This is a genomic window from Paraburkholderia fynbosensis, from assembly GCF_902859935.1.
GTDB lineage: Bacteria > Pseudomonadota > Gammaproteobacteria > Burkholderiales > Burkholderiaceae > Paraburkholderia > Paraburkholderia fynbosensis.
This window is the reverse complement of the sequence record NZ_CADIKI010000014.1, coordinates 113,678-170,537: the sequence shown is the minus strand read 5'-3', so window position 1 is coordinate 170,537 and position 56,860 is coordinate 113,678. Positions and strand designations below refer to the sequence as shown.

Annotated in this window: 50 protein-coding genes (1 of these 50 only partly in view); 20 read left to right on the top strand and 30 right to left on the bottom strand. The window is 64.7% G+C overall.

The window, feature by feature from the left end; all coding sequences use genetic code 11:
* Positions 1 to 285 carry the final stretch of an amino acid ABC transporter permease gene (locus HV770_RS23135; protein ID WP_175163321.1) on the top strand. 372 nt of this gene lie to the left of the window's left edge, so the window shows 285 of its 657 coding nt (coding positions 373–657); its start codon lies off the left edge, out of view; its stop codon occupies positions 283 to 285.
* 120 nt (positions 286 to 405) lie between these two features.
* On the opposite strand, the gene HV770_RS23130 is transcribed toward HV770_RS23135, so the two are convergent.
* Genes HV770_RS23130 through HV770_RS23120 form a run of 3 tightly spaced genes read right to left on the bottom strand, consistent with a single transcriptional unit; the run spans position 406 to position 4,424 of the window.
* Entirely contained in the window at positions 406 to 1,710 is a 1,305-nt protein-coding gene (locus HV770_RS23130; RefSeq protein WP_175163319.1) for a c-type cytochrome, read from the bottom strand.
* 13 nt (positions 1,711 to 1,723) lie between these two features.
* Entirely contained in the window at positions 1,724 to 3,967 is a 2,244-nt protein-coding gene (locus tag HV770_RS23125) for a xanthine dehydrogenase family protein molybdopterin-binding subunit (RefSeq protein WP_175163317.1), read from the bottom strand.
* Position 3,968: 1 nt separating this feature from the next.
* Positions 3,969 to 4,424, bottom strand: a complete 456-nt coding sequence (locus HV770_RS23120) for a (2Fe-2S)-binding protein (RefSeq protein WP_121321771.1) — start codon at positions 4,422 to 4,424, stop codon at positions 3,969 to 3,971.
* 434 nt (positions 4,425 to 4,858) lie between these two features.
* On the opposite strand from HV770_RS23120, the gene HV770_RS23115 reads away from it, so the two are divergent.
* Positions 4,859 to 5,257, top strand: coding sequence for a hypothetical protein (locus HV770_RS23115; RefSeq protein WP_175163315.1), 399 nt, complete (start codon positions 4,859 to 4,861; stop codon positions 5,255 to 5,257).
* A 426-nt stretch (positions 5,258 to 5,683) separates the two neighbouring features.
* Positions 5,684 to 6,502, top strand: coding sequence for an alpha/beta fold hydrolase (locus HV770_RS23110; protein WP_175163313.1), 819 nt, complete (start codon positions 5,684 to 5,686; stop codon positions 6,500 to 6,502).
* 24 nt (positions 6,503 to 6,526) lie between these two features.
* On the opposite strand, the gene HV770_RS23105 is transcribed toward HV770_RS23110, so the two are convergent.
* The 3 genes from HV770_RS23105 to HV770_RS23095 all read right to left on the bottom strand — a co-directional run bounded on the left by HV770_RS23105 (position 6,527) and on the right by HV770_RS23095 (position 10,112).
* The gene (locus tag HV770_RS23105) at positions 6,527 to 7,525 is read right to left on the bottom strand and encodes a peptidoglycan DD-metalloendopeptidase family protein (RefSeq protein WP_175163311.1); all 999 of its coding nucleotides are present in this window, start codon (positions 7,523 to 7,525) and stop codon (positions 6,527 to 6,529) included.
* 671 nt (positions 7,526 to 8,196) lie between these two features.
* Entirely contained in the window at positions 8,197 to 8,613 is a 417-nt protein-coding gene (locus HV770_RS23100) for a hypothetical protein (RefSeq protein ID WP_121321763.1), read from the bottom strand.
* A gap of 338 nt (positions 8,614 to 8,951) precedes the next feature.
* Positions 8,952 to 10,112 carry a porin gene (locus HV770_RS23095; RefSeq protein ID WP_175163310.1) on the bottom strand — a complete coding sequence of 387 codons (1,161 nt, stop codon included), beginning with the start codon at positions 10,110 to 10,112 and terminating at the stop codon, positions 8,952 to 8,954.
* Between the two features lie 566 nt (positions 10,113 to 10,678).
* Between HV770_RS23095 and HV770_RS23090 the strand changes: the two genes are divergently transcribed.
* Positions 10,679 to 11,785 carry an OpgC domain-containing protein gene (locus HV770_RS23090; protein WP_175163308.1) on the top strand — a complete coding sequence of 369 codons (1,107 nt, stop codon included), beginning with the start codon at positions 10,679 to 10,681 and terminating at the stop codon, positions 11,783 to 11,785.
* Between the two features lie 152 nt (positions 11,786 to 11,937).
* Positions 11,938 to 12,810 (top strand): alpha/beta hydrolase, encoded by an 873-nt coding sequence (locus tag HV770_RS23085; RefSeq protein ID WP_175163306.1) that lies wholly within the window; start codon positions 11,938 to 11,940, stop codon positions 12,808 to 12,810.
* 29 nt (positions 12,811 to 12,839) lie between these two features.
* Here HV770_RS23085 and HV770_RS23080 read toward each other — a convergent pair whose 3' ends face one another.
* On the bottom strand, positions 12,840 to 13,922 hold the full coding sequence (locus tag HV770_RS23080; protein WP_175163304.1) for an AI-2E family transporter: 1,083 nt from the start codon (positions 13,920 to 13,922) through the stop codon (positions 12,840 to 12,842).
* A gap of 342 nt (positions 13,923 to 14,264) precedes the next feature.
* Between HV770_RS23080 and HV770_RS23075 the strand changes: the two genes are divergently transcribed.
* On the top strand, positions 14,265 to 14,549 hold the full coding sequence (locus HV770_RS23075; RefSeq protein WP_121323857.1) for a DUF3331 domain-containing protein: 285 nt from the start codon (positions 14,265 to 14,267) through the stop codon (positions 14,547 to 14,549).
* Between the two features lie 307 nt (positions 14,550 to 14,856).
* A complete protein-coding gene (locus HV770_RS23070) occupies positions 14,857 to 17,424 on the top strand; it encodes an adenosylcobalamin-dependent ribonucleoside-diphosphate reductase (protein WP_175163301.1) in 2,568 nt (855 codons plus the stop codon).
* A 141-nt stretch (positions 17,425 to 17,565) separates the two neighbouring features.
* Here HV770_RS23070 and HV770_RS23065 read toward each other — a convergent pair whose 3' ends face one another.
* The 8 genes from HV770_RS23065 to HV770_RS23030 form a co-directional block, all read right to left on the bottom strand.
* Positions 17,566 to 18,516 carry a dimethyl sulfoxide reductase anchor subunit family protein gene (locus HV770_RS23065; protein WP_175163299.1) on the bottom strand — a complete coding sequence of 317 codons (951 nt, stop codon included), beginning with the start codon at positions 18,514 to 18,516 and terminating at the stop codon, positions 17,566 to 17,568.
* 35 nt (positions 18,517 to 18,551) lie between these two features.
* A complete protein-coding gene (locus HV770_RS23060; protein ID WP_175163298.1) occupies positions 18,552 to 19,310 on the bottom strand; it encodes a 4Fe-4S dicluster domain-containing protein in 759 nt (252 codons plus the stop codon).
* Between the two features lie 86 nt (positions 19,311 to 19,396).
* Positions 19,397 to 22,318: a molybdopterin-dependent oxidoreductase gene (locus HV770_RS23055; RefSeq protein WP_175163296.1), complete on the bottom strand. Its 2,922-nt coding sequence runs from the start codon at positions 22,316 to 22,318 to the stop codon at positions 19,397 to 19,399.
* Between the two features lie 183 nt (positions 22,319 to 22,501).
* On the bottom strand, positions 22,502 to 23,500 hold the full coding sequence (locus HV770_RS23050) for an Ldh family oxidoreductase (RefSeq protein WP_175163294.1): 999 nt from the start codon (positions 23,498 to 23,500) through the stop codon (positions 22,502 to 22,504).
* A 41-nt stretch (positions 23,501 to 23,541) separates the two neighbouring features.
* Entirely contained in the window at positions 23,542 to 24,537 is a 996-nt protein-coding gene (locus HV770_RS23045) for a hydroxyacid dehydrogenase (protein ID WP_175163292.1), read from the bottom strand.
* Complete coding sequence (gene dctA, locus HV770_RS23040) at positions 24,538 to 25,890, bottom strand: C4-dicarboxylate transporter DctA (RefSeq protein ID WP_175163291.1); 1,353 nt, start codon at positions 25,888 to 25,890, stop codon at positions 24,538 to 24,540.
* A gap of 204 nt (positions 25,891 to 26,094) precedes the next feature.
* Positions 26,095 to 27,270, bottom strand: coding sequence for a UxaA family hydrolase (locus HV770_RS23035; protein WP_175163289.1), 1,176 nt, complete (start codon positions 27,268 to 27,270; stop codon positions 26,095 to 26,097).
* A 77-nt stretch (positions 27,271 to 27,347) separates the two neighbouring features.
* Positions 27,348 to 27,692 carry a UxaA family hydrolase gene (locus HV770_RS23030; RefSeq protein ID WP_246291102.1) on the bottom strand — a complete coding sequence of 115 codons (345 nt, stop codon included), beginning with the start codon at positions 27,690 to 27,692 and terminating at the stop codon, positions 27,348 to 27,350.
* 598 nt (positions 27,693 to 28,290) lie between these two features.
* On the opposite strand from HV770_RS23030, the gene HV770_RS23025 reads away from it, so the two are divergent.
* The 4 genes from HV770_RS23025 to HV770_RS23010 are packed head-to-tail and all read left to right on the top strand — an operon-like array spanning position 28,291 to position 31,960.
* Positions 28,291 to 29,310, top strand: a complete 1,020-nt coding sequence (locus tag HV770_RS23025; RefSeq protein WP_175163287.1) for an ABC transporter substrate-binding protein — start codon at positions 28,291 to 28,293, stop codon at positions 29,308 to 29,310.
* A 1-nt stretch (position 29,311) separates the two neighbouring features.
* The gene (locus tag HV770_RS23020) at positions 29,312 to 30,109 is read left to right on the top strand and encodes an ABC transporter ATP-binding protein (protein WP_175163285.1); all 798 of its coding nucleotides are present in this window, start codon (positions 29,312 to 29,314) and stop codon (positions 30,107 to 30,109) included.
* Positions 30,102 to 31,007 (top strand): ABC transporter permease, encoded by a 906-nt coding sequence (locus HV770_RS23015; RefSeq protein WP_175163283.1) that lies wholly within the window; start codon positions 30,102 to 30,104, stop codon positions 31,005 to 31,007. The genes HV770_RS23020 and HV770_RS23015 overlap by 8 nt, the downstream gene beginning before the upstream one ends.
* Before the next feature lie 35 nt (positions 31,008 to 31,042).
* Complete coding sequence (locus tag HV770_RS23010; RefSeq protein ID WP_175163281.1) at positions 31,043 to 31,960, top strand: LysR substrate-binding domain-containing protein; 918 nt, start codon at positions 31,043 to 31,045, stop codon at positions 31,958 to 31,960.
* Here HV770_RS23010 and HV770_RS23005 read toward each other — a convergent pair.
* Genes HV770_RS23005 through HV770_RS22980 form a run of 6 tightly spaced genes read right to left on the bottom strand, consistent with a single transcriptional unit; the run spans position 31,891 to position 36,719 of the window.
* On the bottom strand, positions 31,891 to 33,627 hold the full coding sequence (locus tag HV770_RS23005; RefSeq protein ID WP_175163279.1) for an L-aspartate oxidase: 1,737 nt from the start codon (positions 33,625 to 33,627) through the stop codon (positions 31,891 to 31,893). The genes HV770_RS23010 and HV770_RS23005 overlap by 70 nt on opposite strands.
* Before the next feature lie 21 nt (positions 33,628 to 33,648).
* Positions 33,649 to 34,308, bottom strand: a complete 660-nt coding sequence (locus tag HV770_RS23000) for a fumarate hydratase C-terminal domain-containing protein (RefSeq protein WP_425497468.1) — start codon at positions 34,306 to 34,308, stop codon at positions 33,649 to 33,651.
* Complete coding sequence (locus HV770_RS22995; RefSeq protein ID WP_425497467.1) at positions 34,298 to 35,215, bottom strand: fumarate hydratase; 918 nt, start codon at positions 35,213 to 35,215, stop codon at positions 34,298 to 34,300. Before HV770_RS22995 ends, HV770_RS23000 begins: the two co-directional genes overlap by 11 nt.
* A 24-nt stretch (positions 35,216 to 35,239) precedes the next feature.
* Positions 35,240 to 35,647, bottom strand: coding sequence for a succinate dehydrogenase, cytochrome b556 subunit (sdhC, locus tag HV770_RS22990; protein WP_175163275.1), 408 nt, complete (start codon positions 35,645 to 35,647; stop codon positions 35,240 to 35,242).
* Entirely contained in the window at positions 35,644 to 35,988 is a 345-nt protein-coding gene (locus HV770_RS22985; protein ID WP_175163273.1) for a succinate dehydrogenase/fumarate reductase transmembrane subunit, read from the bottom strand. Before HV770_RS22985 ends, sdhC begins: the two co-directional genes overlap by 4 nt.
* A complete protein-coding gene (locus HV770_RS22980; RefSeq protein WP_175163271.1) occupies positions 35,985 to 36,719 on the bottom strand; it encodes a succinate dehydrogenase/fumarate reductase iron-sulfur subunit in 735 nt (244 codons plus the stop codon). The genes HV770_RS22985 and HV770_RS22980 overlap by 4 nt, the downstream gene beginning before the upstream one ends.
* Before the next feature lie 265 nt (positions 36,720 to 36,984).
* Between HV770_RS22980 and HV770_RS22975 the strand changes: the two genes are divergently transcribed.
* On the top strand, positions 36,985 to 37,743 hold the full coding sequence (locus HV770_RS22975; protein WP_121321719.1) for a GntR family transcriptional regulator: 759 nt from the start codon (positions 36,985 to 36,987) through the stop codon (positions 37,741 to 37,743).
* Positions 37,744 to 37,803: 60 nt separating this feature from the next.
* On the opposite strand, the gene HV770_RS22970 is transcribed toward HV770_RS22975, so the two are convergent.
* Positions 37,804 to 38,736, bottom strand: coding sequence for a 2-hydroxyacid dehydrogenase (locus tag HV770_RS22970; RefSeq protein WP_175163412.1), 933 nt, complete (start codon positions 38,734 to 38,736; stop codon positions 37,804 to 37,806).
* A 277-nt stretch (positions 38,737 to 39,013) separates the two neighbouring features.
* On the opposite strand from HV770_RS22970, the gene HV770_RS22965 reads away from it, so the two are divergent.
* Complete coding sequence (locus tag HV770_RS22965; RefSeq protein WP_175163269.1) at positions 39,014 to 40,549, top strand: sensor domain-containing diguanylate cyclase; 1,536 nt, start codon at positions 39,014 to 39,016, stop codon at positions 40,547 to 40,549.
* Positions 40,550 to 40,693: 144 nt separating this feature from the next.
* Here the strand turns inward: HV770_RS22965 and HV770_RS22960 are convergent, their stop codons facing one another.
* Positions 40,694 to 40,996 (bottom strand): putative quinol monooxygenase, encoded by a 303-nt coding sequence (locus HV770_RS22960; RefSeq protein WP_121321715.1) that lies wholly within the window; start codon positions 40,994 to 40,996, stop codon positions 40,694 to 40,696.
* A 272-nt stretch (positions 40,997 to 41,268) separates the two neighbouring features.
* Here HV770_RS22960 and HV770_RS22955 point away from each other — a divergent pair, with 272 nt between their 5' ends.
* Entirely contained in the window at positions 41,269 to 41,697 is a 429-nt protein-coding gene (locus HV770_RS22955; RefSeq protein ID WP_175163267.1) for a VOC family protein, read from the top strand.
* Here HV770_RS22955 and HV770_RS22950 read toward each other — a convergent pair.
* Complete coding sequence (locus HV770_RS22950; RefSeq protein WP_175163265.1) at positions 41,694 to 43,094, bottom strand: heavy metal sensor histidine kinase; 1,401 nt, start codon at positions 43,092 to 43,094, stop codon at positions 41,694 to 41,696. The two genes, HV770_RS22955 and HV770_RS22950, sit on opposite strands and share 4 nt — an antisense overlap.
* The gene (locus HV770_RS22945) at positions 43,091 to 43,762 is read right to left on the bottom strand and encodes a heavy metal response regulator transcription factor (protein WP_175163262.1); all 672 of its coding nucleotides are present in this window, start codon (positions 43,760 to 43,762) and stop codon (positions 43,091 to 43,093) included. The genes HV770_RS22950 and HV770_RS22945 overlap by 4 nt, the downstream gene beginning before the upstream one ends.
* A gap of 249 nt (positions 43,763 to 44,011) precedes the next feature.
* Here HV770_RS22945 and HV770_RS22940 point away from each other — a divergent pair, with 249 nt between their 5' ends.
* The 3 genes from HV770_RS22940 to HV770_RS22930 all read left to right on the top strand — a co-directional run bounded on the left by HV770_RS22940 (position 44,012) and on the right by HV770_RS22930 (position 46,174).
* The gene (locus HV770_RS22940; protein ID WP_175163261.1) at positions 44,012 to 44,644 is read left to right on the top strand and encodes a hypothetical protein; all 633 of its coding nucleotides are present in this window, start codon (positions 44,012 to 44,014) and stop codon (positions 44,642 to 44,644) included.
* A 91-nt stretch (positions 44,645 to 44,735) separates the two neighbouring features.
* On the top strand, positions 44,736 to 45,377 hold the full coding sequence (locus HV770_RS22935) for a cytochrome b/b6 domain-containing protein (RefSeq protein WP_175163259.1): 642 nt from the start codon (positions 44,736 to 44,738) through the stop codon (positions 45,375 to 45,377).
* Positions 45,374 to 46,174: a molybdopterin-dependent oxidoreductase gene (locus tag HV770_RS22930; protein ID WP_175163257.1), complete on the top strand. Its 801-nt coding sequence runs from the start codon at positions 45,374 to 45,376 to the stop codon at positions 46,172 to 46,174. The genes HV770_RS22935 and HV770_RS22930 overlap by 4 nt, the downstream gene beginning before the upstream one ends.
* Positions 46,175 to 46,205: 31 nt before the next feature.
* Here HV770_RS22930 and HV770_RS22925 read toward each other — a convergent pair whose 3' ends face one another.
* Positions 46,206 to 47,174, bottom strand: coding sequence for an AraC family transcriptional regulator (locus HV770_RS22925; protein WP_175163255.1), 969 nt, complete (start codon positions 47,172 to 47,174; stop codon positions 46,206 to 46,208).
* Between the two features lie 320 nt (positions 47,175 to 47,494).
* Here HV770_RS22925 and HV770_RS22920 point away from each other — a divergent pair, with 320 nt between their 5' ends.
* Positions 47,495 to 48,547, top strand: a complete 1,053-nt coding sequence (locus tag HV770_RS22920) for an NAD(P)-dependent alcohol dehydrogenase (protein WP_175163254.1) — start codon at positions 47,495 to 47,497, stop codon at positions 48,545 to 48,547.
* 753 nt (positions 48,548 to 49,300) lie between these two features.
* Positions 49,301 to 50,257: a LysR family transcriptional regulator gene (locus tag HV770_RS22915; protein WP_175163252.1), complete on the top strand. Its 957-nt coding sequence runs from the start codon at positions 49,301 to 49,303 to the stop codon at positions 50,255 to 50,257.
* A gap of 42 nt (positions 50,258 to 50,299) precedes the next feature.
* Here the strand turns inward: HV770_RS22915 and HV770_RS22910 are convergent, their stop codons facing one another.
* Positions 50,300 to 51,442 carry a nucleoside hydrolase gene (locus HV770_RS22910; protein WP_175163250.1) on the bottom strand — a complete coding sequence of 381 codons (1,143 nt, stop codon included), beginning with the start codon at positions 51,440 to 51,442 and terminating at the stop codon, positions 50,300 to 50,302.
* Between the two features lie 95 nt (positions 51,443 to 51,537).
* Positions 51,538 to 52,596, bottom strand: coding sequence for an SDR family oxidoreductase (locus tag HV770_RS22905; RefSeq protein WP_175163247.1), 1,059 nt, complete (start codon positions 52,594 to 52,596; stop codon positions 51,538 to 51,540).
* 133 nt (positions 52,597 to 52,729) lie between these two features.
* Between HV770_RS22905 and HV770_RS22900 the strand changes: the two genes are divergently transcribed.
* Complete coding sequence (locus HV770_RS22900) at positions 52,730 to 53,638, top strand: LysR family transcriptional regulator (RefSeq protein WP_175163246.1); 909 nt, start codon at positions 52,730 to 52,732, stop codon at positions 53,636 to 53,638.
* 282 nt (positions 53,639 to 53,920) lie between these two features.
* Here the strand turns inward: HV770_RS22900 and zwf are convergent, their stop codons facing one another.
* Together zwf and lhpI are read right to left on the bottom strand one after the other, a co-directional pair.
* Positions 53,921 to 55,402, bottom strand: coding sequence for a glucose-6-phosphate dehydrogenase (gene zwf / locus HV770_RS22895; RefSeq protein ID WP_175163244.1), 1,482 nt, complete (start codon positions 55,400 to 55,402; stop codon positions 53,921 to 53,923).
* 447 nt (positions 55,403 to 55,849) lie between these two features.
* Entirely contained in the window at positions 55,850 to 56,779 is a 930-nt protein-coding gene (gene lhpI / locus HV770_RS22890) for a bifunctional Delta(1)-pyrroline-2-carboxylate/Delta(1)-piperideine-2-carboxylate reductase (RefSeq protein WP_175163242.1), read from the bottom strand.
* Positions 56,780 to 56,860: the final 81 nt, after the last annotated feature.

Sequence of the window (56,860 nt, the reverse complement as noted above, 5' to 3'; positions counted from 1 at the left end):
ATGACGTTCAGCCAGCAGTTGCGCTATATCGTGTGGCCGCAGGCGCGCAAGATCGCCGTCGCGCCGACGGTCGGTTTTCTCGTGCAGGTGGTGAAGAGCACCGCGCTCGCGTCGATCATCGGCTTCACCGAACTGACCAAGACCGGCACCATGATCACCAACGCCGCATTCCGCCCATTCCCGATCTACGGCATGGTCGCGATGATTTACTTCGCGATGTGCTTCCCGTTGACGTGGTACGCACGCGTGCTCGAAAAGCGCCAGAAGATCGGGCAGCATCGCTGACACTGGCGGCGCGCCCCGCGAGTCCCGCGCCGCGCCAATAGAAAAGCGGCAACCGCGCAAACCACGGTTGCCGCTTTTTTTGTCGATTGCGGCGGGTGATCGCCCCCGCCGCACCGAAGCTTAACGCGCCGCTTGCGTCGACTTGCGCAGCTTCGTCACTTCGGACGCACTCACCGCCGGCGCGTCGTTGTTCCAGCCGGCCCGCACGAAGGTCAGTACGTCGGCGATCTGCTGGTCGTTGAGGACCGGCGCGAACTTCGGCATCGGGAACGGCGCGGGCACGCCGCCGATCACGAGATCGCCCGTGCCGTTCAACGTGACGTTGATCAGCGACGACGCGTCCTTCTCCAGCACGTTCGGATTGCCGGCCAACGGCGCCATCATCGGCGCGAAGCCGCGTCCGTCGGCGCCGTGACAGTGCATGCAATACGCCGTATAGACGCGCGCGCCGGCATCGTTCGCGGGACGGTTCAACGACACCTTCGTCTTCTGCGGGTCATACGCATACGGCACCGCACCGCTGCCGCCCGCCGGCGGTAGCGACTTCAGGTAGGTCGTCATCGCGGCGATGTCGGCGTCGGTCATATGCTGCGTGCTGTTGTTGATCACGCTGGTCATCGAACCGAACGCCGACGCGTGGCGATTCGCGCCGGTCTTCAGGAACGCGTGCACGTCCTCATCGTTCCAGCGGCCGAGCCCTACGTTGTGCTCGCCGCTCAGGTTCGACGCGAACCAGCCGTCGAGCAGGCCGCCGGTCAGGAACGCGCTGCCGCTTTCATCGAGCGCCTTCTCCTGAAACGCGACGCCGCGCGGCGTATGGCACGAGCCGCAGTGCCCGAGGCCCTGAATCAGATACGCGCCGCGATTCCATGCCGCATCCTTGCCCGGCTTGTCCTGATAGGCGCCCTTCTCGAGGAACGCCATGTTCCAGAACTTCAGCGGCCAGCGCATGTTCAACGGCCATTTGATGTCGGCCTCGCGGTTCGCCTGCTGCACCGGCGTAACGCCGCTCATGAAGAACGTGTAGAGCGCCTTCATGTCCTCGTCGTTGATCTTCGCGTAGGACGGATACGGCATTGCCGGGTACAGGTTGTGACCGTCCTTCGCGACGCCTTCGCGCATCGCCCGCGTAAAGTCCTCCAGCGTATAGGCGCCGATACCGGTCTGCGGATCGGGCGTGATGTTGGTGGTGTAGATCTGCCCCATCGGCGTCGTCATCGGTAAGCCGCCCGCGAACGGCTTGCCCTTCGGGGCCGTGTGACAGGCCACGCAATCGCCGATCTTCGCGAGATAGGCGCCGCGTTGCAGCAGTGCCGGGTCCGCCGCATGCGCGGGCGTGGGCGCGGCCGCATGAGCCGGCGCTTGCGCGATGAACGGCAGCGCCACGCACAGCGCCGCGCTGAAACCCTTCAGTGTGTTTTTCATCGTCGGGCTCCGGTCAGGCGGTTTGCAATTGGCTGCCGACCGGCAATTGCCGCAGCCGCTTGCCGGTGGCCGCGAAAATCGCGTTGGTCAACGCGGGCGCGAGCGCCGCGGTACCGGGTTCGCCGATGCCGCCGGGCGCCTCGCTGCTTTTCACGATATGCACGTCGATCGGCGGCGTCTGGTCGATGCGCAGCATGCGGTAGTCCGTGAAGTTGTTCTGCTCGACGCGGCCGTCCTTGATCGTGATCTCGCTGTAGAGCGCCGCCGTGATGCCGAAGATGATGCCGCCCTGCACCTGTGCTTCGATCGTGTTCGGATTGACGACCATCCCGCAATCGACCGCACACACGACGCGCTTGACCGCGACTTCACCCTGATCGACCGCGACGTCGACGACGATTGCAAAGAAGCTGCCGAACGCGTGCATTACCGACACGCCCCGTCCTTGCCCCTTCGGCAGCGCGCTGCCCCAGCCCGCCGCCTGGGTGGCGACGTTGAGCACGTTCAACGCGCGCGGTGTTTTGCCCAGCAGGTCCTGACGGTACTTGACCGGATCGATCTTCGCCTGCGCGGCGAGTTCGTCGATGAAGCTCTCCACCACGAACGTGCCGCGCGTCGGCCCCACGCCGCGCCAGAACGCGGTGGGCACCGCGTGCGGTTCCTGGCGCACGTAGTCGACCAGCTGATTGGGCAGGTCGTACGGCAGGTCAGACGCCACTTCGACCGCGTCCGGGTCCAGCCCGTTCTTGAACGCGGGCGGCGCAAACCGCGCCATGATCGACGAACCGACGATGCGGTGCTGCCATGCGAGCGGCTTGCCGTTCGCGTCGAGCCCGGCGGAGATCTTGTCGTAGTAGTACGGCCGGTACATGTCGTGCTGGATGTCTTCCTCGCGCGTCCACAGCACCTTCACCGGCGTCGAGACCTGCTTGCCGATCTTGACCGCCTGCGTGACCATGTCGAACTCGAGCCGCCGCCCGAAGCCGCCGCCGATCAGATGGTTGTGCACGACGATCTTGTCGGCGGGCAGGCCGGTGACCGCGACCGCCGCGTCCACCACGCGCGTAGGCACCTGCGAGCCGAGCCAGACATCGCAGCCGTCGGCGCGCACGTGCACGGTGCAGTTGATCGGCTCCATCGTCGCGTGCGCGAGGAACGGTTGTTGATACACGGCATCGACGCGCGACTTCGCGTTGGAGAACGCCTGGCCGACGTCGCCCTCTTTACGCGCGACCGCGCCGTTGCGTTGCGAGGCGTCGGCGAGATCGTCGACGATCTGCTTCATCGAAAGGTTCGCGCCCGCGCCTTCGTTCCACTTGATGTCGAGCGCCTGCACTCCGCGCCGCGCCGCCCAGGTGTGATCGCCGATCACCGCCACCGCGTTGTCGATCTTGACGACCTGCCGCACGCCGGGGATTTTCTTTGCGTTAGTGTCGTCGACGCTCGCCAGCGTGCCGCCGAACACCGGACAGTTCGCGATCGCCGCGTAGACCATGTCCGGCATGCGCACGTCCAGCCCGAACAGCGCGGTGCCGTCCACCTTTTCCGGCGAATCGAGGCGCTTCACCGGCGTGCCGATCAGCTTGAAATCCTTCGGCTCTTTCAGCGGTACGTTCTGCGGCGCGGGCAGTTTGGCCGCGGCCTCCACGAGCTGGCCATAGCCGATGCTGCGATTGCTGGCCGCATGGATCACCTGGCCGCCCTGCGCGTGGCAGCTCGCCGGGTCGACCTGCCATTGCTGCGCGGCCGCGTCGATCAGCATGATGCGCGCGGTCGCGCCGGCGCGGCGCATCGGCTCCCACGCAAAGCGGATCGAGGTCGAACCGCCGGTGAGCTGGCCGCCGAGCAGCGGGTCCATGAAGAGCTTTTCGTTGGGCGGCGCGTGATCGAGCGTGACCGCATCGAGCGGCACGTCGAGTTCTTCGGCGATCAGCATCGGGATCGACGTATAAACGCCCTGGCCCATCTCGACCTTCGGAATCACGAGCGTGACCTTGCCCGCTGTATCGATCTGGATGAATGCGTTCGGCGCGAACACGCCGCTTTGCGGCGTTTCGACCGCATCGCCGCCGACCACCGATTTACCGGCCTTCTGATCCTGGCTCGCGGCCGGCAGGCTGAAGCCGAGCAGCAGGCCGCCTCCGGCCGCCGCGCCGACCGTCACGCCGAATTTCAGAAACGTGCGGCGCGACATTCCAGCAACACTACTTTGCGAGGCCCCCGCGCCATTCTGTGCATCGAGCAATCCCTGGGACATGTCACACCCCCTTTGCGGCTTGCTTGATCGCCGCGCGGATGCGGTTGTACGTCCCACAGCGGCAGATGTTGCCGGCCATCGCGGCGTCGATATCCGCGTCGGTGGGATTGGGGTTGCTCGCGAGCAGCGAAGCCGCCGACATCACCTGCCCCGACTGACAGTAGCCGCATTGCACGACGTCCAGTTGCCGCCATGCCTGTTGCACCTTCTGCCCCGCGGGTGTGCTGCCGACCGCTTCGATCGTGACCACTTTGCGCTCGCCGACCGCCGCCGCCGGGAACACGCACGAGCGCACCGCCACGCCGTCGAGGTGCACGGTGCATGCGCCGCACTGCGCGATGCCGCAACCGAACTTGGTGCCGGTCAGGCCGACGAGATCGCGCAGGACCCACAGCAAGGGCATGTCGGGTGGCGCGTCGACGGTGTGGGTCTGACCGTTGATGTTGAACGTTGTCATGTACGGCTCCGGGGTGGGGTTTATTGTTTGTGAGGCTATTTAGACAGAGACGGCGAACCAAAACGTAAAGGATTGTCGTGGTTATTCGACGAGCCAAACTAATACACGATGCGACTCGCCTGGCAATCGGCCTGCGGATGCAAGCGGCAGATAATGCGGCGCGCATGCGCCGGAACGGACCGGCAAATTGTAGCCGTGTAAAAAGAAATTCGCCGTGTACCCGGGCGGGCTGCGCTGCGGCAAGCGGCCTTTGCCCCGCGCAGAATGCGAGCTTGAAACCGGCGCCGAATCGATGCGGTAGTATCGGCGCATTCACACGAGCGGACGCGTATTGCACAAACTCGCGACGCGCCGCTCAATCAACGGCGGGCGATTTTGTTAGCATGAGCCGATTGCCGGCTCGATCCGGCCAGACCCTCCGAAGGAGCAGCACAATGAACGACCAGCAATGCACTCAATTCCTCTCGGACATTCGCCGACCCCTCCTCTCGCTGCACAAGGCCATTCTCGATCACGAACGCGCGGCGTATGAAAAGGAATTCGGCCCGGTGACGCCCGCGGCCTTTCTGCAGGTGCTCATCAACGGCTCGGGGTTTCGGTGGCTCACGCCGCTGTCGACGGTCATTGCGAGCGTCGACGAAATTCTCGACGACAAGGAAGCCGACGCCGCCGACCGGCTCGCCGCCGCTGAAGCGGTGACCGGCCTGTTCTCGCCCGATCAGCCGAACAACCAGTTCCTGCCGCGCTACCTGCCGCTGTTGCAGGCCGATCCGGCGATCCTGCATCACCATGGCCAGGTATCGCAACTGTTGCGCAGCGTTCAAGCGAAGTAAGAGACACGAGGCTGCAGCACGGCGGCGCATCATATCGACTCGACTCGACTCGCGCGATCGCGCCGCAGCCTCCCGAATCTCCTCACCGTTGAAAAGCCGCCTTTCGAACAGCACAACGCTGTCCACTCGGATGCCGCCGGCGCTCGCAGCCGATCGATTACCCAGCGCATCGATCGCAGACCTCAAAAATACCCCTTGTTTCAAGCCAATTTCTGCCCGAATCGTAAGAGTGCGGGTTGCAAAAGACGCTGACTCATTGTTCAAACACTGCAGCAAGCGCATCGTCAGCGAATTTGCCTGGTTTTGCTGAACAAAACAAAGGTGAGCTTCTGCGGGAGCCACCCCCTGCCGCCTACGAAAAGGCGCGCTGCACGTTCGACGTTCCCCTGCTAAGGTAAGCAGACCTTCTTTGCAACGCTCATCGCCATGCAAACCTGGCCGCTCCCCGAAAGCTATACGTTCCGCGATCAAACCGTGCGTTACGGCGTCACCGGCAACGGTCCGCCGCTGGTGCTGGTTCACGGCACGCCGTTCTCTTCGTATGTGTGGCATCGCATCGCCGCGCATCTCGCGCCCATGCGCACGGTCCACTACTACGACTTGCTCGGCTACGGACAATCGGAGCAGCGCGACGCACAGGACGTCTCGCTCGGCATCCAGAACGTGTTGCTCGCGGAACTGCTCGCGCATTGGAAGCTCGAGATGCCGGACGTCGTCGCGCATGATTTCGGTGGCGCGACTTCGCTACGTGCGCATCTGCTGAACGGCTGCGAGTACCGCAGTCTCACGCTGATCGATCCGGTCGCGGTCGCGCCATGGGGTTCGCCGTTCGTGCGGCACGTGCGCGAACACGGCGACGCATTCGCCGGACTGCCGCCGTATATTCACGAAGCGGTGGTGAAAGCGTATGTGCGCGGTGCGATCGCCCGCGAGATCCCGGACCATGAACTCGCGCCTTATGTGAGGCCGTGGCTCGGCGCCACGGGACAAGCGGCCTTCTACAGGCAGATCGCGCAGATGGACCAGCGCCATACCGACGAAGTCGAAGCGCGTTACGCGCAGCTGCGTTGTCCGGTGCAGATTCTGTGGGGCGAGAAAGACCAGTGGATACCGCTCGAACGCGGTCGCCAGCTGGCCGCCGCGATTCCGTGCGCGCGCTTTCAGGCGGTGCCGAACGCCGGCCATCTGATGCAGGAGGACGCGCCGGAGGCGATCGTCGCCGCGGCGCTGCGCTGGTTCGTCTGACGGCGCGCGAGCGGTCCGCGCCCGTTAGCCGCGACCTTGTGGAAGATACGGCAGCGGATCGATCGGCTTGCCGTCGTGGCGCAACTCGAAACCGACGGACACGCGCGAGTTGTTTTCGTCGCCCATCTCCGCGATCTGCTGTCCTTGCCGAACGATGTCGCCGATCTTGACCAGCAGCTTGCGGTTATGCGAGTACGCGGTCAGAAAATCCTTGTTGTGCTGGACGATGATCAGGCTGCCGTAGCTGTTCAACCCCGTGCCCGCGTACATCACGCGGCCGTCGGCGGCGGCGCGCACCGGATCGCCCGGCTTGCCGCCGATCTCGATACCGCGCGTTTCGCCGGGCTGGAATGCCTCGACCACGCGGCCGCCCGCTGGCCACGCCAGCGCGACGCCGTTCGCGTGCCGCGCGGTTTGCTGCATGACTTCGCGCGCCTGTTCGGGGGTCGGCGAACCTGCGCCGGGCAAGTTCGCAGTGGACTGCGCCGAGCCCGCCGCTGCTTGCTGCGGCGCCGCCGCCGCCGCCGCCGCCGCCGAAGCCGAAGCCGAAGCCGAAGCCGCGGAACCTGCGGCAGCTTTCGCAGCCAACACCGCCTTCGCATTCGCCGCATTGGCGGCATTCACGGCCCGCACCGTTTCCGGCGACGCAACATGCAGCATCTGCCCCAGCTTCAGCCGCGACGACGCCTTCAATGCGTTCCACGTTTGCAACTGTTTGACGCTGCAGTGATGATGCTGCGCGATGCGCGACAGCGTATCGCCACGCTTGACCCGATAGACGAGCGGCGGCGATTTTTTGAGCGACGCGCCCTCATCGGAGCCCGTTGCGACAGGCGTGCCCGCTGACGCGGCATTGGAAGCCGACGCGGCTACCCCAGCCGCCACGCCGGACGCAGCCGCCGGACTCACCGCCACGCCGTTCTGCGCGTCCTGCTGCCCGACATTCGCACAACCACTCACTGCCAGCGCGACCCACACGCCGGCCAGGCTGGCCATCATCGTTCTGTCGAAACGTCTTGTCATCTCTGTTCGACTCCTGCCTTATTCATGAGCGGGCCGGATGCCGCCCTGTCATCTGCCAATGCGCGCGGTCTTACGCCGCGCAGCCTGCTTCGCGACACGGCGAGGCCGCCTCGTGCGCCGCTCATCCCGTGCCCTGCCGACCAATCCACCCTGACGCTGACCGGAACGGACTGCGTCCGGTCTCTCACGGAACAGCCGGTCCCCAGCGCGAAGGCCCAGATTGCTGATCAAAATTCCAGCGGAATTGTAAAGGCGCTTTAACGAAAACGCCTCGTCGCGAACACTCTGATACAAACATTACTCACGTATTTCCGGGACGCGTTCGCACCCGCCGCGGTGTGTACAACGGCGTGCTCTTTCGGGCACACGGCGGCGTCGCGTCCGCGATCGTCGGCGACTGATTGCACGAGGGTGTGCGCGCACTGCACACGTCCGATTTGCCCCGCTCGCGGGAATGTCCACCGGAGTCAGCATCGCAACACGAGGCAATCGCGCCATCGCGCGTCGTGTCCCGTGATCGGACAATCACCTTTTCTTTAACGGCAGCTCGCCGCCGGAACTTGAATCGACATGTGTCGCAATGGCGCGCGACGCGCGGAAATGCGTCGGCGAGGAAAAGGCGGTCGTCAACATCGACAAGCTCGCCTGACTTCGACGACCCAACGTGGGCGCTAGCTGTAGTACTGCCCCGCGTACTTCACATATCCCACCGGATGATGCGTGAAGTGCAACACCGGCAGCACGGGATTCGAATTGTCGGCGGTCGGATAAGCGCTGGCTTCGGAGATATATTCGCCTTGCGCCTCGATCGGCTGCCCCGCCTGGAGGCCGGGGATTTCCTGCGCCAGTCCCTCGTTGTCGCCGAAACGCACGGCGACGAAGACCTCCGTGCCCACCAGGTTCTGCGTCCCGCCCTCGAACTTCAGCACCTTGTCGATCCTGATGACGAGGTGCTGGTGATTGGCGCCGTGGTGATTGTCCGGGCTGTCGAACACCTTGGCGATCGTGCCTTGCACGCACGCGAGCGGCGCGCCCAGCGAATGCACATAACGATGATGCGGAAGTATCTGTGTCGCGCGATTGCTCATGAAGTCTCCGTGCAAAAATAAGCGGGCTTGTCTACGGCAAACGAAGAACGCGGCTGCCGGGCGGCGACAGCGCGATACCATTTGAGCGAGCCGTGCCGTGCGAGTTCATTGCGCGGGACCATGGCCCGAAACCGGCAGCGCACTCGCCGGTTCAAACGCGAGCAAACAAACCGCACGCCTTTGAGGGGGCGGGGCAAGCGATTTCAGGAAAGCGTCCGATACGGCGAGGCAAGCCGAAGAAAATAGTCTTACGGCTCTTTTGAAGCCCGCGCTGTTCGATCAAGGCGCGAGCGCATCGCGCAATAAAACCCCGCGATGAATCACCCGCAGCGGCCTGCCTAGAATTTATGCCGGATCGCCGCGCGCACGACGACCTGCTTCGACGTCGACGAAGGCGACTGGGTGCCGGGGATGAACGCGTAGTCGAGAATCGAAAAGGTCTGGTCGCCCGTGACCTGCTGATACTCGCCCTGAATATAGACGTCGGTGCGTTTGGACAGGTTGTAATCCGCCATCAGGCCGAACGAGTGAATGCGCGGCTTCACGCCGCCGTTCGACGCGTCGTAGGTCTCCATCGTGTACACGTACTGCGCGCCGACGAACAGCATCGGCGAAATCTGATACTTGCCGTTCACCTCGAAATTCTGATACTTCAGTGAGTTCAGCAGCACGCCCGGCGGCACGAGCGGCGTGGTGCCGAGATAGCCGTTGCCGGTCGGATTCAGATAGTTCGAGTTGGTGTAGACGAAGCCCGCCGTCGCCGAACCGAAGGTATAGGTAATGCCGCCGCCGAACACGCGCATGCGGGCCGCGATGAAACCGGCGTCGTTCGTGGTGATCGCACCGTTCGCGCCATTGCCCGGATTGTCGGCCTGCAGATACGCCGCGGCCACCAGCAAGCCGGCATACGCATACTGCCCGCCGATGCTGTACGCCCGATTGTTCGCGAAGCCGGTGTCGTTGCTGAAACTGTAGGTGCCGCCGAACTGGAAGCCGGAGATCGATGGGCTGGCGTACTTGACCGTGTTGTCGAGACGGAACGTGTTGTCGGTGTTGTCGTTGTCGAGCGGGTGCGAGAACAGCGTGCCCGCCCAGTTGCCGTTGGCGGTGGTCTGAGCCAGATAGTCGACCACTGAATCGTACTGGCGGCCGAAGGTCAGTGTGCCGTACGGCGCCGAACTCAAGCCGACATAGGCCTGCCGCCCGAACATCCGGCCGCCCTGCGCGAGCCGCCCGGCATTCAGGTCGAAACCGTTCTCGATCTGGAACACCGCTTTGAGGCCGCCGCCGAGTTCCTCGGCGCCCTTCAGGCCCCAGCGGCTGCCTTGCGCGAAACCACTCGCCAGTTCGTAGACGTTGCCACGGCCGACATTGTTGGTGTAGTTGATGCCCTCGTCGATCACGCCATACAGCGTGACGCTGGTCTGTGCGTCGGCGGACGCGGCAAAAACGGCGGACACAGCGGTGGAGACAGCCAGCGCGAAGACTTGCTTGTTCATGATGATCTCCCTGCACTCGAGTAATCGGACAACTCGATCCGGCCGCTTCTTCTGCTGGCGCTTTCGGGCACTTCGACAGTGCCGCTCACGACCCCGCCGCGCTTTTGGGAAATCCTCACACGCCGTTTGCGGGCCGTCCATTGGGGGTCGCTTCGATCTCTTGAAACGTTGCGAAATCTCCACTGTGTGCGGCAGCCACTTTTTTCCCGGCTCCCGTTCAGGTAGGCGTCACAGCACGGTCCGCACGAATTCGGCGATGCTTCGCCGCACTCGCGCCGTGCGCCCTGCGCTGCGCGCTTGTCATGGAAAGAAATATAATGGGCGGTTTTGGCCGCGGCGCAGCGGAACTCCGCGCCGTCCTCCGGGGTCTTTTCAATGCCCCCTGACACCGCGCCCTGCGAGGCCGGTCGAACGCGGCGACGTGGGTCACGACGTGAGCACGACGTGAAGCACGACATGGGTCGAGTCCCGCCGCAGCACTGAATCAATCCAATTCCAAAGCCTTGTGAGACGCCTGCCGCGCTGCATCAGCGCGCCGTCGCACGGGGCTGCTTTTGGCGCAAACAATGCAACCTTCATCTTCACGCCTGATCGAGCTGGACTTTTTCCGCGGCCTGGTCCTGCTGATCATCGTCGTCGACCACATCGGCGGCAGCATCCTGTCGCGCTTTACGCTGCACGCGTACGCGTTGTGCGATGCCGCCGAAGTCTTCGTGTTCCTCGGCGGCTTCGCTACCGCAACGGCCTACGTGGCGCTCGCCGAACGGCGCAACGAGACGATCGCGCGCAGCCGCTTCCTGCGGCGCTCGCTCGAAATCTATCGCGCGTTCCTCGTCACCGCGGGGTTGATGCTGCTGGTCAGCGCGGTGTTGAGCGCGTTCAGCATCGACGGACCGAATCTCGCCACTACCGATCTCGACGACCTGATCGCAGCGCCCGTCGGCGCGCTGCGCGACATTTTGCTGTTCCGCCGTCAGCCCTATCTGGCTTCAGTGCTGCCGATGTACGCGTTCTTCGCGCTGCTGGTGCCGATGATTCTGCCGCTCGCGCGCAGCAAACCGTGGCTGCTGCTGGCCGGCAGCGTCGCATTGTGGGCCGGCGCGCCGGCGATCGACGCCTACCTGCCCGCCGCGCCGGACATGCACTGGGACTTCAACCCGTTCGCGTGGCAGTTGCTGTTCGTGCTCGGCGTGCTCGCGCGATGCCAGCCGGTTTATCAGCGTGTCAGTGCGCACCGCCTCAGCTGGATCGTCAGCCTCAGTGCGTTCGCGGTGGTGGCCGGCGCGGCCTATTTCAAGCTCTTCATCCATCATGGATCGCTCGACGCGAGCCTCAAGCAGAATCTGTCCTGGCTGCGGGCGGGCAACTTCCTCGCCATCGCCTGGGTCGTCGCCAATCTGATCGAACTCGGCTGGGCGAAGAAGCTCGCGCAGTGGTTGCCGTGGGTCGGCGTGATTGGGCGCAAAGGGCTGCTGTGCTTCATCGCCGGTGCGGTGATCTCGCTCGTGGTCGACTCGCTGCTGTACGCGGCGACCGACGGCTATCTGAACTACCCGCTCGGCCTGCTCGCCGATGTGATCGCGGTCGGCGCCCTCTTCGCCGTCGCGTTGGGCGTGGCGCCGCTCAAGCGCTTCGTCGGACGCTTTGTCGGCGCGCTCGGGACGTCGTCCTGAGAGGTGCGTGCGGAGCAAGCGGCTGGCGCGCCTCTTCCGCTTCCTGCCTGCATCGCCTACGCTCAAATCGGGCTCCAACGGTCTCAACTCCGCCGCCGATGCTGATAGCATGACGGCCGCGCGCAAGCTGCGCGCCGGCTTCCTACTCTCACATGCGTCCACTCCTACACCTCGCACTCGCCCTGCTATCCATCGCCGCCAGCATGCCGGCGTCCGCCAGCACCGTCGTCAGCCGCAGCTTTTATGCAGAAGCGCTCGGCCGCGACTGGGGCTACACGGTCTATCTGCCGAGCGGCTATCGTCAGGACGCCGCGCGCATGCCCGTGCTCTATCTCCTGCACGGCAACAACGGCGACGCCAACGACTGGCTCACCCAGGGCCACCTGCAAAGCGCCGCCGATGCCCTGATCGCGCGCAAGGAGATCCCGCCGGTCGTCATCGTGATGCCGCAAGGCGGCACCGACTGGTACGTCGATCGCAAGGAAAAGATGGAAAGCGCGTTTTTCGGCGATCTGCTGCCCGAGATAGAAACGCATTACGCGGTGTCGACGCAGCGTGGCGGGCGGGCGATCGGCGGGGTGTCGATGGGCGGCTTCGGCGCGCTGCGCTACGTGCTGACGCACCCGGAACTGTTCTGCGGCGCGCTGCTGCTGAGCCCCGCGATCTACGCGAACGAGCCGCCGCGCGCATCGGCCGCGCGCCGGGTCGGCGTGTTTGGCGAGCGGCAGTTCGATCCTGAAATCTGGCACGAACTCAACTATCCAGCGCAGTGGGAGCGCTACATGAGCCAGCCGTATCGCCTGCCGATGTTCATCGCCGCCGGCGACGACGACCTCGCGATCCAGGCCGACGCGTCCTCGCTATACACGCGTCTGCGGCTGGCGGGCAATCCGGCGGCGCTGCGCATCATCGACGGCGGCCACACGTGGGAAGTCTGGAGCGCGCTGCTGCCGGCCGCGTTGAAATACGCGCTCGGCTGCATGAAGCCGCCGGCGGTCGAGCATCCGTCGAATCAGCGGCCGTGAGCGGGGCCGGGGCGCGCGAAAACCCCGCCCTACCGCACCAGATCGGTCCAGAACACCATCAGCACCGTCATCAGCGCGGGCCCGACGAAGATGCCGATCAGCCCGAACGTCTCCGCCCCGCCGAGAATGCCGAACAGCACGAGCAGGAACGGCAGGCGCGTCGAATTGCCGATCAGCACGGGCCGTACGAAGTGCTCGGCGACGAATACCACGATCGAGCCGACCACGACCAGCCCGATGGCCGCGGCCACCGAGCCCTGCGCGAGCAGCCACAGCGCCGCGAGGCCGAATGTAATCGGCGCGCAGAACGGCAGCATCGCGGCGACCGCGGTAATCAAACCGAGCAGCGCGACATGCGGCAAGCCGGTCACGAAATAGGCGACAGCCAGCAACACGCCCTCCCCGAGGCCGACCACGACCAGCCCCGACACCGTGCCGCGCACTGCGGCGGCCATCCGTTGCAGAAGCTCGGCGCCATCGTCGCCGAAGCCGCGCCGCACGCCCCGGATCAGCGCGCCGGACAGGCGCGGCCCCGTCTGGAAAATCACGAACAGCGTGACCAGCATGAAAGTGAACACCACCACCGCATGGAGCGCACGCGCGCCGAAGCGGCGGCCGAGCGTCATCACCGTGGGATTGTGCAGGCCCTTCATCGCTGCCGAATCACCCAGCGGCTGCGCGAGGTTGGCCTGCCACCACGCGGAAATCTGCTGCGCGCCGAACGGCAAACGCGCGATGAAGTCCGGCAGCGCGATGCCGTTTTCCCGCGCGCTCCTGAACCATTCGTTCAGGTCGTGCGCCTCACGCAGCGCCTGAGCGATGCCGATGCCGACCGGCAGCACCACCAGCAGCGCAATCGCCAGCGTGAGCGCCGCGGCGATCAGCGTGGTGCGGCCCGTGAACCAGCGGTTGCTCTCGACCTTGCGCAACAGCGGCCACAGCGCGATCGCGACCACCCCGGCCCACGCGACCACCACGATGAAGTCGCGCACGACCCACACCGCCAGCAACACCAGTCCGATGTATAAGGCGAGCGAGGCCGCCTTCTGCTTTTTCAGGCGATCCGGCGGCACCGGGTGATCGGACGAGGTGTCGGGCGGGCGTGAAATCATAGGGATTCTCTTTGGATATGTGCGCGCGAGCCGACCGGAAAAAACCAAACCCGCTAGACTGGCAGCGGCCAGTCGGCGGCTCATCGAAGAGCCCTATCTTAAAGGAGCAGCGGCGCCCTCTGTAGGCAGCGCTTCCGTCGCGTTCCGGTCAACACTCCGTTGCAAAAATTCACACTATTAAAAATTCACATAATAACGGCGTGTAACGTCCGTCTTTTCGGGCGATCGCAAATGTCGAGCGCCATTGTTGCTGTTTGGAGAACACTGTTTCAACCGCGACACAATGGCTATCCGGCGCGCACGGGACTACATTCGGCACACCACAATACGGAGCCGATGATGATGACCTTAGAGTCCATCCCCCTTGACGGTACCAATGGCGTACGCATCGAAATTCTCGAGCGCTCCGACACGACGCTGGTGATCCGCTGGGTAGAACCGGGGCGATGTCATTACGGCGAGCAGCGCTGGCGGCGGAGGTCGGCGCATACCTCTGGCACCTGCGCGGTATCGCGGCGCAAGATCCGCCGCGGCGACGCGGTGTTCAAACCCGCCGAACGGCCCGCGCCGTCGAACGCTTCCGCGATGATCTGTGCCGAAATCCTCTGCGCGCTGGCGGAAGCCTGACGCTTCGAGCCGCCGCCGCTGCGCTGTCACCCTGCCGTCATTCTTCCTGTTTGGTTCTGTGCCGGCGTCGCGCGCATCGCGCCGATACGCCCGGCAAACCGCCCCTTGCGCGGCAGGATGCACGGGCGCCCTTCGCCCACGCGCGTTACGCCGCGCGCCGAACACCTCCGATTGCGGCCCTTCGCCACGTGCGCTAAGGTGGACCTCATTGCGACAAGTCAGCCGCCGGCTTCCTGCGCGACGGTAAAGTGACCCGCATTTCCACCCACCGCGCCGCGCCCGCTGCGGCGCCGTTTGAGGGCCTACCATGGCAGAAGACACGCCGGACACCCGCGCGGCTCTAGCGCTCCCCGTTCCCCTCGTCGCTCCGCAACAATTCTCCGTCGACGTGCTGCTCGAAAAATACGCGAAAAGCGATGAACAATCGGCCGACGACGTGTTCAAACGCGTCGCCCGCGGCGTCGCCGAGGCCGAGCCGCCGGCGCTGCGCGAATCGGTCGAGGCGCTGTTCGTCGACAATCTGCGGCACGGCGCGCTCGGCGCGGGCCGCATCATGAGCGCGGCGGGCACCGGCATCGCCGCCACGCTGATCAACTGCTTCGTGCAGCCGGTCGGCGACGCGATCCAGGGCGTCGACGAGCAGGGCCTGCCCGGCATCTACGTCGCACTGCTGCAAGCGGCCGAAACCATGCGCCGCGGCGGCGGCGTCGGCTACAACTTCTCCGCGATCCGGCCCAAGGGTGCGCGCGTTCACACCACGAGTTCGTCGGCGTCGGGGCCGTGCAGTTATATGGACGTGTTCGACGCGTCGTGCCGCACGGTCGAAAGCGCCGGTTCGCGGCGCGGCGCGCAAATGGCCGTGCTCGATTGCAGCCACCCCGATCTGCTCGAATTCATCGAGGCCAAGCATTCGAAGGGCCGTTGGAACAACTTCAACGTGTCGGTCGGCGTCACCGATGAATTCATGCACGCCGTCGAAGAAGATCGGCCCTGGCAACTTGTGCACCGGGCCGAGCCGTCGCCGGCGCTGCGCGCGGCCGGCGACGTGCGGCAACGCGAAGACGGTCAATGGGTCTACAGCGAACGCCCGGCCCGCGAGATCTGGGATCGCATCATGCGCTCCACGTACGACGTCGCGGAACCCGGCATCGTGTTCATCTCGCGCATGAACGAGGACAACAATCTGCGCGCCGTCGAAACCATCCGCGCGACCAATCCGTGCGGCGAACAACCGCTGCCGGCATACGGCTGCTGCAATCTCGGACCGTTGAACCTGACGCGCTTCGTGATCGATCCGTTCGCGCAGATGAAAGGCGGCAAGCCTTCTTTCGACTGGGACGGCCTCGCGCGGCGCACCCGCACGCAGGTGCGTTTTCTCGACAACGTGCTCGACGTCACGCTGTGGCCGCTGCCGCAGCAATACGACGAGTCGCGCGCGAAGCGGCGCATCGGCGTCGGCTTCACCGGCCTCGGCGACACCCTCGTGATGCTCGGCTTGCGCTACGACTCGCAGGAAGGCCGCTTCTTCGCGGTGCGCATCGCGCAGCTGATGCGCGACGAGGCGTATCGCGCGTCGGTGGAACTGGCGAAAGAGCGCGGCGCGTTTCCGCTATTCGACGCCGAGCGCTACCTGGAAGCCGGCACCTTCGCCTCGCGCCTGCCCGACGATATCAAGCAGGCAATTCGCCGCGACGGCATCCGCAACAGCCACCTGCTGTCGATCGCACCGACCGGCACCGTGAGCCTCGCGTTCGCGGACAACGCGTCGAACGGCATCGAGCCGGCCTTCTCGTGGACCTACACGCGCATGAAGGTGATGGCCGATGGCGGGCGCGAATCGTTCGACGTCGAGGACTACGCGTACCGGCTCTATCGCGAACTCGGCGGCGACGTCAAGAACCTCCCGGAGTATTTCGTCAGCGCGCTGCAGATGTCGGCGCGCGACCACCTCGACATGATGGCGGCCGTGCAGCCTTACGTGGACACGTCGATCTCGAAGACGGTCAACGTGCCCGCCGATTATCCGTTCGAAGCGTTCGAAAACCTCTACTTCGACGCGTGGAAAAACGGCCTCAAGGGCCTCGCTACGTATCGCCCGAACGAGACGCTCGGCGCGGTGCTCAGCGTGAGCCCGCCGCAAGCGGACGACACGCTCGCCGAGAACGATCTCGATCCGTTGCGTATCGCGATCGATCATCGGCCCAAAGGCGAGTTGCCGGCGATCATCGAGAAGGTCGAATATCTGACCCAGGCCGGCAAGAAGTCGCTCTACGTGGCGGCGTCGTTCATCGAGGTGACCGGGCGTCTGGGCGGTGAGGACGTGACGATCGAGCGGCCGATCGAATTCTTCATCCCCACCGGCCAGCGCGACGAATCGCAGCAATGGATCACAGCGACGATGCGCTCGCTGTCGCTCGCCGCGCGCGGCGGGTTCGTCGCGCGCAACCTGCAGGATATGCGCAAGGTCTCGTGGGATCGCGGACAGGTCCGGCTCGGCGACGTGCAACGGCTCGACGGGCATCGCGCGCCGCGCTGGCACGATTCGGAGGTGGCGGCACTCGCGTTTGCGATCCAGCAGATTCTGCATCGGCGGGGCTTTCTCGATGCCGAGGGCAATCAGGTGCCGTCGCGCATGCTGGCGCGTCTGCCGCGCGGGCAGATGAAAGCGGAGACGGCATTGTCGGCGGACTTCGGGCTGCGCCCGCCTCCCGCTGACGCCAGTGCCGATGCCGACGTGTTGGCACAGCCCGCCGGCGCGCAGGGACTGCACACGATGCTCGGGCGCAAGTGCGGGTCGTGCGGTGCGAATGCGGTGATTCGCAAGGACGGGTGTGATTTCTGTACGGCGTGTGGTGAAGTCGGCGCGTGCGGGTAAAGCGGTGGACGTTGATTGAGCGCGCCGGCCGGCGCGCTCAGCCGTCAATCCGCGAGGCAGGCCACAGGATCGCCTTGCTCGATCGATCCGGTCACCCTTTCAGCCCGCTTCGCAAACCGCGCGACCCTGCGAAGCCGCGTTTCAGCCGACTCTCGCGTAATAAAGATTTTGTGGATGCTTCGCTTCGGCGAAGAAGAACCAGCGTTCCGCGACGAGGCCCGCGTATTGCACGAGACAGGCCGCCGCAAGCAAGCCAAGCGACACGCCGATCGAATCCAGCCGCGCGCCGAGGGCCATCAACACGACCGGCACGACGAACGCCGTGACGAGAAAGCCCCACTTGATGCCGCGCAGCGTCCCCGCCAACTTGCCGTGAAAGAACTCGCGCAGATTGAACGCGCCGGCCGTGAAGCCGCGCGACACCTGCACGAGCTTCGGGTTGCGGATACCGGTCGCGCTCTGCACGGTCGACTTCGGCCGCAAACGCGCATTGCGCACCAGCGACGCCGAGCGGCTCGCGCAGCCCGCGAGCGTCAGCACGCACGCGCAGACGGCGAGCCCCACGGTCAACGCGGGCGCGCACCACGCGCTCAGCGCCGTGGCCAGCGTGAAGCCCGACGCGCAGCCGAGCAGCACGAAGTTGACCAGCGTGAGCGGCGTCGCCCATTCCTGCAGGAAGCGCAGGCACGCGTAGATCATCGCGGTGCAGACGAACAGCGTCGCGCTCGCCAGCACGCCGAGCCAGCCCAGCGCGAGCGACCACGGCGAGGCGAACCAGTGTGCGACGCCGTAGAAAAACGCGCAGGCGAGAAACGCAGGCAGACACAGACATTCGCGCGAGAGCCACGAGGTTCGCCACATCGCGATCGCCCGCCATGCACGCTCGGGATGACCGAGATGGAAGAACGACGCGATCAGCCCGAGCCCGCCCAGGACCACCGACACCGCCGCGCCGATGACATAGAACGCAGCCGTGGGGGGCGCGACGAGACCCAGTTGCGCCGCGCTCTCCACACCGACGAGCGCAATCAGTAAGCCTTGGGCCGCGCCGCTTAAAGTGGTGAGGAACACTACGGAGAATGCCGGATTCATCGTGAGGTCCTGGGTGGGTTCGGTTAGATGCGCGTTTAGATGCGCGTCGCCATCGACGCGAGATGCAGTTCGCCGCGCTCAAGTTGCGCGTCGAGCGAAGCGGGCGCGAGAGCCGCGTCGGTGGCGGACGAGCCGGCCGCTTTGCACGAGCACGCGTCGCTGCCGCAGTTCGACGCCGCAGTGGGCACACGCGGCAGATAATGATTCGCGGGCCGGGTGTTCCACTCGGGCATCAGCTGATAGCCGCCACGCTCCTCGATCGCTTTCGACACCACCGACTGCGGATCGTGAATGTCGCCAAAGAGCCGCGCCGAAGTCGGACACGCGAGCACACAGGCCGGCTGCCGATCGCGTTCGCTGAGATTTTCATCGTGAATGCGATCCACGCACAACGTGCACTTGGTCATCTCCTTGCGCGCTTCGTCGAGTTCGCGCGCGCCGTACGGGCACGCCCACGCGCAATACTTGCAGCCGATGCAGCGGTCGAAATCGACCAGCACCAGACCGTCTTCCTTGCGCTTGTAGCTCGCCCCGGTCGGACAGACCGGCACGCACGGCGGGTCCTCGCAGTGCAGACACGATTTTGGAAAATGGATCGTCTCCGCATCCGGGAAACTGCCGGCTTCGAAACTCTGCACGCGGTTGAAGAAGGTGCCGGACGGGTCCGCGTCGTACGGGTTCAGGTCGGCGAGACTGCCCGATTCGCCCGACGTGTTCCACTCCTTGCAACTCGTCACGCACGCCTGGCATCCCACGCACACGTTCAGATCGATCACCAACGCCATCTGGGTCATCTAAAGCTCCTTGCCGCTGCCAGTGAGACGATGCTTGCGCCGACCTTGTTCCTGTCGCTGACCGTGGTGCGGCGTGACCTGGGCCGCTACTTCCGCCGGTTCGCACCCCGCAGCCGCGCCGCGAACTCGCCTCGTCCCGCGAAGTACGTTTGCACGATCCGCGAGACCACGCCGTTCGAACCCGGCAGCGCGGGCATCGTGTCGAATTGCGGCAACGTGTGCCGCGCATCGGCTTCAGCCGGATAAATCCGCACGCGTACGTCGTACCACGCGGCCTGGCCAGTCACCGGATCGGAGTTCGACAGCCGCGAGTCCGCTGGGTCGCGACCGGGCAGTTCGTCGGTGATCAGGTGATTGAGCAGGAAGCCGCGCCGCGCTTCGTTCGCGCCCGGGCCGAGATTCCATGCGCCCGCCGCTTTGCCGATCGCGTTCCACGTCCACACGGTGCCGGGCTCGACAGTCTCGCTGAAGCGCGCCATGCAGCGCACGCGGCCCCATTGCGATTCCGCGTAAATCCAGCCGCCATCCGCGATGCCGTTTTCGGCGGCCATCAGCGGATTCATGTACAGATAGTTCTCCCCATGAATCTGCCGCAGCCATGCGTTCTGCGAGTCCCACGAGTGGTACATCGCCATCGGCCGCTGCGTCACGGCAGCGAGCGGGAAGCGCGCGAGATCGGTCGCCGCGCTTTCGAGCGGCGCGTACCAGAACGGCAGCGGATCGAAATACTTTTCGACTCGCGCGCGCAGATGATCCGGCGGCTGCCTGCCGCTCGTGCGTCCTTGCGCGGCGAGCCTGAACTTCTGCATCACATCGGAGTACAGCTGGATCAGGATCGGCTCGTTGAACTTTCTGAAGCCATGCTTGACCGCCCAGTCGAGATACGGGCCATTGCAGTTGCGCATGTACTGCAGCGTCTCGGGCAATCGGTAATGGAACACGCAATTGTTCTTCGCGTACTGTTCCCATTGCTTGGGATTCGGTTCGCCCACCAGCGCCTTGTCGCCATCCTTGCCGCGCCAGCCGATCAGAAAGCCGACGCCGGAGTCCGGCGCGGTCGTGTGATTGACGATGAAGTCGGGATAGTCGCGAAAGCGCCGCGCGCCGTCGGCGGTGGTGAACGCAGGAAACTTCAGCCGCGACGCGAGTTCGATCAGCACTTCCTGGAACGGCTTGCACTCGCCCGTCGGCGGCACGACCGGCACGCGCACCGAATCCACCGGGCCGTCGAATTCGGAGATCGGTCTGTCGAGCATCGACATCGCGTCGTGCCGTTCGAGGTAGGTCGTGTCCGGCAGGATCAGATCGGCGAACGCCGTCATCTCCGACTGGAATGCGTCGCACACCACGAGAAACGGAATCTTGTACTCGCCGTTAGCGTGCCTGTCGGCGAGCATCTCACGTACTTTCATCGTGTTCATCGACGAATTCCACGCCATGTTGGCCATGAAAATCATCAGCGTGTCGACCGGATACGGGTCGCCGCGCCACGCGTTGGTGATGACGCTGTGCATCACGCCATGCACGGCGAGCGGATATTCCCACGAGAACGCCTTGTCGATGCGCACCGGGCCGCCGTGTTCGTCGATGAACAGATCCTCGGGCGCGGCGGGCCAGCCGAGCGGGCCGTTCGCGAGCGGCGTGTTCGGCTTGACGGCGTCGGGACTGTTCGGCGGTTTGGCCGAGGGCGGCACCGCGCGCGGAAACGGTGACTTGTGGCGAAAGCCGCCGGGACTGTCGATCGTGCCGAGCAACGACATCAGCACCGCGAGCGCGCGGATCGACTGGAAGCCGTTGGAGTGCGCGGCGAGCCCGCGCATCGCGTGAAAGGCCACCGGATTGCCTGTGACCGTTTCGTGCGTTTCGCCCCATGCATCGGTCCAGCGGACCGGCAATGTGATGCGGTGCTCGCGGCTCGTCTGGATCATTTCGCCCGCGAGACGGCGAATCGTGTCCGCCGCGATGCCGGTGATGCCGGCGGCCCACTCGGGCGTGCAGCCGGCCACGCGCTCGCGCAGCAATGCGAACGACGGCGTGACCGGCGTGCCGTCGTCGAGCGTGTAGCGGCCGTCGAGCGCGGGCGTCACGCCGGGAGCATGATGAGGCACCGCGCGTCCGGCTTCGGCATCCCACCACACATGATTCTGCGGAAACAGCGGATTGCCGGCGGGTCTCTCCCGATCACGCACGAACAGGCCGAAGTTTTCGCTGGCCTCGTCGAGATCGACGAGTTCCGCCGCGTTCGTATAGCGGCGCACGAACTCGTGATCCCACGCATCGGCGGCGATCAGTTCGTGCAGGAACGCCATGAAGAGCGCACCATCGGTGCCGGGTTTGATGGGCACCCACTCGTCGGCGATCGCCGCGTAGCCGGTGCGGATCGGATTGATCGCGATGAAGCGGCCGCCCGCGCGCTTGAACTTCGAGATCGCGATCTTCAGTGGATTCGAGTGATGGTCTTCGGCGGTGCCGATCATGAAGAACAGTTTCGCGCTGTCCAGATCCGGGCCGCCGAATTCCCAGAACGAGCCGCCTATCGTGTACATCATGCCCGCCGCCATGTTGGCCGAGCAGAAACCGCCATGCGCGGCGTAGTTGGGCGTGCCGAACTGCTTCGCGAAGAGGCCTGTCAGCGCCTGCATCTGGTCACGGCCTGTGAAGAGCGCGAACTTCTTCGGATCGGTCGCGCGGATCGCGGCGAGGCGCTTTTCAAGCACGTCGAAGGCGACCTCCCACGATACCCGCTCGAACTGGGCACTGCCCCGCTGCGCACCGGCCTTGCGCATCAACGGCTGGGTCAGGCGCGCGGGCGAGTACTGCTTCATGATGCCCGAGGCACCCTTCGCGCAGATCACCCCCTGATTGAGCGGATGCTCCGGATTGCCGTCGATGTAACGCACCTCACCGTCGCGCAGATGCACGCGGATGCCGCAGCGGCACGCGCACATGTAGCAGGTGGTGGTCTTGATGTCGAGCCGTTCGTTCTGCGTGCGGGCGTGGTGTTCCATGTGGAATCTCCGTCGCTGCTGCGGGGGTGTCGAAGCGGGATCGTGCAATACCGACCATCCTATTCGCCCTGGCGTCAGAAGGGAAATCGCGATTCGCGACGGAAACTATCCGCGCTGCCGATAGTTTCCGTCGGGCTTTCAGTAGGACGCTGTGTCAATCACGGGCTGACTGGCGATGCGCGCTCAATCGCGTCCCTGCAGTTGCGCGATCAGCGCGTCCGGGATCTCGACGCCCTCCTGCTGCGCCGTCCTCGCGAGGCTTTCGCGCCGATAACCCGGCAAGCGCACATCGTCGTCTTCGAGCATCATCGCGATCAACGCTTCCACGCGCGACAGATAAGCGTCGTCGCCGGCGAGCGCCCCCGGATCGATCGCCCAGAACAGATGGCCGATGCGCGAGCGTTCACCTTCCTCGGTCAGGAACGAGCCCGCTTCATAACCGAAGTTCGCGCCGGTGAGCGCCGCCGCCAGCAATTCGACGACCAGCGCGAGCATCGCGCCTTTCGCGCCACCAAACGGCAACATCATGCCGTCGAGCGCAGCGCGCGCGTCGGTGGTCGGCAAGCCGTCGCGGGTGGTCGCCCAGCCTGCGGGAATCGGCTTGCCGTCGCGCGCGGCGATCGCGATCTTGCCGCGCGCGATCTGCGACAGCGCGAGGTCGATCACAAGCGGCTCGCCCTTGCGACGCGGGAACACCGCCGCGATCGGATTGGTGCCGAACAGCGCGCGCCGGCCGCCCCATGCCGGCATCGCCCCCGGCGAATTGCTGAACGCGAGCGCGACCATGCCTGCTTCGCCGAGCGCGGCGAGATGAGCCGCGCCCACGCCGAAGTGATGGCTGCGCTTCACGCCCGCCACCGCGCTGCCGAATTGCCGCGCGCGTTCGATCAGCGTCGACACCGCGAGATCGCAGGCCGGATACGCGAGACCGTCCGCGGCGTCGATCAGCACGCTCGCGCCGCGATCCGCGACGATGGCCGCTTGCGCGGCGGGATCGACGCGGCCGTTGCGCAACTGCGCGCAATACATTGGCAGGCGCGACACGCCGTGGGACGACAAGCCGCGCAGGTCAGCATAGACCAGCGCGCGCGCCGTCGAGTCAGCGGTTGCCGGCAACGCGCCGGCGCGGCGCAGTGAGCCGACGGCAAGCTCGGTGAGTGCGTCGGGAAGCAGTCGGGCCATCGATCATTCCTCTGGTTCAGTGGGTTCAGGGGGCCTCAGTCCTACAGGGCCCCTGGCATCGCGTTCGCGTCGGCGACCGGGTCGGTGTCGGGTGATGGGTTCGTCAACGCAGCGGCCACCCGGTCGGCGACGAGCGAACTCACGCGCTCGTTGGCCTGCCTCGTCAAGCCGGCAATATGCGGCGTGAGAATCAGGTTCGGCGCATCGGCGAGCGGCGAGCCGCGCCGCAACGGTTCGTCCTCGAAGACGTCGAGCGCGGCGCCCGCGAGGCGCCCTTCACGCAGCGCCGCAGCGAGCGCGTGTTCGTCGAGCGTGCCGCCGCGCGCCGTATTGATCACGATCGCGCCGTGCCTGAGGCGCGCGATGCGCCCACTATCGAGCAGATGGCGCGTCGCCTCGCACAGCGGCACGTGCAGCGTGACGACATCGGCGAGCGCAAGCGCATCGTCGAGCGCCATGGCGCGTGCGCCGGTGCTGCGCCAGCACGGCGCGGCGGCGGGCTGCTGCGGATCGTAGCCGACTATCGTCATGCCGAGCCCGCGCGCCAGCCCGGCGACCCGCTGGCCGATGCCGCCGAAGCCGATTACCGCCAATACGCTGCCGGCGGCTTCCCGTCCGCTCGACAAAGCCTCGCGCGGCCATGCGCCCGCCGCGACCTCGGCGCTGTGCAGATACGCGCCGCGCAGCAACACGAGCGCGGCAGCGATCACGTATTCGGCGACGGCTTGCGCGTTCGCGCCGGTGGCCGGAAACACGGCCACGTTGCGAGCCGCGCAGGCGGCGAGATCAAGATTGTCGAGGCCGACGCCGAGCCGTCCAACCACGCTGAGGCTCGCGCCGGCATCGAGCAGCGCCGCCGTGACCTGGGTGCGATTTCGCACGATCAGCGCGTGCGCATCGGCCAGTTCGGCGGCAAGCCGCCCGGGCGTCTCGAACAGCGTGGGATCGAAGCGCACGTCGAAGCGTTGCCGCAGCGTGTCGATCGCCGCTTCGTCCATGAACTCGCTGATAACGATCTTCTTCGCGACGGTCGTCATTTAGCTGCCCTTCCCCGCCGCGAGGCGGCTGGTTTCGTCGAGAACCGGGTGCGCCGCGTGCGGCTTCGGCTGCGGTTGCCGCGGCAGTTGAACCTGCGCCTGCACTTCACGCGGCGCGGCGAGGAATTCGCGTGCCGCCCGCGCATCGAATGCGCCTTCCCAGCGCGCGACCACCAGCGTCGCCACCACGTTGCCGATCATGTTGGTCAGCGCGCGGACTTCGTTGAGCACGCGGTCGACGCCGAGAATCAGCGTGATGCCCGCCACCGGAATGATGTTGTGGGTCGACAGCGTGGCAGTCAGCGCGACCAGCGCCGCGCCCGCCACCCCCGCGCCGCCTTTGGACGTCAGCATCAGGATCGCCAGCAGCCCGATCTGTTGCATTAGCGTCAGGTGCGTGTTGGTGGCCTGCGCGATGAAGAGCGAGGTCATCGTCAGATAGATCGCCGCGCCGTCGAGGTTGAACGAATAGCCGGTGGGCAGCACAAGGCCGACGATCGCGCGCGGGCAGCCCATGCGTTCGAGCTTCTCCATCAGACGCGGCAGCACGGATTCCGTGGTGGACGTGCCGAGTACGATCAGCAGTTCCTCGCGGAAGTAGCGCAGAAGCGGCCACAGCCCCACACCGGCCCAGCGCGCGGCCGCGCCGAGCACGATCGCGATGAACAGGATGCTGGTGATGTAGAAGCACAGGATCAGCAGGCCGAGTTGCTGCAACGTGCCGATGCCGTACTTGCCGACCGTGAACGCGATCGCGCCGAACGCACCGAGCGGCGCGAGCCGCATGATCATCTCGACGATGCGCATGAGCGTGTCGCCGAACTGCTCGATGCCGCGCATCAGCAAGCGGCTGCGTTGCGACATGATCGACAGCGCAATGCCGAACAGCACCGAGAACAGCAGCACCTGCAGCAGATCGCCACGAGCGAACGCGCCCACCACCGAGTTCGGCACGATCATGTCGATGAAGCCCGACGAGCTCACGTGCGCGTCCGCCACGTAATGCGACATCGCGTGGGCATCGAGCGAAGCGGGATCGATGTTGAGTCCTTCGCCCGGGCGCAGCACGTTCGCGACGACGAGGCCGAGCACGAGCGCGATGGTGGTCACGACCTCGAAGTACAGCAGCGTCTTGAAGCCGACGCGGCCGACCTGCTTCAGGCTTTCCATGCGAGCGATGCCCACCGACACGGTGCAGAAGATCACGAGCGTGATCAGCATCTTGATGAGGCGAATGAACGTATCGCCAAGCGGTTTCATTTCCACGCCGAACCTAGGCCAGAAATAACCGACGAGAATACCCGCGGCAAGCCCGATCAGGACCTGCACGTAGAGATGTTTGAGCACGCGCAAGATGGTGTCTCCTCCACTCGCTGCTGCCAGATGTCGAGCCGGCGCCGCTGCCGCCTGAAATGCCGGCACGGGCGGGCGTCGCGGCCAGTCTCCGTGCCGGCGTGCGCCGGGATGTGGGGTCCGCTCCATTCGTGGCTGGCGGGCTCGCCTACTGATCCTGCAAAGCGAGACTACCAGATGAACGCAGCGGCCAGACCGCCGCAATCAGGCGCTTTCGAACAGACGCGTCAGCACGAACTCGCGATGACCGAGCGCTTCCGCCGCGGTGAAGCGGCCGTTGATCGTCGCCATCATGCATGCGAGCAGCTTGTCGCCGCTCTGGTCGAGATTCTGCTCGCGCTGCAGGATGCCGGTCACGTCCACATCGATATGTTCGCCCATGGTGCGAACCGTGCGCGGATTCGCGCAGATCTTGATGACCGGCACGATCGGATTGCCGATCACGTTGCCCTGCCCGGTCGGGAAGAAATGCACCGCGAAGCCCGATGCCGCGCACAGCGTCACCATTTCGGCGGCCGCCGACGACGAGTCCATGAACCACAGCCCCGCATGCGTCGGCTCCTCGGCTTTGTCCAGCACACCGTCCACCATGCACTTCTTGCCGATCTTCTGGATGTTGCCGAGCGCCTTCTCTTCGATCGTGGTCAGGCCGCCCGCGATGTTGCCCTTGGTCGGCTGCGACTCGGAGAGGTCATCCGTTTTCCAGCGGTTGATCATCTCCTGATAGCGGTCGAACATGAACTGGAAGCGCTCGCGCACGCCGTCGTTCGCGCAGCGCGCGGCGACGATCTGCTCGCCGCCGGTCAGCTCCGAGGTCTCGCCGAACACGAGCGTGGTGCCGAGGCCATACAGTTTGTCGAACGCATTGCCGACGGTCGGATTCGCGCCGCAGCCCGACGTGGTGTCCGACTCGCCGCATTTGGTCGACACCCAGAGATCCGAGATCGAACATTCCTCGCGATCGAGCGACGTCGCGTACTGCACCATTTCTTTCGCCGCCTTCGACGCCCGCATGATCGTGTCGTGATCGCCGTGCAGTTCGATGCCGAAGCCCATCACCGGCTTGCCCGTTTTCGCAATGCCGTCGACCACGCGCTTGGTCCAGCCTTCCTCGATGCCGATCACGATCACCGCCGCGACGTTCGGATTGCTGCCCGCGCCGATTAGCGTGCGGAAGTGCAGATCCAGATCGGCGCCGAACTGCAGCCGCCCATACGGATGCGGCAGCGCCATGGTGCCCTTGATGTTGTGTTCGACCGCTTGCGCCGCGGCGTTCGACAGATCGTCGACCGGCAGGATGATCACGTGGTTGCGTACGCCCACGCGGCCGTTGTCGCGACGATAGCCGCGGAAAGTCGTATCCAGGTCAATCACGCTCATGGTGTCTCTCTCGTTCGGGTTGGTGCGGCTCGATTCCGCGAAGTGATAGTGCTCGCAGCGTGGTGCGGCAACGCCGCTTACCAGCGCTTCGTCTTGATGTTGTGCACGTGCGCGTGCTCGCCGGCCTTGATCGGCGCCACCACCTTGCCGATGTCCACGCCGTACTTGAACACCGTATCGCCAACGGCCATGTCCTTGAGCGCCACCTTGTGACCGATCGGAATGTCCTGCTTCGCCGGGAAGCTGACGATCTCGTCGTCGTCCATGATCCATGCGTTGAGTTGCGTGCCCGCCTTGATGCCCTCGACGACCGCCACGCCGACTGTGTCCTTCGCTTCGTGCAGAACGATGTGGATCGTCTTGCGTTCGGGCGACGCACCCGCTGCCGGGGTGCTGTTGATGTCTGCCGTGGGATTGCTCATTAGCGTCTCCGTTCGTGTGATGAATGCGGTGGGGTGCCGCCGGGGCAACGCGCTCGAAACGCGCTGGGGTGAAACCGATAGTAGGCGGCGACTCGGCATATGTCAACTAGGTCATCTATATGTGTTAGAGGAGTGTTTTCCACTATGCCGCGCGGCTGGAGGCCTGTGACGCCCGTACCAAAGCGGCTGCGCGCCGATCCTTCGAGACCGCCGCGCGATCTCGCGTTTCCCCGAGTTTGATTTCGCCTACATCATCGCCTAGACTCCACACTCATACAGATGACCTAAATCACACCGATCATCTCGAGGCGGCGCGAGGCGCTTCCCGAGGCATCGGAAAAAAGCCGAACGCATGCCGGCGCCCTGTGCGGGCAAAACGTCACGCCGCGCACCGCCGGCCACTGGAGACACGCATGATGCTTGCCCCACTCTTCACGGCGCTCACGCTATTCGCGCCAGCGCCGTTTTCCCCGTCATTCATTCAGGCGCGCGCGCCCACGCTCACGTCCTAGCGGCCCTACCCCTGCTCGCCCCGCTTTCGACCGATCTTCCCCACCCGCGCCGCGACGGCGCTCCACCAACATAGGGTGTGCCAGCCATGAACGTGCAGAGACTGTTTCGAACGATCGGCGTGAGCTGCGTCCTGTCGGCCATGCTCGCCGCCGGTGCCGCGCAAGCCGAACTGAGCGAGGTGAAGATCGCGCGGCAATACGGCGTGAGCTACCTGCCGCTGATGATCATGCAGGACCAGAAGCTGTTCGAGAAACACGCGGCGCAGGAGGGCATCAAGGATCTGAAAGTGTCGTGGGTCGAGTTCGCAGGCGGCAACGTGATGAACGACTCGCTGCTCTCCAACTCGTTGCAGATCGCCTCGGGCGGCGTCGCACCGCTCGTGCTGCTGTGGTCGCGCACCGCCGGCACGCCGGTCGAGGTCAAGGCGCTCGCCGCGATCAATTCGATGCCGCTGCTGCTCAATACGACCAACGCGAAAGTAAAGACGCTGAAGGACTTCACCGGCCAAGACAAGATCGCGTTGCCGGCGGCCAAGGTGTCGATCCAGGCAATCACGTTGCAGATGGCCGCCGAAAAAGCATTCGGCGCGGGTAACCAGGGGCAGCTCGATAAATACACCGTGTCGCTCTCGCATCCCGATGCGCAGCAGGCGCTGATGTCCGGCAACAGCGAGGTCACCGCGCATTTCGGTTCGCCGCCTTTCCAGGAGCAGGAGTTGCAGAAGCAGAACGTGCATACCGTGCTCAATTCGTACGACGTGCTCGGCGGCAAGTCGAGTTTCAATCTGGTCTGGTGTACGACGCGCTTCTATCAGGAGAACCCGAAACTCACGAAGGCCTTCATGGACGCGCTGAATGAATCGCAGGCGTGGATCAATCACGACAAGCACGCGGCCGCGGTCGCCTACCTGCGGATCTCGAAGGAAAAGAGCAGCGTCGAGGACGTGGAAAAAATGATCACGTCGCCCAACGTGTCGTTCACCACGGTCCCGCAGAACACGATCAAATACGCCGACTTCATGGCGCGCACGGGTCTGATCAAAAAGAAGCCCGCTTCGTGGAAGGACATGTTCTTCCCCACCGCTCAATCCCTGCAAGGAAGCTGACATGCGCGCCGCGACCCAAGCCACGCCTTATCCCGACACCGCGCCACTGCTCGCCGTGCGCGGCGTGACGCTGCAATACAAGACCCCGAAAACGCTCGTGATGGCGACCTACCGCGTCGACTTCGAAGTGTTCAAGAGCGATCGCTTCGTGCTGCTGGGGCCGTCCGGTTGCGGCAAATCGACCTTGCTGAAAAGCGTCGGCGGCTATCTCGCGCCGACCGAAGGCACGATTTCGCTCAAGGGCAAGACCGTCACGCGGCCGGGCCCCGACCGGATGATGGTGTTCCAGGAATTCGACCAGCTATTGCCGTGGAAAACGGTGCGGCAGAACGTGATGTTCGCGCTGCAGGCCTCGCATCGGCTGCACGGCAAGGAGATCGATGAGCGCGCGATGCATTACATCGAGAAGGTCAATCTCGCGTCGTTCGCCGACAGCTATCCGCATACGCTCTCGGGCGGCATGAAGCAGCGCGTCGCGATTGCGCGCGGCATGGCGATGGAGCCCGACATCCTGTTGATGGACGAACCGTTCGCCGCACTCGACGCGCTCACGCGCCGCAAGATGCAGGACGAACTGCTCGCGCTGTGGGAGGAAACGCGCTTCACGGTGCTGTTCGTCACGCATTCGATTCCGGAGGCGATCAAGGTCGGCAGCCGGATTCTGCTGCTGTCGCCGCACCCGGGCCAGGTGAAGGCCGAACTGGAAACGGCGAGCACGCCGCAAGAGGCTATTGCGCTCGAAAAGCGCATCCAGCACATGCTGTTCGAAGACGAGATCGAGAGGGCGGAAAATGTCTGACATGCTTACCCATGACGGTTCCGGTCAGCGCGACGCGCGTGCTCTCGTGCGACGCTCCGAGGTGGTCCGCGAGCCGGCGCAAACGCGCGAGTTCAGCGTCGTCGAAAAGCCGCTGTCGCCGTTCGAGCGGCTCTACAACCAGGCGTGGATACGCAAGCTGATCATCCTGCTGCTGCTCGCGGGCGTGTGGGAGATCTATGGCCGCGTGCTGAACAATCCACTGCTCTTTCCGACGTTCAGCGCGACCATCGAGGCGTTCTTCAAGAGCATTGCGAGCGGCGAGTTGCCGGGCAAGGCGTGGGCGTCGATCCATGTGCTGCTGATCGGCTACGCATGCGGGATCGTGCTCGCGGCCCTGCTCACGGCGGCGGCGATCACCTCGCGCATTGGCACCGATTTTCTGGAGACGATGACCTCGATGCTCAATCCGTTGCCGGCCATCGCGCTGCTGCCGCTCGCGCTGATCTGGTTCGGCCTCGGCAACGGCAGCCTGATCTTCGTGCTGGTGCATTCGGTGACCTGGTCGGTCGCATTGAATACGCACTCGGGGTTTCTGTCGGTGAGCAATACGCTGAAGATGGTCGGGCGCAACTACGGTCTGCGCGGCGGCCGCTACGTGTGGCGGATTCTCGTGCCCGCCGCGTTTCCGAGCATCCTGACCGGGCTGAAGATCGGCTGGGCCTTCGCGTGGCGCACATTGATCGCGGCGGAACTGGTGTTCGGCGTGAGTTCGGGTTCGGGTGGTCTCGGCTGGTTCATCTACGAGAACAAAAACCTGCTCGACATCGCCAATGTGTTTGCCGGACTGTTCACGGTGATCCTGATCGGACTCGCAGTCGAGAACCTGATTTTCCGCGTGCTCGAGCGTCATACGGTGCAGCGCTGGGGCATGCAATGAACGTGACCTGACGAACGAACCGAACCGGGGCCGCTTTGAGCGCAATCCGCTATTTCGTGACATTTCTGTCGGTGGCGCGGCACGGTTCGTTCGCGGCCGCCGCTGAGGAAGTATGTCTCACGCAGGCCGCGGTCGGCTTGCAGATGCGCTCGCTCGAACGCGATCTCGACCTCGTGCTGTTCGATCGCGCGGCGCGTTCGGTGTCGCTCAGCGCGCAGGGCCGCGCGGTGCTGCCGCTCGCGGAAACGCTGGTGGCCAACTACCGGCAGATTCTCGCGACCGGCGACGCCGGCGAACTGTCCGGCACGGTGCGCGTGGGCGCGCTGGTGTCGTCGCTGATGGGCGCGTTCGCCGACGCGATGCTCAAGCTCAAGCAGCGCTATGCAGGGCTCGATCTGAAGCTGTTCACGGGTTTGTCGAGCGACTTCGCCGCGCGTGTTGAAAGCGGCGAACTGGATGCGGCGATCGTCGCGCAGTCGCCGTCCGCGTTGCCGGCCGCGCTCAAATGGACCATGCTGTACAGCGAGCCGATGGTGTTCATCTCACCGGCGGGCGCACCGCACGCGTCGATCGACGCGCTGCTCGAAGAACCCTTTATCCGCTTCGACCGTCACACGTGGACCGGCGTGTTGGTCGACAATGCGCTGCGCCAGCTCGGCACGGCGCGCAACGAAATCATGGAGTTGAATTCGATCGAAGCGATCACGGAGATGGTGCGGCGCGGCTTCGGCGTGTCGATCGTGCCGCTGCTCGCCAACGCGAACTGGACCCGCGAGTCGGGCCTGCAGGTGACGCCTTTGCCCCAGCGGGTGACGCCACGCCGGGTCGGCCTGCTGGAGCGGCGCGACCATCCGCGCGAGGCGTTCACGGACGCGGTCAAGCGTCATTTCATCGACACCGCCGAGCTTTCCTCTTCGAGCAACGACTCGCCTGGCCGAACCCGCGTGAACTGAACGCGCTGGCGGCTCGCGGCGAAGCGCTCGCCTTCGAGGCGCAGGCACATGTATTCGGAAGTGTCCAGATCGCCCGCTTCCGGAAAGTCCTCGCGATAATGCGCGCCGCGCGAGTTCTCACGCAGCAGCGCGGATTCGGTGATTGCGCGGCTCACGAGGATCAGGTTGCGCAGATTCATCCAGTCGTGCCACGACAGATTGAAGCGCAAGTCGCGGCCGTCGACGCCGGTCTGTTCGAGCTGCGTCTCCAGCTCGCCGAGCTGGCGGCGTGCGCGTTCGAGCCCCTCGGCGTCGCGCAGAATGCCGACGTCGTTCCACATCACCTCGGCGAGCGCGTCGCGGATCGCTTCCAGGTCGCCCGACGGCTGGTGCAATGGACGCGTGCAACGCGCCATGGCCGCGTTGAGCGCGTCCGTGTCGGCGGTGGCGAAATAGCCGTGGCGCGGCACCCAGGCGGCCAGCGTGTCGCCCGCAATGCCGCCGAACACCGTCGAATTCGCCACGCCATTGCCGCCCAGCCGGTTCGCGCCATGCACGCCGCCGGCATCCTCGCCGGCGACGAACAGGCCCGGCAGCGTAGTCGCGCACTGCGCGTCGAATACGACGCCGCCCATCATGTAGTGCGCGGTCGGCACCACTTCGACGAGGCCCCCCGCCAGATCGAAACCGCAATCGGCGCAGCGCTCGACCATGCCCTTGAACTTCTGACGCACGCTGTCCGCGCCGAGGTGATGCATCTGCAGATAGACGCCGCCGTTCGGCGTCGCGTGCCCGGCGCGCAATTCGCGAAAGATGCTGCGCGACACCACATCGCGGGTCGCGCGTTCCGCGCGCGGATCGTACGCCTGCATGAAGCGCTCGCCCGCGCCGGTCAGCAGATAGCCGCCCGCGCCGCGCAAACCCTCTTCCAGCACGGTGCCGGTCATACGCGTGCCGCCGCCCGCGAGCAATCCGGTCGGATGAAACTGCACCATCTCCATGTCCCGCAGCGTAAGGCCGGCGCGCAGCGCCATCGCCATGCCGTCGCAGCTCTTGTCGCCGCTCGGCGTGTGGTAGCGATACATGGTCGGGCCGCCGCCGGTCGCGAGCAGCACCGCGCGCGTGCGCACGAACACGAATTCGCCGCTGCGCATGTCGATCATCAGCACGCCGGCGAGCGTCGCCCCGTCGCGGCTGCGGATGAACTCCACCGCGCGATGGTCTTCGAGCCGCTCGATGCCGCGCGCCCACACCTGCTCCGCGAGCCGGTTGATGATCTCGATGCCGGTCTGGTCGCCCTTGTGCACGGTGCGGTCGAATGTCTGTCCGGCGAACGCTTTCTGCCGCACCGAGCCGTCCGGATTGCGGTCGAAGAAGCAGCCCAGTTCGTTTTCGAGTTCACGAATCCGTTCGAGCGCGCCCGTCACCAGCATCCACGCGAGGTCCTGATTCGAAAGCCACTTGCCGCCTTCAATCGTGTCCATGAAGTGGCGCTCGACCGAATCGCCCGGCGCGAGCGCGACGTTGTAGCCGCCCTGCACCATGCGCGTACAGCCGCATTTGCCCAGCAGCCCTTTGACAGCAATCGTGATGCGCAATTGCGGCGCCGCGGCCTGCGCGTGCAAGGCGGCGAACAGACCCGCACCGCCGCTGCCGAGAATGAGGATGTCGGTATCGAACTGTTTCATTGCGATGCGCTCTCCGATGCCTCAAGCGCGAATGCCGAGCGACGCGAGCACCGCGTCGCGCTGCGTGCGCGTGTTCTGTTGAACGGTGCTGTAAAGGCTGCCGCCGTGACTGTCCATCGCGACCAGCAGCGGCCCGAAGTGATGAATGCGCAAACGCCACAGCGACTCCGGGTTGAGATCGTCGAGATCGACGTCTTCGATCTGCTCGATCCACGTGGTTTCGAGCGCCGCCGTGCCGCCGACGATCGCGAGGTACACGCCGCCGAACTGCGCGAACGCCGCGCTCGACGCTGCGCCGAGCCCGCCTTTGCCGATCACTGCGCGCACGCCGTAGGTCTGCATCAGCGGCGCGGTGAAGCGCTCCATGCGCATTGACGTCGTCGTGCCGATGCACACCGGCTCGTAGCCCGCCGGATGCTGCGGCGAGACGTCGACGCGCCGCACGTTCGGCGCGGTATGGATCACCGCGTGGCCGCGCAGATCGAAGCGCGTGGCGCGGCCGTGATCGAACATGTGAATCTGGGTGGCGTCGCGAATGCCGAACAGCGTGCGGTTCAGCGTGACCGTGTCGCCTATGCGCAGCGCGCGGATCTGCGCTTCGCTCGCTGGCATGTCGAGCGTGTGATGCGTGCCGTTTGTCGGTGCGTTCAACGGCGTGCTCATGGACGTTTCAGTAGCCATACTCGACTCCCTGCGCGCTCAGCGTGGCGCGCGCGCGCCGCGCCGAATGACACTGCATGTTCACCGCGACCGGGTTCATCGTGATGTGCGTCGCCGCCAGTTCGACGTGTACCGCGAACGCGGTGGCATCGCCGCCGAGGCCCTGCGGCCCGACGCCCAGCTGATTGACCGCCGCCGACATCTGCCGCTCCAGCGCGGCGCCGTGCTCGTCGTCGCAGTGCGTGCCGAGCGGCCGCGTGGCCGCCCGCTTCGCCAGCGCGACGCACAGGTCCGAGGTGCCGCCGACGCCCACTCCGACGATCGTCGGCGGACAGGTCTTGCCGCCCGCCTCGACCACGCAGTCGATCACGAAGCGCCGGATCGCATCCACCCCTTCGGCCGGAATCGCCATGCGCAGAAACGAGTTGTTCTCCGAGCCGCTGCCTTTCGGGATCATTTCGATCGACAGCGTGCCCGGCGTCGCGTCGAAATCGATGTGGATCACGGGCACCCCGACGCCGCACGAATTCTGCTCGTTGTGCCGCGTGAGCGGATGCACGACCGACGAGCGCAGCGGATGCTCATGCGTGGCACGCGCACAGCCGCGGCGGATCGCCGCCTTCAGGCGCAAGCCGTCGAAGCGCACACCCTCACCTAGCGTAACGTTGTAGATCGGCAGGCCGGTGTCCTGACACAGCAGATTGTCGGTCTGCTCGGCCACCACGATGTTCTGCCGCATCGTGCCGAGCACGCGGCGCGCGGTGTCGTTGCGCTCGCTGGCTTCGAGCTTCGCAATGCCGTCCTTCACGTCCGGCGGCAACTGCTTGAGCGAACGGATATACAAGGTGCTGGCGATCTCCTCGATCAAGCCGTAGTCGACGGTGAAGTCCGTCATGTCCTGTGTCGTTTCCATCGTGGTCGTTCCCATTGAAGCCTCTTCAAACGCGCGCGTTCACAATGTCAGCGAAAGCGCAAATGCCATCCCGATTACGAACGCGCCGCCCGCGGTCAGCGCGATCAGATCCTTGCGCAAGCCGCTCCACGGCCGGAACTCGATCAGCAGCAGCCGCACCCCGCCGATCAGATGCGCGGCGAGCAGCGTGACCAGCCCCCACTCCGCGAACACGAAGCCCGGCGCGCGCGTGGCGGCGAGAAACGATTCGAAACGCGCGGCGCCGTTCAGCGCGGTGCCGAGCGCCCAGAAATGCGCGGGCAGGAAGAACGCCAGCGCAAGACCGGACAGGCGGTGCACGAGAAAAGCCCACCACGCGGGATGATTGCGCGCGCGGAAGTCAAGCCGGCGGCCCGGCGTGGCGGCGCGTGGATGGGCGGTTTGGTTAGCACGGGTGGTGGAGTTCATGCCGGCACGCCCACGATCAATCCATAGACCGCGCGCAAGCCCGCCAGCGCCAGGCCGACGCCGATCAGCACGCTCGCGCGCGCCGCCCAGACACCGCGCCAGTTCAACCACTCGTCGGCGATACGGCGCAGGCCCACTGGAACGTGCAGCGCCGCGGCGATCACGAAGATCGCGTAAAACAGGCCCCATGCGACATTGCCATGCAGACGCGCGATCACGTCCACCGCGCGCAGTCCGCCATGCACGACCCAGATCATCGTCGCCAGATGAATCGCGACGCACAGCGTCAGCACCATCGCGGACAGGCGTTGCAGCCACCATGCGTCGAAGGTCCGGTTCATTGCCCGCCTCCGGTTGGCCGCGTGCGCCCCGCGCGTTTGAGGCCAGCGATGCTCGCCGTGGGCGCCAGCGCTTTCGGGCAGCGTTCAGTGCATGAGCCGAGGGTGTGGCACGAGTGGCAGCCGGCGTCGGTGGCGACCGCGTCGTGGCGGGCGCCCTGCTGCACGTCGCGCACGTCGTTGACGAGCGTCCACGCGCGATTGAGGGCGGCCGGCCCGAGATAGTCCGGTTTCCAGCCGACCACGTCGCAGCTCGCATAGCAGACGCCGCAGCCGATGCACTCGATGGCCGCATCCGCGGCCTGCCGTTCGGGCGACGCGGGATCGACCAGTTCGAGCGGTGCGCAGCGATCACGGTTGCCCGCGAAATAGCCCTTCGCCTCGCGCCATTTGTCGAAAAACCGCGTCATGTCGACCGCCAGATCCTTGACGATCGGCAGATGGTTGAGCGGCGCGATTTCGAGCACGTCGCCGGGGCGCCGCAGCACCTGCGCGACGTGCGTGCGACAGGTCCAGCGCGCGCGGCCGTTGACGGTCATCGCGCAGGAACCGCACATGCCGACACGGCACGCGAAACGGTAGGACAGCGTGGCATCGATACTGCGCTGGATGTGCGTGACGGCGTCCAGCACGGTCTGGCTCGCGCGGCGCGGCACCTCGAACGGCTCGAAGGCACCGTCTTCGGCTCCGCGCCAGACGCGCACGCTCAGCATGTCGCTGACGGATGGCTGCATAGGGTGATGGCCCGATAGTCCTATGGTTCTGTGGGAACGGCTGCTGACCATCAGGTTAGGCCCACGTGCGCGTGCGTGAAAAGCCAGTAATTCTTGGCGTGAGGACAAGAGATTTTTGGGCAACGGGAAGGGCCCGAAGCAATGTCGCGACGAACCGACAGAATCTATCTCATCTAGATGTGCTAGATGACTTTGTCGTTTAAAATCGGGGCGGGTCCAACTCTAGCGAGCGGCGTCGCGCGACTCGCGCATTGCAGAGGTTTTCATGAGCACGCTCGCCATCAATCCGCCCGCCCTCGGCGGCACGCGGTACAAGGAAGTCAAAAGCGCGATCCTCGCCGCGCTCTCGGCCGGCGAATGGAAAGGCGGCGAATGCATTCCTTCGGAAAAGCGCCTCGCCGAACGCTTCGGCGTGTCCATCGGCACGCTGCGCAAGGCCATCGACGAACTCTGCGCGGAAAACATCCTGATCCGTCATCAGGGGCTCGGCACCTTCGTGTCGATGCACCAGCGCGACCGGCATTTTTTCCGCTTCTTCCGGATCGTGCGGCGCGACGGCGACAAGGCCTATCCGGTCGTCACGCTGATCGACTTCAGGAAGGCGCGGGCGTCGCGTGAAGTGGCGGCCGCGCTCGGCATCGAGACCGGCGCGCGCGTGTTCCAGTTCGTCAACGGCCTCGCGCTGCATGGCAAGACGGTACTGATCGAACACATCACCGTGCCGGAAGCGCACTTTCCGGGCCTCACCGAAACGAAGCTGCGCAACCGGCCGAACACGCTGTACAACTTCTATCAGGACGTATTCGGCATCAACGTGGTCGAGACCGATGAACGCGTGAGCGTCGCGCTCGCGAACGACATCGAGAGCGAGCAACTCGGTGTCGAGGTCAGTGCGCCTTTGCTGGAAATCCGCCGGATCGCCTATTCGTATCACCGCAACGCGGTCGAGTTGCGAGTGTCGCGGCTCAACACGGCGGAGTACGAGTACATCGGCGCGCGGCCTGGGCGGGATGAGGAGAAGTAGGCGACGCATGGACGGCAACGCGCCTGCACCGTGCGCGCTGCCCCGTACATCATGCGTCGGTCAGATCGGCGTCAACACCGGCTCGCCCGCGAAATGGCGTTTCACATTGCCCAGAAAATTCTCGACCGAGGCGGTAATCGCCTCCGGCGAACGGCCACCCACATGCGGCGTGAGCACCACGTTGCGCAATGTCAGCAAAGCCTCGGGCGGCTGCGGCTCCCCTTCGTAGACGTCGAGCCCCGCGCCGGCAATGGTCCCCGAGGTCAGCGCGCGCGCCAACGCGGCCGTATCCACCACACTGCCGCGCGACACATTGACGAGAAAGCCCTGCGGACCGAGCGCCTCCAGCACGCTTGCATCGATCAGGTGCCGCGTGCCCGCTCCACCGGGCGTCGCCACCACCAGCAAATCGCACCATTGCGCGAGTGCCTGCACGCTGTCGAAGTAACGCAGCGGCGAGCCTTCACACGGCTGACGATTGTGATAGCCGATCTCCATGTCGAATCCCGCGCCCCGGCGCGCGACCTTCTCGCCGATATTGCCGAGGCCGACGATCCCCAAACGCTTATGCGACACGCTTGATTGCAGAGGCAGCGTATCGCGCCAGACGCCCATGCGGGTGGCCTGATCGAGTTGCGGCACGTCGCGCACGACCGCGAGCAGCAAGGCGAACGCATGATCGGCCACGCAATGATCGTTGGTGCCCGCGCCGTTGACGAGCACGATGCCGCGCGCACGGGCGTGGTCGACGGCGAGGTTTTCGTAGCCGGCGCCCAAGGCGCTGACCAGTTCGAGCTGCGGCATCCGGTCGATCGCCGCGGCGCTCAGGCCGATCGTGCCGTTGGTCAGCACGGCGCGGATCGTCTCGCCGTGCGCGGCGATCGCGGCGTCGTGCTGCCCGGTATCGGGCACATAGACGACGTCGAACACCGCTTCGATATTGGCGCGGCTTGCATCGCTCAAGTGGATCAGGATCAGCAGGGATGGCTTCATGACGGCGTGATGGTTGACGACGTGGTGGGTGAAATCCATGGCCGTCGAGTGTAGCAAGGCTCGGAAATGCGTGCTGCGGACATGGGCCTGTTTGCGCTAGCTCTTACCGTTCGTTCCTTACGCCCCTCGCATCACGCGCGCAGCGCCTCAGGTCCCCTGCCCGCCCGGCCGTTATCCTGTTGGACAGAGTTGCGCAAAACGATGCGTCGCTGGTCTTTCTTTTCAGCTGATGCCGAACCCGTCTTAAAATAGCGGCAACTTCGATCCCGAGACCCTCATGCTCGATATTGTCCCGCACGGCTCCGCGCCCGCAAAAAGCGCCCCGAAGGAAACGTCCTTGGGGAACAACCCCACGGCGGCCTCCCTGGGCGACGATTCCGAAATGTTCGGGCTTGCGCCCGTCTCGCTCTGGCTCGAAGACTTCAGCGGCGTGCGCACCCTCTTCGATACATGGCGGGCCGCGGGCGTGACCGATCTGCGCGCACATTTCGCCGACGATCCACGGCGAGTTGCCGAATGCGCGCATAGCATCCGCGTGATCAAGGTCAACCAGAAGACGCTCGAACAGTTCGAAGCCGCGGATTTCGACGCGCTGACCAGCAATCTCGCCTCGGTGTTTCGCGACGACATGCTCAAGACCCACCTGGAAGAACTTTGCCAGTTGTGGGAGGGCCACGCACAGTTCACGAGCCAGACCGTCAACTACACGCTCGGCGGGCGCCGCCTCGACGTGCTGCTCAAGGGCGCCGTGTTGCCCGGTCACGAGGCCCGCTGGGACCGCGTGCTGGTGTCGGTCGAGGACATCACCGAGCTCGAAGGCGCGCGCCGGCGCGTGACGCTTGCCGAGCAGTACGTGCGCGGCCTCTTCGAGCATTCGCCGGTGTCGTTGTGGGTGGAGGATTTCAGCGCGGTCAAGCGTCTGCTCGACGGTGCGCGGGCGGCCGGCATCGCCGATTTTCGCGTGTTCACCGACGTGCATCCCGAGTTTGTCGAACGCTGCATGCAGGAGATTCACGTGCTCGACGTGAACCAGCACACGCTCGACATGTTCGCCGCGAAGGACAAGCAGACCCTGCTCGCGCATCTGCCCGACGTGTTCCGCGACGACATGCGCCCGCATTTCCGCGACCAGTTGATCGATCTGTGGGACGACAAACTGTTCCAGCAACGCGAGGTGCTCAACTATTCGCTCGGCGGCAGCGAGGTGCACGTGCACCTGCAATTCTCGGTGCTGCCGGGCCACGAGCAGAACTGGGACCTGGTGCTGGTCGCGCTCACGGACATCACGGCGCGCAAGAAGGCCGAAGCCTATCTGGAGTTCCTCGGCAAGCACGACGTGCTGACCAAGCTGCGCAACCGCTCCTTCTACGTGGACGAACTGAACCGGCTCGAACGCAAGGGTCCGTGGCCGGTGACGATCATCATGGCCGATCTGAACGGCCTCAAACGCGTGAACGACCAACTCGGCCACGCCGCCGGCGACGCGCTGCTAAGGCGCGCAGGCGAAGTGCTCGCGAAGGCCATGGAGTCGCCGTTTCACGCGGCGCGCATCGGCGGCGACGAGTTCGCGATCCTGATGCCGAATACCGACGAGCGCGGCGGCGCGGCGATGATCGATGCGATCCGCCAACTCGTGGAGATGAACAACCAGTTCTATCCGGGCTCGCCGCTGAGCTTCTCGATGGGCGCGGCGACCTGCCAGCGTGGCGACCGGCTCGAATCGGGCGTGCGGCGCGCCGACCTGCTGATGTACGAGGAAAAGCGCGCGCACTATGCAAACCAGCCGGCTGCGAATGCGGCCAGTGATGGTTAGCGCCGGTGGTTAAGAGCCGGCGTTTGAAACCTTGACGGCGTTCAGACGCGGCGTGGCGACGTGACGGCAAGATGGGTCTGCGGCCATGTCGGTGATCGTGTCCGCGGCTTTCTCAGCACATGGGAAGCTCGACACGCCACCCGATCACCCCGGCAACTTCGCCGCCAGCACGTCCACCTTGTTGATGCTCGGCGGCGACGCGAGCAACTCGCCCGCCTGGGCCATCAGCGCGGCCGCCACCTTGCCGTTCAGATGCGCGTCACGGCCGGCTTCGTCAGGAAAGGCGTCGAAAATGCCAAAGCTGGACGGTCCCAGCTTCAGAGCGAACCACGCGGTGGTGGCCGGCTCCTGTTCGACGAGCGGCAGGCCGCCGAGCAGAAACGCCTCGACTTCTTTTTCCTTGCCGGGCTTGGCTTCGAGATGAACGTACAGAGCGAGTTTGACCATGACACGACTCCTGAGGTGAGACGCAGGCAATGAAATCGCTTTGCGAACCTGCGCAAAGCGCGCGGAAGCCGGCTCGAATGTTTCGCTATCCGATCAGTGAGTATAGGCCGGCCCGCGCGAGTGCAGGGCCTGGGCCGAGGCGAACAATGCGGGAGAGCGCGTCCGGATGAGAGCCTGCGCATCGCGCACGCCGGTCATCAGATGGAGCGCAGAATGAACGCGAGCAAGCCGCACCGGACGAGCCCGAACCGCGTCAACGAGGAGCGACACCCATGCTGTCCCACGTATTCGTCGGCATTACCGATTTCGAGCGCGCTTTCGATTTTTATCAGGCGCTGATGGACACGCTAGGCCTGCCACTGAAGTTCCGCGAGACAGACCGGGGCTGGGCAGGCTGGATGCCGGCCGATGCGCCGCGTCCGTTGTTCCTGATCGGCACACCCTACGACGGCCGCCCTGCCGAAGCCGGCAATGGCCAGATGATCGCCCTGCTCGCCGCCGATCGCCCGACGGTCGATCGCGCCCATGCCGCCGCGCTCGCGCACGGCGGCGCCTGCGAAGGGCCGCCGGGCTTGCGGCCGCACTATCACGCGAACTACTACGGTGCCTACTTCCGCGATCCCGACGGCAACAAGCTATGCGTCTGCTGCCATGACCCGCAAGCGCCTGGCCCGTCAGCGGTTGCGCAAGCTGGCAACTAGACGGCCGGAAAGCGCAACTCGAAGCGCACCACGCCCGGCGCTGGACACCCCGCGCGCGCGGTACCGCCATGCAGATGCATGATCGCCTTGACGATCGCGAGCCCCAAGCCGTTCGATTCGGTGAACGCGCTGCGCGCCGCATCCGCGCGATAAAAGCGATCGAACAGACGGTCCAGTTGCGCCTCGGGAATCGGTTCGCCCTCGTTTTCGACCACCACGGTGGCGCCCGCTTCGTCCTGCGTGCCGCGCAAGCGCACGACCGTGTCGCTTGCGCCGTAGCGCACCGCATTGACGACCAGATTGTGGATCGCCCGGCGCCACAGCAGCGGATTGACCGAGGCCACGCCTTGCGCGTCGACTTCGAAGCGCATGCCGCGTTCGTCGGCGGGACCTTCGAAATAGTCTGCGATCCTGACGAGTTCCGCGCGCAGATCGACCGGCTCGCGTTCGACGGACAGCGCCGCATGATCCGCATGCGCGAGAAACAGGATGTTCTCCGCGATATGGCTCAAGCGGTCCAACTCTTCGAGATTCGATTCGAGCAACTGCTGATATTCGTCGGGCTCGCGCGGCTTGGCGAGCGTCACCTGCGTCTGGCCGATCAGCGCGCCAATGGGCGTGCGAATCTCGTGCGCCAGGTCGGCGGAAAACTGTGACAGGCGTTGATAGCCATCGGCGAGACGATCGAGCATCGCATTGAATGCGTGCGTGAGCTGCCGCAATTCGACCGGCGCGGCGTCGCTGTCGAGCCGCACGGACAGGCTCGCCGGGCTGATCTGCGCAGCCCGCGCGGCAATCGCGCGAACCGGGCGCAGCGCGCGGCGCAGCACGTACCAGGCGAGCAGCGTGGCGGCCAGCATGCCGCTCAGCGTCGCGAGCAAGATGCGATTGCGGTACGCGGCGAGCATCTGCACTTCCTGAGTCATCGGGTGCCCGGCGATCACTTCGACTTCGGCGCCGTCCTCGCGCGCTCTCGCGGTGGCGATCGCCCAGTGCACCGGCACGCCGTTCGGCAAGCGCGTCTGATGGATGTCGGCGAAGCCCGGCGGGCTGTCCACAGCGCCGGCCGGCAGCGCGGGCACCGCGACCTTCGCAGGGTTCACGTCGACGAATGGCGCTTCGCCGGGACGCCGAAACAGCAGCACGTCCTGCTCCGCGCCGAGCATGGTCTCGAACAGCAGCGGCCGGCTCTTCAGTTCGCTCACCGAATACAGGTCATGCACGATCCGGCTGAAATGCTCGACGCGGCCGTTGAGCACGACGTCGGCGCGGCGTTGCAGCGACACTTGCGCGGAGTGATAGAAATACGCGCCGAGCGTGCCGATCACGAGGCACGCGATCAACGCGAACAGCGCCGTGGTGCGCGCCGTCAACGAGCGCTCGGTCCAGAGTTTCATGCGCCGTCGCCAAAGGTGTAGCCGATGCTGCGCACCGTGTGGATCAGCTTCTTCTCGAACGGATGATCGATCTTGGCGCGCAGCCGTTTGATCGCGACATCGACGACGTTGGTGTCGCTGTCGAAGTTCATGTCCCACACTTCCGAGGCGATCTGCGAGCGCGACAAGGCTTCGCCCTGGCGGCGCACGAGCAGATGCAGCAGCATGAATTCCTTGTTGGTGAGCGGAATGTCGATGCCTTCGCGCGTCACTTTGCGGCGCAGCACGTCGAGCTTGAGATCGGCGACTTCGAACACGTCGCTCTCGCGGATCACGCCACGGCGTAACAGTGTGCGAATGCGCAGCACCAGCTCGGTGAAGGAAAACGGCTTGACGAGATAATCGTCCGCGCCCAGTTCGAGACCGCGTATGCGGTCGCTGACGTGATCGCGCGCAGTCAGAAAGATCACCGGCAGATCGCGCCGCGCGCGCAGCGCACGCATGATTTCCCAGCCGTCGATGCCGGGTAGCATCACGTCGAGCACCACGAGGTCGTACGCGCGTTCGAGCGCCATGTGCAGGCCGTCCGTGCCGGTGCGCGCGAGATCGACCGCATAGCCGCTCTCGCGCAAGCCTTTCTTCAGATAGTCGCCGGTTTTCGGATCGTCTTCGATGACGAGAATGCTCATGGTGCTCGGTGCTCCAACTCGGGCTATGGCTCGCGGCCCGGCTCGGGCCTTGACCTGGGCCGCGATTCCAGCGGTAACTCAACAGCGCGCTGCCCGGTGCGCAAACAACCGCACGCCGGACGTGCCTGACGCGGCCATTCTACGTGGCAGCGGCATGCCGTTCATGACGTTTTTGTCATCTATGCGTCACGCTCGCGAGCCGATTCATGGCTAATCTGGCGGGACCGTTCACCACCCTGGAGCAGACTCATGAAGATCGTTTCGGCGCATGCATTGCGCGCATTCGTCGCCCCCGCCCTCGTCGCCGCCGCATTCCTTGCGACCGCGAGCGCGGCGCAAGCCCAAAACGCGGCGCCCACCGGCGTGCGCGGCACGGTGACGTCGCTCTCGGGCGATCTGCTCAAGGTCCATACGCGCGACGGCAAGGACGTCGACGTGAAGCTCGCGGCGGATACGCCGATTCGCGGCGTCACGCTTGCCAACGTCAACGACATCAAGCCGGACAGCTATGTCGGCACTGCCGCGATTCCACAAGCCGACGGCACGCTGAAAGCGCTCGAAGTCCACGTGTTTCCGGCCAGCATGCGCGGTTCTGGCGAAGGCCATCGTCCGTGGGATCTCGGTTCGAACAGCACGATGACCAACGGCACGGTCGGCTCGCTCGTGGTTAGCAATGGCCGCACGATCACCGTGAAGTACAAGGACGGCGAAAAGAAAATCGTGATTCCGCAAGACGTGCCTATCGTCAGCCTGCAACCGGGCGACCGCTCGCTGCTGGTGCCTGGCGCCAAGGTCGTGCTGTTCGCGCACAAGGAAGCGGACGGCTCGATGGCGGCGAACTTCATCTCGGCCGGCGAGCACGGCGTAACGCCGCCGATGTAAGGGCGCGGCGCAGGCTTTCATCGATCACCCAGGCAGCCGCGCTCTTTGACGACGCGGCTTTCCAGTTCCCGTTCGCGTGTCCTCTTCGCTCATGTCCGAATCGCAAGCTCGCCTGATCGTTCACCCGCTCGTCGTCCGCGTGACGCACTGGATCAATGCGTTCGCGATGGTCTGCATGGTGATGAGCGGCTGGGCGATTTACAACGCGTCGCCCTTCTTCCCGTTCACATTTCCGGCGTGGGCGACCGTCGGCGGATGGCTGGGCGGCTCGATCGCCTGGCACTTCGCGGCGATGTGGCTGCTGTGTGCGAACGGGCTGCTGTACCTGGCGTACGGCATGGGTCGCGGGCATTTGCGCCGCAAGCTGCTGCCGGTCTATCCGCGCGAGGTCGTGCACGACGCGGCGTTGGCGCTGCGCTTCAAACTGCCGCACGATACCGGCAAATACAACGCGGTGCAGCGCGCGCTCTATCTGTTCGTGCTGTGCCTCGGCGTGCTGCTGGTCGCGTCGGGACTGTCGATCTGGAAGCCGGTGCAATTCTCCTGGCTGACCGCGCTCTTCGGCGGCTTCGATTTCGCGCGACGCGTGCATTTCATCGCCATGGCGGGCGTGGTCGGCTTCGTCGTCGTGCATCTGGCGCTGGTACTGCTGGTGCCGCGCACGTTGCTGCCGATGCTGAGCGGACGCGCGCGTCGCGCCCACGGTACTGCGCATGAAAGGACTCAGGCATGAGCGCATCCAAACCTACCCGCGCTACCCGCGCCACCGACGCCACCGACACCCGGCCGGCGCGGCTCGTTCTCGCCGATCATCAGCCGCAAATCGAGCGGCTGCAACGGCGGCTGTTTCTGCGCTCGTCGCTGTCGATCGGCGCGCTCGCGATGCTCTCGGGCTGCAACATGCAGGACAACGATTCCGTCGACAAGGTGCTGTGGGCGATGTCGCGCTGGAACGATCGCGTCCAGGCGTGGCTGTTCGACCGTAACAAGCTTGCGCCGACGTATTCGGCGCGCGAGATCACCGATCCCTTTCCCTTCAACGCGTTCTACCCGGAGTTCGACGCGCCGGATATCGACGGTTCGACGTATCGGCTGGAAGTGTCGGGACTCGTCGCGGACAAGCGCACCTGGAATCTCGATCAATTGCGCGCGTTGCCGCAAGCTTCGCAGATCACGCGCCATATCTGCATCGAAGGATGGAGCGCGATCGGGCAATGGCGCGGTGTGCCGTTTCGCACGTTCCTCGAACGTATCGGCGCCGATCTGAATGCGCGCTATGTCGGCTTCAAATGCGCGGACCGCTATTACTCGAGCCTCGACATGGCGACGGCGCTACATCCGCAAACGCAATTGACGCTCGATTTCGGCAACGCGCCGCTGCCGGCCAAATACGGCTACCCGCTGAAGCTGCGCGTGCCGACCAAGCTCGGCTTCAAGAACCCCAAGCATATCGCGGCGATCTTCGTGACCAACACGAATCCCGGCGGCTATTGGGAGGACCAGGGCTACAACTGGTTCAGCGGCTTATAAGCGAGCGCGCCGCACCACTACCCTGATGCGGCTAGACGGCGGTGACGTAGCGCGCGACCGGCTTCAGCAGGCGCGGCGGCGGCGCATCGTAGACGGTGCGCATGCGTTTGACTTCGTCGACCGGACTCAGGCCGAACAGGCGCTTGAACTCGCGGCTGAATTGCGACGCGCTCTCGTAACCCACGCGCGCTGCCGCTGCGCCCACATTCAAACCATCCTGCACCATCAGCAAACGCGCGTGATGCAAACGTGTGGTCTTCACGTATTGCATCGGCGAGGTCGCCGTCACGGCTTTGAACTGCGCATGAAACACCGCGAGACTCATGCCCGCTTCGGAGGCGAGCATATCGACGTCGAGTTGTCCGTGGTAGTCCGCATGAATGCGGCGCAGTGCCTTTGCAATGCGACCGAAATGATTCTGATGCGTGAGCGCCGCGCGAATCGCGTCGCCCTGCTCGCCCGTCAACACGCGATAACAGATTTCTCGCACCACGCCGGGCGCGAGAATGCGCGCGTCGAGCGGCGAGGCCAGGGCGTCCATCAGACGCTGCACCGCATTGCATAGCGCCGGGTCGAGCGGCGTCGAATAGATGCCGACCGGTTCGTTCTGCGTGGCGCCCTGCGTCTCGTTCAGCGCCATCAACAACTCGGCAACCATGGTCAGATCGACCCGAATCGAAATCGCGAGAAACGGCTTTTCCACACTCGCCTCGGTCTCGCATTCGAACGGCAGCGGCACCGACAGCACGAGGTACTGCTGCGCGTCATACTGGAACACCTGATCGCCGAGAAAGCCGCGCTTGCGCCCTTGACAAACAATCACGATGCTCGGCTCATACATGACCGGCATGCGCGGCATGGGGCTGTTCGCGCGCATCAGGTTGACGCCTTCCAGACTCGAACGCGTGATGCCCGGATTCGGCGCGAGCACCTCGAACAAATCGAACACGCGCTGTTGCGCGGGATCGGCCAAGACGGGTTCAGCAGAACGGGTTGACATGACGGTATAGTGACGAGCAAGAGAATAATGCTTGAAATTTAGCATCAAACAGCCTATCGCGCTTCCCGCCAGGAGTTTTAGGCAAATCTTCAAGACGTTCAGGTATTCCCGCACTCGCGCTCGGGTCCTATGATGGGAACCCTGCCGGATCATCCTTTTCCGCGCTGTGCCGGGCTCGGTTGCCAATTCAACGCTTCGGCGGACTCGTCAACCACTGCCGGCGCTGTGATCCCGGTCTCTTGTCAGGGTTAGCCGCATCGGCAACACGCGTTGCCTATCGCCGGCGCCTTGTGCCATCACCCTCTTTGCTGGAGCTACCCATGAGCACGACTTATGCCTATGCAGCGACCGCCGCTACCGCGCCGCTCGCCCCGTTCGAAATCCAGCGCCGCGAACTGCGCGCCCATGACGTGCAGATGGAAGTCCTTTTTTGTGGCGTGTGCCACTCGGACTTGCATCAGGCGCGCAATGAATGGCAGAACACGGTGTTTCCGGTGGTGCCGGGCCACGAGATCGTCGGCCGCGTGACGGCGGTGGGTTCGGACGTGACGAAGTACAAGGCGGGCGACCTGGTCGGCGTCGGCTGTCTGGTCGATTCGTGCCGCACGTGCGCGAGTTGCGAGGAAGGTCTCGAACAGTATTGCGAAAACGGTTTTGTCGGCACGTATAACGGTGTAGACCGAGTCGACGGGCAGATCACGTACGGTGGCTACTCCACGCAACTCGTGGTGGACGAAGCATTTACGCTGCGCGTGCCGGAGAATCTCGACCCGGCGGGCGTCGCACCGCTGCTGTGCGCGGGCATCACGACGTATTCGCCGCTGCGCACGTGGGGCGCCGGTCCTGGCAAGAAGGTCGGGGTTGTCGGCCTCGGCGGCCTGGGCCACATGGGTGTGAAGCTGGCGCGCGCGATGGGCGCACATGTCGTGCTGTTCACGACGTCCCCGTCGAAGATCGAAGACGCGAAGCGGCTGGGCGCGCACGAGGTGGTGATTTCGAAGAATCCGGAAGAGATGGAAGCGCATGCGAACAGCTTCGATCTGATTGTGAATACGGTGGCTGCGCAACACGATCTGAATCCGTTTTTGAATCTGCTCAAGCGGGATGGGACGATGACGCTGGTCGGCGCACCGGAGCACGATCACCCGTCGCCGCAGGTGTTCAACCTGATCATGAAGCGCCGCCGTCTGGCGGGGTCGTTGATCGGGGGGATTGCGCAGACGCAGGAGATGCTGGACTTCTGCGGGGAGCATGGGATTACTTCGGATATTGAATTGATTCCGATGCAGCAGATCAATGAGGCTTATGAGCGGATGCTGAAGAGTGATGTTAAGTATCGGTTTGTGATTGATCTGGATTCGTTGCGGAAGTAAGTGTTTTTTGCCCGCGCAGCGGTTGGTTTTTGCGCCTGCTGCGCGGGCTTTTGTTGGAACCAGTTTTTGTTGTTTTGCCTGCTTGGCGTTTTGGTTGTGCTAGTCGGGTGTTGGCCTTTCCTTGAGTTCACGGTGGTCTATTAGCGTTGCCCCTGTGCGGGGCGGCACCTACTTTCTTTGCCGCCGCAAAGAAAGTAAGCAAAGAAAGCGGCTTCACACCGCTAATTTTTAAGCGGGTCCCCTGGCTTGGAGGGGGCAGTGGTACATCTGGAATCCGTGCACTCGCACATTCCACCCCGGTGACAAGGCAGTCATTCTTCCGGCGGCGCTTCGCGCGCCGCAGCGGTACTTCACTGAACCTTTGGAGTATTCGGCGCCTCATCGAGGCGGGTCGACCCCTTTTCGCCACCAGGAGAACCACCCACGGGTTTCCCTGGCATACCCGTCCGCGACGCACGCAGTGCGGAGTGGGAGCGGATGACGGCTTTGTCACTTACGCGGAATGCGCGAGCGCTCCGATTCCAGATGCGCCACTGCCCCCTCCAAGCCAGGGGACCCGCTTAAGAGTTAGCGGTTTGAAGCCGCTTTCTTTGCCTACTTTCTTTGCGGCGGCAAAGAAAGTAGGTGCCGCCCCGCACAGGGGCAACGCTAATAGACCACCGTGAACTCAAGGAAAGGCCAACACCCGACTAGCACACCCAAAACGCCGAGCAGGCAAAAAAACACCCTAAAACCTCGACTGGAGTCTGCACCGTGATTGACAGAATAACTGCAATGCGCACATTCATCCGAATCGTGGACACCAACAGTTTCACCCGCGCAGCGGAATCACTAAACATTCCCCGCGCGACGGCGACCACCATCGTCCAGAATCTGGAAGCGCTGCTGGGCACGGCACTCCTCGCCCGCACGACGCGGCGCCTGAGCGTCACCGCCGAAGGCGCCGCCTACTACGAGCGCTGTGCGCAAATCCTCGCCGACATCGACGAAATGGAAGCCAGCATCCGCCACGCAACCGACAACCTGACAGGTCGTCTGCGCATCGAAATGCCCGGCGCCGTGGCAAGCGCCATCGTCCTCCCAGCACTGGACGACTTTCACACCCGCTACCCGAATCTCGATCTGGCGATCGGCGTGAGCAACCGCACGGTCGATCTGATCTCCGAAGCGATCGACTGCAGCATCCAACTCGGCGAATTGCCCGACTCGAATCTGGTCGCGCGCCAGCTCGGCACGCTCGAACACGTAACCTGCGCGAGTCCGGCCTATCTGGCCCGTTATGGCACGCCCGTCGCGCTCGACGATCTGCGCGGACACGTCGCCGTGAATTGCATGTCGCCGCACAACGGCCGCGAAGTGGATTTCGATTTCGAGGTGGACGGCGAGGCGCTAAACGTCAAAGTCGACGGCTTCGTCAAGGTCAGCGACGAGCAGGCGTATCTCACCTGTGGACTGCAAGGGCTCGGCCTGATCCAGCCCGCACGGATCGCCGCCCAGCCCTACCTCGATTCGGGCCTGCTGCGCGAAGTCCTGCCGCAATGGAAGCCTGTGCCGATGCCGGTCTCGGTTGCCTATATGAAGAATCGCCGCGTGTCGCCGCGCGTGCGGGCCTTCGTCGACTGGCTCGCGGAGTTGTTCGAGAAGACCGAACACGTCGACCAGGATCTCTCGCGTGTGCGTCAGTTGTTGCGCGGCCTGCATCCCGCCTGAGGCGGGGTGACAGCCAGGCGCGCGCAGCGCGAATGGGCGCGTTCAGTTCGATAGCGTGACCGGCACCGGCCGCGTCAGCAGATCGACATAGAAATTGAAGAAGCTCGGATTGTCGAAGCGTTTGACGATCGTCATCTTCTGCAAACCCGCTGGCGGCGAACTCGTATAACCCATTGCCTTGCCGTCATTGGCGCCGAAGCTCGTATCCACGTCCACCCACTCGTCCACCGTTTGCGTCGCGAACGAAGGATGCATCAGATACGCGAGCGTCAACGTGTCCCAGATGTTCGTCGTGTAGTTCGGGTTCGTCTCGAAGCCGTTCTTGCCGTCGAAACCATAGCCATTCAAGATCTTGAACAGTTGCGTGATGATGGTCTGCTTCGTCGGATCATGCGCGACGCGGTCGTACAGCGTCTTGTCCATCTTCACAGTGTTCGTCACGTCGAGCGGCACCACCACCTGTTTGACCGGCAGATGCAGCACGGCTTTTGCCGCTTCCGGATCGAACCACCAGTTGAACTCGGCGCTCGGCGTGGTGTTGCCCGGCACGTCGACCGCGCCGCCCATGTAAATGATCTGCTTGATCAACGGCACGATCTCGGGATGCTGGCGAGTGGCGAGTGCGATGTTGGTCAGCGGGCCGATCGCAAGGATCGTCACCTCGCCGGGATACTGCTTCACCGAATCGACGATGAAATCGACCGCGCTCTTGCTCTGCACCTGGGTATGGGTCGCGAAACCGTCCGGTGGTGCGATGAGGTCGCTATCCGAGGTGGGCTCGGGCGTGCTCCACGCGCCGAGATAGCCGTCGCCGCCGGGGAATTGCGCGAGTTCGGCCTGAATCGTCGCGAAGTCGTGCGACAAGGCGTAATTGGCACCTGCATACACGCCGATCTGCTTCTCGACGCCGAGGCGCTCGACCGATTTCAACGCGTCCGCGACGCCCTGCTTTAGCCATTGATTTCCGGACACCACGGTAATGCCGAGTACTTTCAGCGAACCTTGCGCCTGCAATTGCGCCGCCATGACGCCGAGTTGGCCGTCGTCGCTCAGCGTGTTGTAGTCGCTGTCGATAATGACTTTGGGTGGACTGGCGGCCGTGAGATTGTCGCCGCCGCATGCAGGAATGGCCAGAACGGCCGCCACGATTGCCATGCACTTCAATGCCACGAGCACTCGCCTCATCGATGTCTCCTTTTATGCCGCTGTGCCACGCGTATAAGGAGGCCCATCATAGACGTAAAGCGGATGAAATCAAATCGTCATGCTTATTGAATTGCTCATGGAATCAGCTTGCGGCGGCGCAGATCGTCGAAGAGGCCAAACAACATCGCTTCCGTCTCGACGAATTCGTGAAAGCCGAAACGCCGTGCTTTCGAACCGTCACCGAACATGTCGTAATCCCACGAGAAAACGAAGTCGGCAAACCGCCATGACGATACGTCCTGATAGGCAACGGGATGCAAGCCGTGCTTGTGCGTCATCGCAGTCCACAACGGCGCCTTGTCGGCCATGACCGTATCCAGTGACAGCGGCAGCGGCGGCGCCACGTCGAGTTCAAAATAGCGGGCGATCTTCGGCCACATGTCGTTCCAGCGGAACAGGTCGCCATTGCCGATGTTGAACGCCTGATTCGCGGCGCGCGGCTCGGTCGCGGCCCACACGGTCGCGCGCGCGAGCAGCCCTGCGTCGGTCATTTCGAGTAGCTTGTCGTAGGCGCCCGGTTTGCCGGGAAAGCGCAACGGCACGCCGAGTTCTTTCGACATCGATGCATACACGGCGATCGCCACCGCCAGATTCATCGGATTGCCGAGCGCGAATCCGCCCACCACCGCCGGACGAATCGCCGACCAGTGCCAACGCTTGTCCGCCTGGCGCGATTCGAGAAAGCGCTGCTGATCGAACATGAACTCGGGAGGCATGAAGTGCGCGTCGTCTTCGCGCGCCGGCGTCTTGAAGGGACCGAGATGGCCGCCGTACACCTTATAGCCCTGCATCAGGCTCACATGCTGCAAACCCGTCGCGACCGGCTCGATCGCATCGAGCGTGTTGACCAGCATCGCGAGATTCGGCGGCACCAGTTCGGCCCAGCTCGGGCGGTCCTGATAGGCCGCGTAGAACACGTGCGTGACGTGATCGAGGCCGCGCAGTTTTGCGCGCGCGTCGGCCGGATCGAGCAGATCGACCGCGATGTATCGCACCTGCGGGCTCGTCTCGCCGCCGCGACGCGCGAGGCCGATCGCCTCCCAATCGTCGAGCGTGGCGAGATGCTCGACCAGATTGCGCCCGATCACACCTTGCGCGCCCACCACCAAAGCCACTTTCTTCGTTGCGTTCATTGCGACGCCCCTGATCGTTTCGTTCATTGCGACGGCGCGCGTCGTGCATGCCGTCCGGTCAATGAAAGATATCGGCGCCACCGCGCTTTCGGTAGACTGCCCGCTGGCACATCACCTGTGAATTCAACTCACGATGGCACGTTTGGACGTGAACCGCTCCGGCGAACTCGAAGTGTTCGTGCGGTCGGTCGAACTAGGCGGCTTTTCGGCGGCCGCGCGCGCGTTGGGGATGACGCCCTCGGCCGTCAGCAAACTGGTGGCACGGCTCGAAGCCCGGCTCGGCGCGCGGCTTCTCAATCGGTCCACGCGCAATCTGCAACTCACGCCCGAAGGCTGTGTGTTCTATGAACGCGGCGTGCGCGTGCTGGCGGAGCTCGACGAAACCGAGCGCGGCGCGGCTCTCGGCGCGACGCCGCGTGGCCGTCTGCGTGTGCATGCGAACGTGCCGCTCGGGCGGCACTATCTGCTGCCGCTCGCGCCCGCGTTTCTCGATGCGCATCCCGACATCACGCTCGACATCGTGCTGACCGATCAGGTGGTCGATTTGCTGGAGCAACGTACCGACGTCGCGATTCGCAGCGGCCCGCTCAAGGATTCGCAACTGGTCGCTCGCAAACTCGGCGACGCCGGCATGGTGATCGTCGGCGCGCCCGCGTATCTCGCGCGTCACGGAACGCCAGGCACGCCTGCGGATCTGCACGCGCACAACCGGCTCGGCTTCGGTTTCGCGAGAGCGGCCAACGGCTGGCCGCTACTTGACGAAGACGGCCGCAGCATCGATGTACCCGTCGAAGGCAATGCGCTCGTCAGCGACGGCGAGACGCTGCGTCAACTGGCGGTGGCCGGCGTGGGGCTCGCGCGGCTCGCCTCGTTTCAGGTGCGCGACGACGTGGCGGCGGGCCGCCTTGTCGTGCTGCTCGATGCATTCAATCCCGGCGACACGGAACCGGTCAACGTGCTCTATCTCGGCCAGGGCGGCCACTTGCCAGCACGTGTGCGTGCCTTGCTCGATTTTCTCGTGCAGCGCATGCAGATCGACTGATACGGATGACTAATGATTGAGTACCGAGCCGCGGCACGGCAAAACCGGTCGCGGCTTTTGACGCGCGTTGGCGCATTCACTCATGCGCGAGCCTGACATAAGAGATGCGCCGCCAGAACGGCGACGCGTACTGCCTGATGGGATTAACCGCTGGCGAGCCTGCGGCGATGAATCCGAACATGCAGGGCCTTTACCCGGACCCGGCAGCCCCTGAACCACACACACGCGCTACAACGACGCTTCAAAGAACGTTGCAGCGCCCGCCTTCCTGCAAGCGTCGATTTACTGCGACTCTTCCGCCCACACGGCATTCTCACGCGCCATCAGCGCTGTCGATGCCGCCGGCCCGAACGTGCCCGCCGTATAACCGCGCGGTTTGTCGCCCGACTTGGCCCAGCCAGCCAGAATCGGCTCGGCCCACGCCCAGGCGGCCTCGAGTTCGTCGCGCCGCATGAAGTGCGTGAGGCGCCCGCGGATTACGTCGATCAGCAAACGCTCGTACGCTTCCGCGCGACGCTCGGTGAAGGCCTGCTGCAAATCCAGATTCAGATTCACCGGCAGCATGTGCATGCCGCTACCCGGCTCCTTCGCGAGCATCTGCAACTGGATCGACTCTTCCGGCTGCAACTGGATGACGAGACGGTTGCCGTAGTTGCGTCCACCGCTCGGAATGATCGAGAACGGCAGTTCGGAGAACTCGATGACGATCTCCGATACCTTTTTCTGCATCCGCTTGCCAGTGCGCAGGAAAAACGGCACGTTGGCCCAGCGCCAGTTGTTGATATGCGCGCGCAGCGCGACGAACGTTTCGGCGCGGCTGCCCGCCGGCACGTTGTCTTCTTCCTGATAGCCCTTGACCGCCTCGCCGTCCACCGCGCCCGCGGTGTACTGGCCGCGCACGGTATCGCGAGCGATGTCCTCGGGCGTCATCGGACGCAGCGAGCGCAGCACCTTGAGTTTTTCGTCGCGGACCGCGTCCGGGTCGAGCGACACCGGCGGCTCCATCGCGACGATGCACAGCAGTTGCAGCAGGTGGTTCTGCACCATGTCGCGCAGCGCGCCGGTCTTGTCATAAAAGCCCGCGCGGCTGCCCACGCCGACCGTCTCCGCGACCGTGATCTGCACGCTCTTGATGTACGGCGCCTGCCACAGCGGCCCGAAGATCGCATTGCCGAAGCGCAGCACCATCAGGTTCTGCACGGTTTCCTTGCCGAGGTAGTGGTCGATCCGGTAGATCTGCGCTTCGCTGAAATGCTTGCCGACCGCCGTGTTGATCTCCTGCGCGGACGCCAGATCGTGGCCGAGCGGCTTTTCGAGCACCACGCGCGAATTGTCGTCGACGAGCCCCGCCGACGACAGGTGATCGCAGATATGCACGAACAGATCCGGCGACGTCGCGAGATAGAACACGCGGCGCACGCCCTCGCGCGACGCTTCCTTCAGACGCTGATAGTCCTCGGCTGAATCGACGTCCATCCGCACGTACTCGAACAGCGCGAGGAATTTGTCCCAGGCGGCGGCGTCGAACGCCTTCTTTTCGATGAAGGGCTTGGCCTTCAGCTCCATAAATTCGTTGATGTACTCGTCACGCGACCAGGGCTTGCGGCCGATCGTGAGAATGCGGGTATCCGGCGGCAGATTGCAGTGCAGATGCGCCATGTACAGCGCGGGCAGCAGCTTGCGAAACGACAGGTCGCCGGTGCCGCCGAAGATGATCATGTCGAGCGGCAGGTCGGGTGTGGCTGAAGCGTGTTGGGTCGTCATAGCGCGGTCGCAGCGTCGTGATGGAGGAGGCGTCGGTCAAGGGGCGGAAAAGCGTGGGCGAGACGCCCGCGCCGGCGAACCGGCGCTTTTTTCCAGCAAACGCCTATGGTGCAACTTTTTGGGATTGTTTGCACGGCAACATCTGCCCCACGTTGGCGCAAGATGCCAACCCGAGGTGGCAGAGGACTGTTTTCTATGGTTTTTGTGCGGGTGGGAGGCAGGTTGATTGCGGAAGCCTTTCGTGCGGTTTTCGTTGTGTGCTGTTCGCGCGAGGTTTTCTTGCGGGGTCTGGCCGCGCGCCCTTTCCGCCAATTCGGCTGCGTGCATCGTGCGCAAGTCCTCCTGGGGGGCCTTCGTACAAGGCTCACTCGCGAGGAAGCTCTCACCCCTGCTCTGCACGCCCGGCGTAAGAGCTTCGCTTTTCGATCCAGCCGTTTCTCCGACGCTTCAGCCGCCTGATAACGCCTCGCGTGCGACCCGGCACGCCGCCAGATCCCACGCCGCGCAGCCGACGCTTTTGAAAACCACCGGCTTGTCCGGTGACACCCGCACCGCCCGCTCCAGCACCGCGGCGATCCCGCCGACGGTCGCCCAATCCACGTCGGCCTGGATGAAGTCCCCGGCCTCGTGTTTCGCGCCGGCCGGATCGTCGACGAAAAGCGCGCTGGCAGCGATGGTGCGCGCACCGATCTCAACCATTTCCGGCGTGAACGCGCCGACCCCGATCACGAGCCGCCCGGCACGCGCCGCTTCGTCATAGACCGGCTGCTTGCTGGTGGTCAGTGCGATCACCACCTCGACCGACTCGGGAATCGCCGCGCCGGTGAGCGGCTGCAGGTCATGCGCGCTGCCACGATGCGCGGCGCAAAACGCTTCGGCTCGCGCGGGCGCACTGCCCTTCACCAACACCCGCGCGTCGGGAAACAACTCGCCGATCGCCTGCAGGTGGTTGAGCGCCTGCGTGCCCGTGCCGATCAGCAGGAATTCGCGCGGCGCGCTCGTGGCGAAGGTCTCGACGCCCAGCATCGACATCGCCGCGGTACGGCGGCCGGTCACGGTCGGGCCGTCGAGGACGAACAGCGTTTCACCGGTGTCGGCGTCGAAGGCCATGACCTGGCCGTGGATCGTCGGCAGATTGCGCGGCCCGTTGCTCGCGCACACGTTGACCAGCTTGTGGATCGCGAGATCGGGCGCAGTGGCCGGCATCGACAGCATGATGCCGCCCGCGTTGAGCGGCACCACGAGCCGCTCGGGACTCGCAATGCGCTGCTGCGCGTAGTCGATGCTCGCGCGCCTGAGCGCATCGACGAGCGCCGCATACGGAATCAGCCGCGCGGTTGCGGCGGCATCGAAAATCTGCGTGGTCGGGCGGGTCATGAGCAGTCGTTCCAATCCTTGGTGAAGGGTTGAGGCCGGTTTCGGGCGGGATGCATGGACGAGTCGTCAGCTAGCGGACGC

Bases quoted from the DNA above. Each gene is read 5' to 3' on its own strand.
- HV770_RS22920 (WP_175163254.1), top strand. From the start codon at position 47,495: ATGAGCACGACTTATGCCTATGCAGCGACCGCCGCTACCGCGCCGCTC.
- HV770_RS23055 (WP_175163296.1), bottom strand. From the start codon at position 22,318: ATGGAACACCACGCCCGCACGCAGAACGAACGGCTCGACATCAAGACC.
- HV770_RS23045 (WP_175163292.1), bottom strand. From the start codon at position 24,537: ATGACGACCGTCGCGAAGAAGATCGTTATCAGCGAGTTCATGGACGAA.
- HV770_RS23065 (WP_175163299.1), bottom strand. From the start codon at position 18,516: ATGAATCCGGCATTCTCCGTAGTGTTCCTCACCACTTTAAGCGGCGCG.
- HV770_RS23050 (WP_175163294.1), bottom strand. From the start codon at position 23,500: ATGGCCCGACTGCTTCCCGACGCACTCACCGAGCTTGCCGTCGGCTCA.
- HV770_RS23095 (WP_175163310.1), bottom strand. From the start codon at position 10,112: ATGAACAAGCAAGTCTTCGCGCTGGCTGTCTCCACCGCTGTGTCCGCC.
- HV770_RS22935 (WP_175163259.1), top strand. From the start codon at position 44,736: ATGTCCGAATCGCAAGCTCGCCTGATCGTTCACCCGCTCGTCGTCCGC.
- HV770_RS23035 (WP_175163289.1), bottom strand. From the start codon at position 27,270: ATGAGCGTGATTGACCTGGATACGACTTTCCGCGGCTATCGTCGCGAC.
- HV770_RS23000 (WP_425497468.1), bottom strand. From the start codon at position 34,308: ATGGCTACTGAAACGTCCATGAGCACGCCGTTGAACGCACCGACAAAC.
- HV770_RS22905 (WP_175163247.1), bottom strand. From the start codon at position 52,596: ATGAACGCAACGAAGAAAGTGGCTTTGGTGGTGGGCGCGCAAGGTGTG.
- HV770_RS23085 (WP_175163306.1), top strand. From the start codon at position 11,938: ATGCGTCCACTCCTACACCTCGCACTCGCCCTGCTATCCATCGCCGCC.
- HV770_RS23110 (WP_175163313.1), top strand. From the start codon at position 5,684: ATGCAAACCTGGCCGCTCCCCGAAAGCTATACGTTCCGCGATCAAACC.
- HV770_RS23030 (WP_246291102.1), bottom strand. From the start codon at position 27,692: ATGAGCAATCCCACGGCAGACATCAACAGCACCCCGGCAGCGGGTGCG.
- HV770_RS23125 (WP_175163317.1), bottom strand. From the start codon at position 3,967: ATGTCCCAGGGATTGCTCGATGCACAGAATGGCGCGGGGGCCTCGCAA.
- HV770_RS23105 (WP_175163311.1), bottom strand. From the start codon at position 7,525: ATGACAAGACGTTTCGACAGAACGATGATGGCCAGCCTGGCCGGCGTG.
- HV770_RS23070 (WP_175163301.1), top strand. From the start codon at position 14,857: ATGGCAGAAGACACGCCGGACACCCGCGCGGCTCTAGCGCTCCCCGTT.
- HV770_RS23025 (WP_175163287.1), top strand. From the start codon at position 28,291: ATGAACGTGCAGAGACTGTTTCGAACGATCGGCGTGAGCTGCGTCCTG.
- HV770_RS22985 (WP_175163273.1), bottom strand. From the start codon at position 35,988: ATGAACCGGACCTTCGACGCATGGTGGCTGCAACGCCTGTCCGCGATG.
- HV770_RS23090 (WP_175163308.1), top strand. From the start codon at position 10,679: ATGCAACCTTCATCTTCACGCCTGATCGAGCTGGACTTTTTCCGCGGC.
- HV770_RS22980 (WP_175163271.1), bottom strand. From the start codon at position 36,719: ATGCAGCCATCCGTCAGCGACATGCTGAGCGTGCGCGTCTGGCGCGGA.
- HV770_RS23115 (WP_175163315.1), top strand. From the start codon at position 4,859: ATGAACGACCAGCAATGCACTCAATTCCTCTCGGACATTCGCCGACCC.
- HV770_RS23015 (WP_175163283.1), top strand. From the start codon at position 30,102: ATGTCTGACATGCTTACCCATGACGGTTCCGGTCAGCGCGACGCGCGT.
- HV770_RS22945 (WP_175163262.1), bottom strand. From the start codon at position 43,762: ATGAGCATTCTCGTCATCGAAGACGATCCGAAAACCGGCGACTATCTG.
- zwf (WP_175163244.1), bottom strand. From the start codon at position 55,402: ATGACGACCCAACACGCTTCAGCCACACCCGACCTGCCGCTCGACATG.
- sdhC (WP_175163275.1), bottom strand. From the start codon at position 35,647: ATGAACTCCACCACCCGTGCTAACCAAACCGCCCATCCACGCGCCGCC.
- HV770_RS23020 (WP_175163285.1), top strand. From the start codon at position 29,312: ATGCGCGCCGCGACCCAAGCCACGCCTTATCCCGACACCGCGCCACTG.
- HV770_RS23100 (WP_121321763.1), bottom strand. From the start codon at position 8,613: ATGAGCAATCGCGCGACACAGATACTTCCGCATCATCGTTATGTGCAT.
- HV770_RS22940 (WP_175163261.1), top strand. From the start codon at position 44,012: ATGAAGATCGTTTCGGCGCATGCATTGCGCGCATTCGTCGCCCCCGCC.
- HV770_RS22910 (WP_175163250.1), bottom strand. From the start codon at position 51,442: ATGAGGCGAGTGCTCGTGGCATTGAAGTGCATGGCAATCGTGGCGGCC.
- HV770_RS23075 (WP_121323857.1), top strand. From the start codon at position 14,265: ATGACCTTAGAGTCCATCCCCCTTGACGGTACCAATGGCGTACGCATC.
- HV770_RS22900 (WP_175163246.1), top strand. From the start codon at position 52,730: ATGGCACGTTTGGACGTGAACCGCTCCGGCGAACTCGAAGTGTTCGTG.
- HV770_RS22930 (WP_175163257.1), top strand. From the start codon at position 45,374: ATGAGCGCATCCAAACCTACCCGCGCTACCCGCGCCACCGACGCCACC.
- HV770_RS23120 (WP_121321771.1), bottom strand. From the start codon at position 4,424: ATGACAACGTTCAACATCAACGGTCAGACCCACACCGTCGACGCGCCA.
- HV770_RS22965 (WP_175163269.1), top strand. From the start codon at position 39,014: ATGCTCGATATTGTCCCGCACGGCTCCGCGCCCGCAAAAAGCGCCCCG.
- HV770_RS22960 (WP_121321715.1), bottom strand. From the start codon at position 40,996: ATGGTCAAACTCGCTCTGTACGTTCATCTCGAAGCCAAGCCCGGCAAG.
- HV770_RS22925 (WP_175163255.1), bottom strand. From the start codon at position 47,174: ATGTCAACCCGTTCTGCTGAACCCGTCTTGGCCGATCCCGCGCAACAG.
- lhpI (WP_175163242.1), bottom strand. From the start codon at position 56,779: ATGACCCGCCCGACCACGCAGATTTTCGATGCCGCCGCAACCGCGCGG.
- HV770_RS22995 (WP_425497467.1), bottom strand. From the start codon at position 35,215: ATGGGAACGACCACGATGGAAACGACACAGGACATGACGGACTTCACC.
- HV770_RS22975 (WP_121321719.1), top strand. From the start codon at position 36,985: ATGAGCACGCTCGCCATCAATCCGCCCGCCCTCGGCGGCACGCGGTAC.
- HV770_RS23005 (WP_175163279.1), bottom strand. From the start codon at position 33,627: ATGAAACAGTTCGATACCGACATCCTCATTCTCGGCAGCGGCGGTGCG.
- HV770_RS23060 (WP_175163298.1), bottom strand. From the start codon at position 19,310: ATGACCCAGATGGCGTTGGTGATCGATCTGAACGTGTGCGTGGGATGC.
- HV770_RS22970 (WP_175163412.1), bottom strand. From the start codon at position 38,736: ATGAAGCCATCCCTGCTGATCCTGATCCACTTGAGCGATGCAAGCCGC.
- HV770_RS23130 (WP_175163319.1), bottom strand. From the start codon at position 1,710: ATGAAAAACACACTGAAGGGTTTCAGCGCGGCGCTGTGCGTGGCGCTG.
- HV770_RS23080 (WP_175163304.1), bottom strand. From the start codon at position 13,922: ATGATTTCACGCCCGCCCGACACCTCGTCCGATCACCCGGTGCCGCCG.
- HV770_RS22950 (WP_175163265.1), bottom strand. From the start codon at position 43,094: ATGAAACTCTGGACCGAGCGCTCGTTGACGGCGCGCACCACGGCGCTG.
- HV770_RS22955 (WP_175163267.1), top strand. From the start codon at position 41,269: ATGCTGTCCCACGTATTCGTCGGCATTACCGATTTCGAGCGCGCTTTC.